The sequence below is a fragment of the Arthrobacter sp. MDT2-34-1 genome (genome assembly GCF_059091365.1).
The window spans coordinates 1-57,671 of sequence record NZ_JBNHGO010000001.1 but is presented as its reverse complement, the minus strand read 5'-3'; the positions used below and the strand labels follow the sequence as shown (position 1 = coordinate 57,671).

Genomic DNA, 57,671 nt, shown 5'->3' with positions numbered 1-57,671 from the left:
AGCAGTTGCCCGTCGGCGTCCCGCAGCGCCTTGTTCCGCCCGGTGATGTGCAGCACCTGGATGCCTGCCGCGGCGAGCTCCTGCAGGGAAGCGCCGATGGTGCGGTTGATGCTCAGCGCGCCCGAGGAGCCGCCGGTGACGATGAGGGTCGGCCGGTCCGCCGCCAGTCCCAGCCGCCGGCGCGCGGCCTCGCGGGAGGCTTCCCGGTCCAGGGTGGCGATTTCGGGCCGCATCGGCATGCCGACCCAGCGGGCGCCGGGCAGTTTCGTGTCTTTGAACGCGACCGCGACCCGGCTGGTCAGCCGTGCCCCGACCCGGTTCGCCAGCCCCGGCCGGGCGTTGGCCTCATGGATCACGATCGGGACCCGGCGCAGCCTGGCTGCGATGTAGACCGGGGTGCACACGTACCCGCCGACGCCCACCACGACGTCGGCCTTCGCGCCGTCGATGATGCCCGCGGCCTGGCGCACGGCCGCGGCGAACTTGAACGGCAGCTTCAGCAGGTCGAGGGAGGGGCGGCGCGGCAGCGGAACCCGCCCGATCGTGGCGAGCCGGTGGCCCGCCGCGGGGACCAGCCGGGTCTCCATGCCGACGGCGGTGCCGACGGCGAGGATGCGGGCCGCGGGGGCGGCCCGGAGGACGGCGCCGGCGATGGCCAGCAGCGGGCTGACATGCCCCGCCGTGCCGCCGCCGGCCAGGACCACAGAGGGATCGGAAGTGTTCATGGTGTTGCGGAAGTACCTTCTGCTCGGCTGCTGGTGGTCTGGGTTGGGGTCAGCGGTTCCCGGCCGGCGCTTGCTGCCGCCACCGGCCCAGGAGTCCCCCGGACTTCTTCCGGCCGGGCACATCGGTCCGGGCAAAGGACAAGAGTACACCGACGGCGGCCAGGGTGACCGTCAGCGCGGAGCCGCCGTAGGAGATGAACGGCAGGGGCACTCCGATCACCGGAAGCAGGCCGGTGACCACCGCGATGTTCACGAACGCCTGGCCGATGATCCACACCATGATGGAACCGGCGAGGATGCGCACGAAGAGGGAATCCTGGCGCATCACGGTGCGCACCAGGGCAATGGCCAGGACGCCGAACAGCGCCAGGATGACGGTGGTGCCGAGCAGGCCCAGCTCTTCGCCGATGATGGCGAAAATGTAGTCGTTGTGGGCTTCCGGAATCCAGTTGTATTTTTGCCGGCTCTGTCCCAGTCCCACGCCCCACCAGCCGCCGGAGGCGAGTGCGAAGAGCCCGTTGCATGACTGCATGTTCAGCCCGGTCGTCGCTTCACAGCTCTGGTCCGTCCACATGAGGATGCGGCCCATGCGGTTGGGGCTGACCACCACGAGCAGCAGCACCAGCGCGCCGGCCCCCAGTCCGGCCACGCCGAACAGCTTCAGCGGTGCGCCGGCGAAAAACAGTCCGCCGGCGATGATGAGCATCAGGATCATCGCGGTGCCCAGGTCGTTGCCGAGCAGCACCGGGCCGACCACGAGGAGGGCACCGGGCACGACCACCGGGATCAGCAGGTGCTTCCATTGGCCCAGCAGCCGCTCCTTGGCCGCCAGCACCGTTGCCATCCACAGGGACATGCCCAGCTTGGCCACTTCCGACGGCTGCAGGGAAACGTTGCCGGGGAAATGGATCCAGTTGCGGTTGCCGCCGACGGATTCGCCCAGCGGGGTAAACACCAGCAGCAGCAGGAGCACCGACACCGCGAGGCCGGGCCAGGCGAGCTTCCGGTAGGTGGAGACCTTCCACCGCGAGAGGACCAGCATCGCGGTGACCCCCAGGCCGGCGAACACGGCCTGCCGGATGAACAGGCTGAACGGCGAGGTTTCATCGGCGATCGATTCCACCGCGGACGACGACAGCACCATCAGCAGGCCGATGGCCGTCAGGGCCAGCGCGGAGCCCAGGATCAGGTAGTAGCTGGCCCCGCTGGACCGCGTGCCGGTGCCCTGGATGCGGTCCAGCAGGTCGGTGCCTCGCTGCCGGAGCTCGCGCAACCGGCCTTCGGGGGCGGGCTTCGTGCCGGGAGCGGCGTGTCCGCGGGCAGCGGCGGGGGCCGGTGTCCGGCTTCCGCTGCGGGTGGTGGCCATTACTGCTCCTTAGTCGACGGTGCCTGTCCCTCTCCGTACCGGCGGACTGCTTCCATGTACGCATTGCCCCGGTGGGCGTAGGACGTGAACCGGTCCATCGAGGCGGCTGCCGGCGCCATCAGCACGGTGTCCCCGCCGGCGGCGATGCCCGCTGCCGCTTCCACGGCCGCCGCCATCACGGTTTCGCCGTCAGTGTCCTCCGCCTCCGGGGCGCTGTTTCCAGTGTCTCCCGGGTGCGCGTGGACGACCGGGACATCCGGTGCGTGTCGCTGCAGCGAGGCCAGGAGGGCGGTGTTGTCCCTGCCGATCAGCACCACCGCTTTCAGCCTGCGCGCGTGGTCGGCGATCAGCTCGTCGTAGCTGACGCCCTTGGACAGTCCCCCGGCGATCCACACGACCGAGGAGAACGACGCCAGCGACGCCGAAGCCGCGTGCGGGTTCGTCGCCTTGGAGTCATTGACCCAGAGCACGCCGGCGTGCTCCAGCACCTTTTGGATCCGGTGTGCCCCGGGATCGAACCGCCGCAGTCCTTCGCGGACCGCGGCCGGTTCCACGCCGTACGCCCGGACCAGGGCGGCGGCGGCCAGGGCGTTGGCCACCTGGTGCCGGGGCGCCGGGTCACCCAGGTCGCCGAGGCCGGCCAGTTCGGTTGCGGAGTCCCGGCGTTCTTCGATGTAGGCCCGGTCCACGAGCAGGTTCTCCACGACGCCGACCATGCTGACCGCCGGCATTCCGGTCGTGAAGCCGATTGCCCGGCAGCCCTCGACGACGTCGGCCTCCTCGACCATCTCCTCGGTCTCGCGCTGCTCGGCGTTGTAGACGCACGCGATCCTGGTCCGCTCGTAAATCCTGGCCTTGTCGGCCAGGTATGCCTCATAGGTCCCGTGCCAGTCCACGTGGTCTTCGGCCACGTTGAGTACCACGGAGGCCAGCGGGGACATGGTGTGGGTCCAGTGCAGCTGGAAGCTCGACAGCTCGACGGCGATGACGTCGTAGCCGATGGGATCACGCACCGCGTCCAGGATGGGCGTGCCGACGTTGCCGGCGGCGATGGCGCGCAGCCCGGCCGCCTGCAGCATGGATTCGGCCATCCCCACCGTCGTGGTCTTGCCGTTCGTACCGGTGATGGCCAGCCATTCGGCGGTGCGCCGGCCGGCGCGTTCGCGCACCCGCCACGCCAGTTCAACGTCGCCCCAGATGGGAATCCCCGCGTCCGCCGCGGCGGCCAGCAGCGGTGTCCGCGGCTGCCAGCCCGGCGAGGTGACCACCAGTTCGGCCGGCTCCCCGCCGACGTCGGGCAGTGCGCCGGTGTGCTCTTCACCCAGCAGGACCTGCCGGGCCCCGACGATCTTCAACGTGTCGGCCTTGGCCCGGTTTTCCGCCGTGTCGCTGCCGTCCACGACGACGACGGCGGCGCCCAGTTCGATCAGCGTGTCGGCCGCGGAGAATCCCGACAGCCCGATCCCGGCGACCACCACGCGCAGCCCGGACCAGTCCGCGTCCCAGGAGGTGAGTGCGTCCAGCCGGCTCATGAGCCCAGCACCCATTCGGCGTAGAAGATGCCCAGCGCGGCCGCCACGCACAGCCCGGCGATGATCCAGAAGCGCACGACGACGGTGACTTCGGCCCACCCCTTGAGCTCGAAGTGGTGCTGCAGCGGGGCCATCTTGAAGACGCGTTTGCCGCCGCTGAGCTTGAAGTAGACCACTTGGATGATCACGGACAGCGAGATGATCACGAACAGGCCCGCCATGACCACCAGCAGCAGTTGGCTGCGGGACAGGATGGCGAATCCGGCGATGGCGCCGCCGATCGCCAGCGATCCGGTATCGCCCATGAAGATCTTGGCGGGCGCGGTGTTCCACCACAGGAAACCGATCAGCGCGCCGGCCATGGTTCCTGCCAGCAGCGCAAGGTCCAGCGGGTCGCGTACCTCGTAGCAGACCTCCCCGGGGACCTTGACCGAGCCGCAGCTCTGGTTGAACTGCCAGATCCCCATCAGCATGTAGGCGCCGCAGACCATCACCGATGCGCCCGCCGCGAGCCCGTCCAGCCCGTCGGTCAGGTTCACGCCGTTGGTGGCTGCGGTGACAATGACGTTCGACCAGATGATGAACAGGATAGTGCCGAGTACGGTGCCGCCGAAGGCGAGGTCCAGCCACGGGATGTCACGGGCGAAGGAGATGTTCATCGACGCCGGGGTGCGGCCCGCGTTGTCCGGGAAGTTCAGGGCCAGGACGGCGAAGAGGATGCCGACGATGCCCTGCAGCACGATCTTGGCCCAGGCCCGCAGCCCGAGGCTGCGCTGCTTGGAGATCTTGATGAAGTCGTCCAGGAAACCGACCAGCCCCATGCCGGCCATCAGCAGCATGAGGACGCCGGCGGAGACGGTGGGCCCGGAATGCGCTTCCCCGTTCATCATCCACATCATCAGGTGCGTGGCAAAGTAGGAGAGCATCACCGCGGCCACGATGACCACGCCGCCCATGGTGGGCGTTCCGCGCTTGGTGTGGTGCGCCGTCGGGCCGTCGTCGCGGATGAACTGGCCGTAGCCTCTCCGTACCAAGAGCTTGATGAACAAGGGCGTGCCGAGCAGGGACAGGACCAGCGCCAGGGCAGAGCCGATCAGCAGGGCTATCACTGCGCCTGGCCTTCCTGTTGGGTTTCGGGTCTGCGCGCTGCAGCCGCCGCCGAGCCGTCCGTCGACGGATTTCCTGATGCTATCCGGTCGCCCAGGAACCGCAGCCCGGACGAGTTGGAGGACTTGAACAGCACCAGGTCGCCCGGTTCCAGTTTCTCCTCGAGCACCCGGCGGGCCTCCTCGGGCGTGGCGACCCAGAGCGATTCGTCGCCCCAGGAGCCTTCCAGCACGGCGGCGTTGTGCATGGCCTTGGCTCCCTCTCCCACCACGATCAGGTGGGAAATGTTCAGCCGGACCACAATCCGCCCGATCGCGTCGTGGGCCTGCACGGAGTCTTCGCCCAGTTCCAGCATTTCGCCCAGCACCGCCCAGGTGCGGCGGCCGCGGCCGAGTTCAGCCAGCGTGCGCAGCGCTGCCCGCATGGATTCGGGGTTGGCGTTGTAGGCGTCGTTGATCACCGTGACGCCGTCGGCGCGCTCGGTGCGTTCCATCCGCCAGCGGCTGGCGGGGCCGGCCCCGTTCAGGCCGGCGGCGATGGTTTCCGCCGGCACGCCCAGCGCCCAGGCGGCGCCGGCGGCGGCCAGCAGGTTGGTCACGTGATGGATGCCGATCAGCCCGGAGGTTACCGGGTGCTCGGAGCCGTCCGGGAAGCGGAGCGTGAATTCGGGGTGCCCGTCGTCGTTGACGCGGGCGCCGCGGGCCCGCAGCAACGGCGCGGTGCTCCCGTCGGGCAGGGTGAAGTCGTCGTCGGAGCTGAAGTACAGAATGCGGGCCCGGGTGCGGGCGGCCATGGCCCGGACGCGGGGATCGTCGGCATTGAGCACGACGGTACCGCCGGCCGGCACGGCCTCGGCCAGCTCGCCCTTCGCGATCGCGATGTTGTCCACGCCGCCGAATTCCCCTGCGTGGGCGGTCCCGACTCCCAGCACCACGCCGACGCCGGGGTTGACCATGTCCGTCAGGTACCGGATGTGGCCAATGCCGGTGGCGCCCATTTCCACGACCAGATAGCGGGTGTCGAAGTCCGCGGCGAACACCGTCAGCGGGACGCCGACCTCGCCGTTGTAGGAGCCGATCGGGGCCACGGTGGGCGCGGTTCGGCGCAGGATCCCCGCGAGCAGGTCCTTGGTGGTGGTCTTGCCGGCGCTGCCGGTGATGCCCACGACCTCGAGTCCCGCGGCGGCGCGCAGCCGTGCCACGATGGCCGCGGCGACGGCGCCCATAGCCAGCACGGCGTCCGCCACCACGATCTGCGGCAGGAGGCGGCCGGTCGGGTCGGAGACCTCGCGTTCGGTCAGCGCCAGCACGGCACCGGCTTCGAAGGCCGCGGCGACGTAGAAATGCCCGTCTGCGGTCTCGCCCGGCTTGGCCACGAACAGGCCGCCGGGCTCAATTTCGCGGGAGTCTGTGGTGGCGGAACTCACGGTGATGCCGCCGGTGTCCCCCGTGGCACCGACGGGTTCCCCAACGATCCGTCCGCCGGTAATCGCCGCTATATCGGCTGCAGTTAGTTCAATCATGACGATCTAGGACTCTACCGCGTTCGGGGAGAGCACTTCGAATCCGTGCCGGTGCAGGGCCGCGCGCAGTTCCTCCCGGTCGTCGAGGGCCAGGTTCTGGCCGTTGACCTCCTGCCAGACCTCATGGCCGCGGCCGGCGACGAGGACCGTGTCCCGGGGCGCCGCCAGGGCCACGGCCCGCTCGATGGCCTCCGCACGGGGGAAGACTTCGATAATGTCGGCCGGCAGTTGCTCCCGTTCGGCCGCGGCGCGTGCGCCGGACAGCACATCCGCGCGGATGCGGGCGGCGTCCTCGCCGTGCGGGTCGTCGTCGCTGACGATGACGACGTCGGCGAGCCGGGCGGCGATCGCCCCCATCAGCGGGCGCTTGGTTTGATCGCGTTCCCCGGTGGCTCCGAACACCACGATCACGCGTGCCCCGGGTTCGGGGCGGCGCACCGAGGCCAGGGTCCGCTCGAGCGCGTCGGGATTGTGAGCGAAGTCAACGATCGCCGCCGGGTTGCCGCTGAGGACCTGCATCCGGCCGGGAACCTCCACGGTCAGCGGATCCGCCGTGTCGAGCGCCTGCTGGAGCCGCGCCGAAGGGGTGCCGGAGGCCGCCACCATCACCACGGCCAGCGCGGCGTTGGAGATGTTGAACGAGCCGGGCAACCCGGTGTGCAGCCGCAGCACCACGCCGTCGGGCCCGTGCAGTTCAAACCGGTGCCCCAGGCCCTCACGGACCGGGTTGCGGACGGACCAGTCGGCGCTGCCGCCCTGGGTGGCCAGGGTGGCCACCGGGACTCCGGCGGACCGGGCCTGGCCGGCGAGCCGGCGGCCCCAGTCGTCGTCGACGCAGACGACCGCCCGGCCGGACCGCTCCGGGCTGAACAGGCGGGCCTTGGTCTCGAAGTACTCGTCCATGCTCCCGTGCAGGTCCAGGTGGTCCTGGGTGAGATTGGTGAAGCCGGCCACGTCGAACCGGACGGCATCGACCCGCCGGAAGGAAATGGCATGCGAGGAGACCTCCATGGCCGCCGCGTCCAGCCCGCGTTCGCGCATCAGGGCCAGCAACCCGTGCACCTCGGGCGATTCCGGCGTGGTCAGGGCGCTGGGAATCGGTTCGGAACCGGCCGTGATCTCGATGGTTCCGATCAGTCCGGTGCTGAGGCCCAGCGCCTCCAGCAGGGACTTGATGAAGTAGGTGGTGGTGGTCTTGCCGTTGGTTCCGGTGACGCCAAACAGCGCCGGCGCCTGTCCGCCCGCCGGCTGGCTGCGGTAGACGGCGGCCGCCAGCGGCCCCACGAGTGCGCGCAGGTCCCGCGACCGCAGCACGGGCAGGCCCGGAGCCAGGCCGGCTGCCCGCCGGGCGCCGTCGTCGTCGGTCAGGATGGCCGCCGCTCCGGCCGCTTCGGCCTGGGCGGCGAAGTCGGCGCCGTGCCGGCGGGCTCCGGGCAGGCCGACATACAGGTCCCCCGGCTCGACGGAACGCGAATCTATGGTGATGCCGGTAAAGGTCAGGTCCTCCGACCCCGGGCCGCCCTCGGGTACGGGAAGCCCGCGGTGCTGCAGCATGCTGCTCAGCGCCGCCAGCCGGACCGGCCTGACCGTTTGGGGCCGCAAGGGCGAGGCGGACCGGTGGGGCTGCTCGGCAGTGGAACTCACATATTCTCCAGGTTGGCTCATTCCAGCGGCAGGTCGACCCGTTTGCTGGTGGACGGCGGCACGTCGTAGGCGTTGAGGACCTGCGTCATGACCTTCTTGAACGTCGGTCCGGCCGACAGCGTCAGCACCCCGCCCTGCGGCCGCTGGATGGTCGCCACGACGACGAACTGCGGATCCTCCATCGGGGCGATGCCGGCCATCGAAATGGTGTAGCCGCTGAATCCCCCGTCGGCGGCCGGTGCTTCGGCTGTACCGGTCTTGACCCCGATCCGATACTCCTTAATGTTACCGGGCTTGCCGCTGTGGTACTTCGAGTTGGTTTCCAGCATGTCCTGCACCAGGTTGGCGGTCTTCTTGGATACCGCCCGGCTGCCCTTCTCGACCGGCACCTCGTGCTCGGTGCCGTTCGGATCGATATAGGCGTCGATCAGCCGCGGCTGCATCAGCACGCCGTTGTTGGCGATGGTCCCGAAGGCCACGGCGGTGTGGAGGGCCGTCTGAGCGAGGCCCTGGCCGAAGAGGACGGTGAACTCCTGCCGCCCGTCCCACGTCTCCGGCTCGGCCAGCAGGCCGGCGGTGGCGCCGTTGATGCCGATGTCGAAGCGCTGGCCGATGCCGAACTTCCGCAAGTAGTCGTAGCGCTGCTGCCGCGTCAACTGCTGGCCGATCATGGTGGTGCCGGTATTGAGCGACTGCGCGAAGATGCCCGCCGTGGTGCGCGTCAGGGTGCCGTGCGGTGTCGCGTCCTGAAAGGTCTGGCCGTTGACCGTGTATTTGGGCGGGATGGTGTATCGCGATGCCGGGGTCGTGATGCCCTCTTCGATCGCGGCCGCCATGGTGATCATCTTGGTAGTGGACCCCGGCTCAAAGGCGCGTGTCACAGCCATCGACTGCCGTTCGCTGTCCGGAGTGGCGCCCGGGTCATTGGGGTCCACCGTCGTGGAGTCCGCCAGTGCGATCAGGTCGCCGGTCTTGGCATTGAGGACGACGACGGTACCGTATTCGGCGCCGTAATCCCGCACGGTCTCGGCGATGACTTCCTGGGCGTACCACTGGATGTCGGTATTGAGGGTCAGTCGCACGCTTTGGCCATCCACGGCCGGGACTTCTTCGTAGGTGCCGACCGGTATGCGGATGCCGTCGGCGCCGATTTCGTAGGTCTTCGTGCCCGGCGTCCCGGAGAGGACGTCGTTCTGCGAGGCCTCGATGCCTTCGAGCGGCACGCCATCCGACCGCATGAATCCGACCACCGAGCCGGCCACCGCCCCTGCCGGGTAGTTGCGGATGGTGGTCGCGCGCGCGGACAGCCCGGGAAAGGCCAGCTCCTCGATCTTCTGCTGGACTTCCGGGGTGACCGACTTGGCCACGTAATTAAAGGGCTTGTCGCCGGTGACCGCTTTGGTGACGGTCTCCACGTCCTGGCCCAGGATGCCGGCCAGCTCGGCGATGGCGTCGGCGATCTTGACGTCCTCGGACTTTTGGCTGATCGGATCGAACCGGGTGTAGTCCTCGACCAGCCGCTGGTCCACCACCACGTCGAACCGCTGCACGCTGCGGGCGAGCACGTTGTTGTTGGCGTCCAGGATCTCGCCGCGGAGCGCGGGCAGGTCGACGGTGCGCAGGCGCTTGTCCACCGCCGCCTGGGCCATGCCGGCGGTGTCCAGCCCCTGCAGCTGGAACAGACGGGCCCCGAGAATGACCAGCAGGATCAGCACCATCGCCAGCCCGGCCCGGAGCCTCCTGGTAGCCCTCGCCGTGCGGTTGGGGTGCTGCCGGTCGGCTGTTGGTGCTGCCACAGGTACCTCGTTTGCGTTGCCGGGCGATTACTGGCCTGTCTGTTGCTTCGGCGCCGGGATGCTGCCGCCGTTCAGCTGCTTTTCGGCGGGTTTCGGTGCCGCGCTTCCTTCTGCACCGGCTTCAGCAGCGGCAGCAGGTTTCGCCGGTTCCTTCGCCGCCGCGGGGGCGCCGTCCTTCTTCCCGGCTTCATCCTTCGCGGCCGGCTTCTGGACCGGATTTTCCGGCTGGGCCACCAACAGCTCCGGGGCTGCGCCTGGTTCCGCCGCCTTCGGCTTCCCGGTGACCTTCTGGCTCTCCAGATTGATGGAGCCGACCGACGGAGACGTTACCATCCCCAATTCTGCCGCCTTCGCGGCAAGATTCTGGGGAGCCTGGTGGTTTTCGAGTTGCTGTGTCAGTTTTTCGTTCGCCTGGGCCAGGGAGACCTGCTCGTTGCGCAGCTCCACCAGTTTGTACTGCCCGCTGGAGACCGAGATGTTCAGCATCAGGACGCTGCCGAGCGCGAGCACCAGAACCGTGAAGCAGAACAGGGCGAACGGCACGCGCTTGCGCGTCGGGCTGTTGGGTACGACGGAGAGCGGGGTGCGGCGGGGGGCCTGCCGGGGCGCCGCTGCGGGACCCCGGGCCGGCACGGCACTGCCGTGCACGTACTGATGCTGGTCGGGACGGGCCGCGTGGGCACTGGCACTCATTTTGCGCTCCTGTTCCGGATCCGTTCTACCGCCCGCAGCTTGGCCGACGCCGCCCGCGGGTTTTCTGCAATCTCTGCCGCCGTCGGCACTTCGGTGCCCTTGGTCAGGGTCTTCAGCTGCGGCTTGTGTTCTTCCAGCTCGACGGGGAACCCGCGGGGTGCGGATGACTTCGAGAGCTGTCCGAAAACGGCCTTGGTGATCTTGTCCTCCAGCGAGTGGTAGGACATCACGACGATCCGGCCGCCCAGCGCCAGCACGTCGATGGCGGCCGGCAAGGCCCGCTCGAGCACGTCCAGCTCCTCGTTGACCTCGATCCGCAGTGCCTGGAAGGTGCGTTTCGCCGGATGGCCGCCGGTCCGCGCCGCAGCAGCCGGCACGACCTTGCGGATCGCGTCCACGAGTTGGCCCGTGGTGGTCAGCGGCGCCTCGTCGCGGGCTGCCACAATGCTGGAGGCGATGCGTCCGGCGAACTTCTCTTCGCCCCAGCGCCGGATGATGCGCACCAGGTCCGCCTCGGCATACGTGTTGACAATGTCCGCGGCAGTCATGCCCCGGCTGGTGTCCATCCGCATGTCCAGGGGCGCGTCGTAGGAATAGGCGAAGCCGCGGTCCCGCTCGTCCAGCTGGAGCGAGGAGACGCCCAGGTCGAACAGCGCGCCGTCGATCTGGCCGACGCCGAGGTCGTCAACCGCGTCGGCGATCTCGTCGTACACCGCGTGAACCAGATCGGTGCGCTCCGCGAAGCGGCGCAGCCGCTCTCCGGCCAACGCCAGCGCCTGTTCGTCCCGGTCGATCCCGATCAGATGCAGCTGCGGAAAACGCTGCAGCAAGGCCTCCGAATGCCCGCCCATGCCGAGCGTCGCATCGACGACGACGGCGCGGCCGCGTTCGGCCACCGCACGTTCGACGGCCGGGGCGAGCAGGTTGATGCAGCGGTCGCGGAGCACCGGAATGTGGCGCTCCCCTGCCGGCCGCTCGCTGTTCATCCTGAAGCCTTCTTTCCTGCTGGTGCCCGGGACCGGTTGGTCGCTGGAGTCTTTAAGTCCGAAAGTCCTTGAACCAGATCCCCATCCGCGCCTGGCCTGTCCCGCCTGGCTCCGGGGAAGGTGAGCCAGGTTGGACCTGCCGGGCGGCTGGAGATCTCATCCAAGAACGTCCGTGCCGCGTGTGCTGTTTGTCGTCCCGGGGTCAAAAGACTCCGGGCAATACGTCTTCGTCTGTTTCGGAGAAGGCGGTTTCCTGCTCCTGGAGGTAGTCGTCCCAGGCCCGGGCATCCCAGATCTCAGCGCGGGTTCCCGCACCGATGACCGCCAGCTCCCGGTCCAGCCCTGCATAGGTCCGCAGTGCCGGCGGGATGGTGACCCGGCCCTGCTTATCCGGAACTTCGTCAGAGGCTCCTGACAGAAAGACGCGAATGTAGTCACGGGCGTGGCGGGAAGATATCGGAGCCTTCCGCATCTCCTCGTGAACCCGCTCGAATTCCTTCTGGCTGAAGACGTAGACGCAACGCTCCTGGCCTCTCGTCAGGACGAGTCCATCGGCAAGCTCCTCGCGGAACTTTGCGGGAAGTATCAGGCGCCCCTTCTCGTCGAGCCGCGGCGAGTGTGTCCCGAGGAACATCGCCACCGCCCTGCCGATTGGAGGAGACCGTCGCCCCCTGCGTCACCACTACCCTCTTATGTCCTCCACTTTACTCCACATCACGCCACAGTCAACTACTTCCGGCCCCTTTTGTAGCTGGAAATGTTCGGCGCCCTCCGCGTGGGGGCGCGGAAGCAGGCGGGTGGAGCAGAGTGGAGGGAAAGTGGAGGGCCGGGGGAACCCCGGCAGTAGAAGTTTCCTGTTGGATCGCGTCCAGGCCGGCCGAAGCGGCCGTTGCGCCGGGAAACGGGCCGGATCCGGCCCACACGGGGCCTTTAAACACGAAAAGACCCGACGTTTGACGGGTCTTGCCTTCGTGCCTTTCGGCCGCTAGCCGCCGGGTGGGGCGAAGTGGAGGAGCCTCAACGGCTGCTCCGGCGGCAGGGTCTTATGTCAGCGGTCTTCGCCGTGATGCCGCTCGTCCCACCGCTCCTCGAGGCTGGCCATGAAGCCGCCCTTCGATGAAGAAGTCTGCCTGGTGCCGGTCGCCCGCGGCGACCCTGCCCCGGCGCGACGCGTGGTGGCCCAGTAGACGCCGGCACCCATGATGACGAATCCCAGGACTCCGACGGCGATGATCTGGCTGAGGATGCCGGTGAGCAGGACCAGGATTCCGGCAATCGCGACGAGTGAGCCCACGACGATGTGGCGCGTCGACAACGATCGGCCGCTGGCCGATTCCATGTGGCTGGCAAACTTCGGGTCATCAGCATGCAACTGCTGCTCCAGTTGTTCCAGCAGCCGCTGTTCATGCTCTGAGAGTGGCATCTGAGCCTCCTTTGTTCCAGTCCCCCAAGGGTGCATAGCGTACAACGAACTCCGCGGGACAAGAGTTCCTGAAACCAACCGGAACCGAATTGACCTCTGCTACTAAGAATAGAGCGCAAAGCCTGCAATCAAAAGCCACGATGACCCACCTGTGATCCCACCCGCCCCGATTTCACGCACCCTGGCCCCGGCCCGGCCGGCGGCGGGATTCCGGGCCCTGCTCCGCCGGCTTGCGGGGCCCGGACTTCAGCAGCGAGGCAGGCACAATCCCCGCGCCGCCGAACTTCCGGTTCACCTCGTCCAGGGCCTGTTCGGCGCTGTGCCACGTGTCTTCGTGGCCGTCGAAGCTCAACTGCTGGCCGCCCCGGCCGGCGTCCTCCAACTGCTCCGCCCGCAACCCGATGAGCCGGACCGCCTGCGGCCGCTCGCCGAGGGCCGACAAAAGCGCCGCAGCGGCGGCCTGCAACTGCTGGGCACTGTTCGAGGGCGCCGGCAGCTTCCGTGACCGGTTCAAGGTGGTGAAGTCGGAATATCTGAGTTTCAACGCTATGGTTCCGGCGCGCATGTTCCCGGCGCGGAGCCTGGCGGCCGTCCGGTAGGCCAGCCGCAGGAGCTCGCGCTCGAGCACCTCGTCGTCGTCGACGTCCTTTTCGAAGGTTTCTTCGGCACCTACGCTTTTCTCCACCCGTTCAGGGGTGACCGCCCGGTCGTCCATTCCCCAGGCCAGCCGATGGACGTGGTCGCCGGTGGCGCCCAGGACGCGGTGCAGCGCCGCGGGCGGCGTGTGCGCCACGTCGGCAACGGTACGGATCCCAACGCGGGCCAGGACCTCCCGCGTCTTGGCGCCGACTCCCCAGAGGGCCCCCACCGGCAGGGAATGCAGGAAGTCGACCGTCTCGGCCTCGGGTATGAGCAGCAGGCCGTCCGGCTTGGCGTGCGTGGAGGCTATCTTGGCCACGAACTTGGTCGTGGCGATGCCCACCGTCGCGGTCAGTCCCAGCTCGGACGAGATCCTACGGCGGATCAGCGCGCCGATCTCCAGCGGTTCGCCCAGCCGCCGGCGGGCACCGGCCACATCGAGGAAGGCTTCGTCGACGCTGAGCGGTTCCACGTACGGCGTGATTTCCCGGAAGATCGCCATGATCCGGGTCGAGGCCTGCTGGTACTTGCCGTGGCTGGGTTCAATGATGAGCGCCTGCGGGCACAGCATGCGGGCCCGGGCCATCGGCATCGCCGAGCGGACACCGTATTTGCGGGCCTCGTACGACGCCGAGAGCACCACCGCCCGGCCCGAGGCGGATCCCACGATGACCGGCTGCCCGACCAGCTCCGGCCGCTCCAGCAACTCCACACCCACGAAAAAGGCGTCCATGTCCACGTGGAGAATGGTGCAGTTGTTCTGGTCCGGGGAGGTCACAGCACTATCGTAGGCTGGCTGCCGCCTGCGGTGCCGCCGATGCTGCGGGCGGGCGGCCCGGCGGCCCGGCCGGATTGTCTAGACTGGCTGCAGACATCAGTACCACCGCGAGGAGCTCCGCCGCATGCTGTACCGCCCTGACGAATCCCTCCCCGCACGGGCAGACCGGAGGTAACGGCATGGAACCCTCTGCGACCACAACGAGCGCGGCGGAACAGGAAGACTTCCGGCAGGCCGTGGCCGGATTGCTCCGGGAGTTCCTGGCCGGACAGAAGGACCTGCTGCAGGATGCGGCTCCGGACGCGGCACCGCTGGTGGAGGCCATCACCGACCTCACCGCGGGCGGCAAGCGCCTTCGGGCGCTGTTGGCCTACTGGGGCTGGCGCGGGGCAGGGGGGTCCGTGCTCGCCGGCCAGGCCGTTCAGGCGGGAGTCGCGCTGGAGCTCTTCCAGGCCGCGGCACTGATCCACGACGACATCATCGACCGCTCGGACACCCGGCGGGGCAGCCCGAGCGTGCACCGGCGGTTCGAGCAGCAGCACCGGCTCAACGGCTGGGCGCTGGACGCCGAGCGCTACGGGCAGGCCGCCGCCCTGCTGGCCGGCGACCTCTGCCTGTCCCTCAGCGAAGAAGTCTTTGCCGGCATCGGGGCGGAGTCCGCGTCAGGAACGCCGGCCCGCGCAATTTTCAACCGCATGCGCGCGGAGGTCATGGCCGGGCAGTATCTGGACCTGCTGGAGGAAGCTGCCGGACCGGGGCGCCCGGCCGAAGCCGCCGTGGACCGCGCGCTGCAGATCCTCCGCTACAAGTCGGCCAAGTACTCCACCGTGCATCCCCTGAGCGTGGGCGGTGCGCTGGCCGGCGCTTCTACCGGCCTGCTGGAGGCCTACGAGGCATTCTCGCTGCCCTTGGGCGAGGCCTTCCAAATCCGCGACGACGTGCTGGGCGTGTTCGGCGATCCGGCCACCACCGGCAAGCCGGCCGGGGACGACCTGCGGGAAGGCAAACGCACGGTCCTGATTGCGCACACGCTCAACCACTGCACGCCGGCCGAACGCGCCCTGCTGGAGACGCGGCTCGGTTCACCGGAACTCTCGGACGCGGCGGTGGAAGAACTGCGGGACCTGATCACCGGAAGCGGCGCCCTGGCTGCCGCCGAGCAAATGATTGCCGACCGGACCGCCGCGGTCGAGGCGGCCCTGGCGGCCCTGCCGGTGGCCGACGGTGTGCGGCAGGCCCTGGGCATGCTGGCCGACGCAGCGGTGCGCCGCAGCGCCTGAGCCGGCAGCCCGGGGCCCGACCCCCGCGGGTTGAGCAATTGCGCCGGCTACCGGGTCCCTACCAGCCGAGCGCCTGGGCGCGGCGGCGGATCTCGGTTTTGCGGCCCTCGCGCAGCGCGTCGATGGGCCGGCCGGGCAGCGAGTCATCGGCGGTGAAGAGCCAGACCAGGGCTTCCTCATCGCTGTAGCCGGCGTCGGACAGCACCGCCAGGGTCCCCTTGAGGCTTTCGAGCACGGTCCCGCCGACCAGGAACGCCGCCGGCACCGAGCGGATCCTGCGCTCCCCCACGCGCGCCTCCACCAAGGCGCGTTCTTCGAGCAGGGCGTGCACCTTTTTAATGGAGACGTCCAGTTGTTCGGCGACGTCGGGAAGGGGCAGCCAGTCGGTAATCAGTTCTTCAAGTTCACTCACCGTATAAGGGTGCCATGGCGGCCCCCGGGGAGCCATTTCCTTTTCGACACGCCGCCTTCATTCTTCATTCTCCGCCGATGGCTTTTGTGTTATGCGTCAATAGTGTAAATTCACTTGAGTAACAGCTTTCACATCGATAACAAACGGCACACCAGTACCACTGTGCGGCCCGTTGGGGGACGCTCGCCAGGCCGCAGAACAAGGATGAGGGACACCAATGACCGATCAGCGCCCGATCACGCGCAACGACCGCAGCCAGCCCCGCCGGGTACTACTGTCCGCGGCAGCAACCGCGGCGATTCCCGCCGTCGTGCTGTCCTCCGCTGCCTTGGCCATGCCGGCCCAGGCAGCCGAGCTGCCGCCGCGCTCTGCGCTGCAGCCCAAGGCGGCGATTCCGGGCGTTACGGTTCCGGCGACCGCTTTCATTCCCGCTTCCCAGGTTGCCGCCCGATTGCCCGCTTCCCTGCGGGCGCAGAACACTCCCGCCGTCCATACGGTGAGGGCCGGCGAGACGATCAGCGGCATCGCGGCCCGGTACGGCCTCTCCACGCAGAAGGTACTGTCGCTGAACGGCCTCAGTGCCAGCACCATCATTCACCCGGGGCAGAAGATCAAGCTGGGCGGCTCGGCCGCCAAGTCCTCCGGCAACGCCGCGAAGCAGTCCTCGTCGGGTTCCGGCAGCTACACCGTCAGGTCCGGCGATACCCTCTCCGGCATCGCCGCCAAGCACGGCATGAGCCTGGGCGCCGTGCTCTCGGCCAACAACCTCAAGATCAGCTCGATCATCTACCCGGGCCAGAAGATCTCGGTCAACGGCGGCGCCGCCCAGGTCTCGGCCGCCTCAACCGTTACCCGTGCGAAACCTTCCACCAAAACCGTCGCCGGTACCGGCAGCTACACGGTCAAGTCGGGCGATACCCTCTCCGGGATTGCCGCCAAGCACGGCATGGGTTTGGGCGCCCTCCTCTCCGCCAACAACCTCAAGATCAGCTCGATCATCTACCCGGGCCAGAAGATCTCGGTCAACGGCGCGGCCAAGGCCTCCAGCGCCTCCGCCCCGGCCGCGCAGGCGAAACCTTCCACCACGTCGGTCGCGCCCTCCGGCACCGGCAGCTACACGGTCAGGCCGGGCGATACCCTCTCCGGCATCGCCGCCCGCCACGGCATGAGCCTGGGCGCCGTCCTCTCCGCCAACAACCTCAAGGTCACCTCGGTCATTTACCCGGGCCAGAAAATTAAGGTGAGCGGTTCGTCGGTTACCAGCGCGTCGGCGTCGTCCAAGGCCCCGGCCAACAACGGCGCAGCCACCGGCGCGGGCAGCTATACGGTCAAGTCCGGCGATACGCTTTCCGGCATTGCCGCCAAGCTGAACGTGACCCTGTCCAGCCTGCTGCAGTCCAGCGGCCTGAAGTCGACGTCGATCATCCACCCGGGCCAGAAGATCAGTGTCCCCGGCGGTGCGCAAACCACGACGTCGACTGTGGGGACCGCGTCGGCCCAGCCGCTGGTTCCCAGTACCTTCCTGCACTACACCTACCCGGCCGCCGTGGTGGGCAAGGCGAACGAGAACAAGCGCCTGCTGCTCTCCACCCCGCAGCCCACCCAGGCGCAGATGAAAGACATCATCGCCGAGACGGCCGTCAAGATGGGGGTGGACCCGCGGCTCGCCCTGGCGCACGCCTACCAGGAATCCGGCTTCCAGCAGGACGCCGTGTCGCCGGCCAACGCGATCGGCGCCATGCAGGTCATTCCGTCCTCGGGCGAGTGGGCCTCGACCCTGGTGGGCCGCAAGCTCAACCTGCTGGACCCCTACGACAACGCAACCGCCGGCGTAGCGATCATCCGGTCCCTGGTGAGCACCAGCCCGTCCCTGGACATCGCCATTGCGTCCTACTACCAGGGCCAGTACGGCGTGATGACGTACGGCATGTACAACGACACGAAGGCCTACGTGGCCGCGGTGAAATCGCACATGAAGAAGTTCTAGCGGCCACCGCCCCCGTGGCAAAAGGACCCGAACCCCGGTGTGGATTCGGGTCCTTTCGCTCATCGGACTTAGGATCATAGAGTGCAACCGGCAACTGATTCACTGGTCGGCGCCCTGATCGACGGGCGCTACCGGGTTGCCTCGCGCCTGGCGCGCGGCGGGATGTCCACCGTTTACCTGGCGTCCGACACCCGGCTGGACCGCGATGTGGCGCTCAAGGTCCTCTATCCCTACCTGGCCGAAGACGCCGGCTTCCTGGAACGGTTTGAACGCGAGGCCAAGTCCGCGGCCAGGCTCTCACACCCCCACGTGGTGGGCGTCTACGACCAGGGCATCGACGGCAACGTCGCCTACCTCGCGATGGAATACGTGCCCGGACACACGCTGCGGGACCTGCTCGACGAGTCCGCTCCGCTGACGCCGCGGCATGCCCTGGCTGTCCTTGATCCTGTGATCGAGGGGCTCGCCGCAGCGCACGCCGCCGGTCTGGTGCACCGCGACATCAAGCCGGAGAACGTGCTGATGTCCGACGACGGCCGGGTCAAGCTCGGAGACTTCGGCCTGGCACGCGCCGTGACCACCAGCACCAACACCGGGTCCCTGATCGGGACGGTGGCGTACCTGCCGCCCGAATTGGTCACCGGCACCGCGTCCGACGAACGCAGCGATGTCTACTCGGTCGGCATCATGCTGTTCGAGATGCTGACCGGTCGTCAGCCGTTCACCGGCGACGTGCCGATCCAGGTGGCATTCCAGCACGTCAATTCCACCGTCCCTGCGCCGTCGACCCTGGTTCCCGGGCTGGCTCCCGATCTCGACGAACTGGTGCTCTGGTGCACCGGGTCCGATCCGGACCAGCGGCCGGTGGACGCCGCAGCGCTGCTGGGTGAACTGCGGCACGTGCACAAATCCCTCAGCGACGCCCAGCTGGATGCACGGCCACCCCGGGCCGAGCCTGCGGGAACATCATCCACCCAGGTCATCCCGTCCGATCCGCACCGCACCACCGTCATTTCCCGCTCCGCAAACCACACGCAGGTTTTCAGCGCCGGCGAGGCCGCCGCGGCGGCACCGGTCGGCCAGCAGCGCCCGCTCTCCGCCCGCGAATCCAAGAAGCGCCAGCGGGAACTCGCCCGCCAATCGCGGCGTCCCGAACAGAACCTGCGCCGCGGAAATCCCCGGCGCCAGGGCATCATCTGGATTGTCGTGCTGGCCATCCTGGCCGCCTTGGTCGCAGCCGCAGGGTGGTTCTTCGGCATGGGGCCCGGCGCCATTGTTTCCGTGCCCGACGTCGCCGGCAAGCCGGTGGCCGAAGCCGAGGGCATGCTCCGGGAACAGGGGTTGGAGTACACGCTCAAGGAAGTCTTCGACGAGAAGCTGGCCGCGGGGGTAGCCGTCGGCACGGAACCCGATGCGCCCGTCGAAGTCCGCCGCTTCGAGCAGGTGGCCCTCGTGGTCTCGAAGGGCCCGGAGCTCTTCGGCGTGCCCGCGTTGGCGGGCATGAGCGTGGAAGAGGCCACCGCCGCGCTGGAGGAGGCCGGGCTGGCCGCCGGTGATGTCAAGGAGAAGTACGACGAAGAAGCAGCGGCGGGTACCGTTCTCGGCCACAAACCCGGCGAGGGCGAACAACTGCGGCGCGGCACCGCCGTCGGGCTCACGGTCTCCAAGGGGCCGAAGCCGTTCAGCGTGCCGCAGGTGGTGGGCCAGCCGCAGTCCGACGCCGCCGCAGCCCTGGAAGGCGCCGGCCTGAAGGTGGCGGTGGCCCCGGAGGCCGTGTTCGACCGCAACGTCCCGGCCGGCTCGGTCGCGGCGCAGACGCCGGCCGAAGGACAGGTCATCCGCGGCGACACCGTGACGCTGACGCTCTCCAAGGGCCCGCGGATGGTCGAGGTCCCGGACACCGTGGGCCGGCAGGTCGACGACGCGAAGCGCGCGCTGGAGGACCTGGGCTTCGAGGTGAAGGTCAAGGAGTTCCTCGGCGGCTTCTTCGGCACCGTGCGGACGCAGGACCCGGACAGCGGGTCGCTGCCGGAGGGATCGGTCATCACCCTGACCGTGGTGTGATGCCGTCCCGGGCGCGAGCAAGAGCCTGAGCCGGCGGACGGACGCTCACGCCGCCCGCGTCCGCTGACGGCCGGAAGGCCCGGAACCTGTTCACCTGGTTCCGGGCCTTCCATCTCGTCCCGGTCCTGAGCAGCGCGGGACGGCGGGCGTGCGGCGGGCTACCGCTGGCGGGAGAGCGCTCCCGCCACCAGGAACGCCATCTCCAGGGACTGCATGTGGTTCAGCCGCGGGTCGCAGACGGACTCGTAGCGGTCCAGGAAGGCGTTCTGATCGATGGGATCGGCGCCGCCCAGGCACTCCGCCACGTCGTCGCCGGTCATTTCCACGTGCAGGCCGCCCGGGAAGGTGCCCAGTTCGTGGTGCACGTCGAAGAAGCCGCGCACCTCCTCGATGACGTCGTCGAAGTTCCGGGTCTTGTAGCCGTTGGGCGAGGTGACCGTGTTGCCGTGCATGGGGTCGGTCACCCAGAGCACCTTGGCGCCGCTCTCGGTGACCCGCTTTACGAGCTCCGGCAGCTTGTGGCGGATGTTGCCGGCACCCATCCGCGTGATGAAGGTCAGCCTGCCCGGCTCGCGCTCGGGATCCAGTTTGTCGATCAGCCGCAGGGCGTCGTCGGCGGACGTGGTCGGGCCCAGCTTGACGCCGATGGGGTTCCGCACCCGGGACAGGAAGTCCACGTGGGCGCCGTCCAGCTGGCGGGTGCGTTCACCGATCCAGAGGAAATGCCCCGAGGTGTTGTAGGGCAGTCCCGTCCGCGAATCGATGCGGGTCAGCGCGCGCTCGTAGTCCAGCACCAGCGCCTCGTGGCTGGCGAAGAACTCGACCCGCTTGAGGGCGTCGAAGTCGGCGCCGCAGGCATCCATGAACTTCACGGCGCGGTCGATTTCGCGTGCCAGTGACTCGTAGCGCGAATGCGCCGGGTTGGCCGTGAAGCCCTTGTTCCAGTGGTGCACCAGGCGCAGGTCGGCGAAACCGCCCTGGGTGAAAGCCCGAATCAGGTTCAGGGTGGAAGCGGACGTGTGGTAGGCCTGCACCATCCGGCTGGCATCGTGGGCCCGGGACTCGGGGGTGAATTCGAAGCCATTGACCATGTCGCCGCGGTAGGCCGGCAGGGTCACGCCTTCACGGGTTTCGTCGTTGGACGAGCGGGGCTTCGCGAACTGCCCGGCCATCCGGCCCATCTTGATCACGGGCAGCGAGGCGCCGTAGGTGAGCACCACGGCCATCTGCAGGATGGTCTTGACGCGGGCACTGATCTTGTCGGCGGTGGCCGCGCCGAAGGTTTCGGCGCAGTCCCCGCCCTGGAGCAGGAACGCCTTGCCGTCGGCGGCCAGGGCCAGACGCTCCCGCAGGACGTCGACTTCCCCGGCAAAGACCAGCGGCGGCAGGGAGTTTAGCTCGGCAACGGAGGACGCGTAGACCGAGGGATCGTGCCAGGTGGGCTGCTGCACCACCGGCAGCTCTCGCCAGTCATCCAGACCGGGATAGTCTGCTGCCGTCGGCAGCTGGTCGGGAACGGAAGAAATGAAGGTTGTATCGGTCACCCTTCAATCGTAGACCTGCGGCTTCGCTGGCTTCACGTGCAGGGGTCATGGGCCGCCACACGGGCGTCACATTCCGACGGGCGTCAGCGCCGGCCCTTCCGGCCGGATCGCGGGACTGCTCCCCCGGCGTCCGGGAGGCCGGCGGCCTTCGGTCCTTCCGCAGCGGCCGCGCCAGCTCCACCGGTGTGCCCGGCAGCGCTGTCGGACGCGCTGCCGGACGCGCTGCCGGACAGGCTGTCGGGCAGGGCGCCGGAGGGCGTGGCCGCTGCGGCGTGGCCGGCAGCCTGCCCGTCCGCCTCGGGCTGTTCCTGCCCCAACCAGGCGGCGGCAGGCTCAGGCCCTGCGGCGGCGGCCGGCTCCCGTCCCGCGGCGGGGTCCGCTCCGCCGATGACCGTGATGGCGCCGGGCGCTTTGGCCTTCGGAGGTTCCGGTTGCTCCGGCGGCAGGCCGACGGCGGCGTGGCGCTGGTTTTCGGCCTTGGCCGGTTTGCGGGCGGTCAGCTTGGCCTTGACCGTACTGGCGTACGAATCGACGTATTCCTGGCCGGAGAGCCGCATGATCTCGTACATGATCTCGTCGGTGACCGAACGCTGGATGAACCGGTCGTCTTCCAGCCCCTTGTAGCGGGAGAAGTCCAACGGCTTGCCGATGATGATGCCCACCCGGCGGATGTTGGGGATGCGCCGGCCGATGGGCTGGACCTTGTCCGTGCCGATCATCGCCACCGGGATCACCGGCACCCCGGTGTGCAGCACCAACTTGGCCACGCCGGTCTTGCCGCGGTATAGCTTTCCGTCCGGTGACCGGGTGCCCTCCGGGTAGATGCCCAGCAGGCCGCCATCCTGCAGCGCGTCCCGTCCCGCCAGCAAGGACGTGGCCGAGGCCGCTCCGCCGGATCGGTCCATTGGAAGCTGGTTGGTCATCCTGAAGAAAGCCGCGGTGAGCTTGCCCTTGGCGCCTTTGCCGGTGAAGTACTCGCTCTTGGCCAGGAACACCACGGGCCGGGGCACCGCGAGGGGCAGGAAAATCGAATCGGAGAAGGAAAGGTGGTTGCTGGCCAGCACCGCGGGGCCGCTGTCGGGAATGTTGTCCAGCCCCTTGACCCATGGCCGGAAGAGTAGCCGGACCACCGGTCCTACGACGATGGTCTTCATGAACCAGTAGAACACGTGTGCCTTTCCGTTCCGCCGCCGCCGGCCGCTTTACCAATACCGCTTGAGACTCTACTCCAGCTTTGGCTTTGCGTGGCTGCGCGGGATGGGGGTGCCGGAGAAAGGAACCGGTCGGCTATTGATGGCCGAACGGCTCCCGTAATGACACGATAGTGCCATGACTTCTGTTGCCGACGGCGTCTTTTCCAGCCCCGGGCACGGCCCGAATTCCCGCGTCGGCGTCGTCCTGCTGCATGGTTTCACCGGTTCCCCGCGCAGTATGCGGGGGTGGGCGGAAAGCCTGGCCGATGCCGGCTTCGGAGTACGGTTGCCGCTGCTGCCCGGCCACGGCACCACGTGGCAGGACTTGGCCACATCCCGTTGGCAAAGCTGGTACGGGGCGGCCGAGCAGGCCTTTTCGGAGCTCGCCCGCGAGCGCAGCCACGTCTTCGTGGCCGGTCTGTCCATGGGCGGAGCGTTGGCGTTGCGGCTGGCCGCGCACCGTCCGGTCTCCGGCGTGCTGCTGGTCAACCCGGGTCTGACCATCGCGGACCGGCGCGCTCCGCTGTCGGGCCTGTTGAAGTACGTCCTGCGGTCGGTGCCGGCCATTGGCAACGACATCAACAAGCCGGGCATGGATGAGGGTGCCTATGAACGCACCCCGGTGGCCGCCGCGCACCAGCTGGGCCAGCTCTTCAAGACTGTCGTGGCCGACCTGCCCCGCGTCACTGCTCCTACGCTCGTCTTCCGCTCCGCGGTGGACCACATAGTCCCGGAATCTTCCATGGATGTGCTCCGGCGGCGGATTGGCACGGACCGGCTGGAGGTGGTGCCGCTGGCGGACAGCTATCACGTGGCCACCATGGACCACGACGCCGAGCTGATCTACCGCCGGTCCGCCGAATTCATTCACGCCACTGCGGCCGCGTCTCCGGGGCAGACGGGAGCAACCCATGCCCGGGCATGACCAGGACCGGGACGACGCCGCCTGGCAGGATCTGGTCGCCCGGCTGGAAGAGACAGACTCCGGCAACGCGGACGGCATGCCCCCGGAGCGGCCCGCGGCCGGCAACGGCGGCGATGCCCAGCGCCTGCGCGAGATCTTCGAGAACCGCCTGCCGGAGGTCCCGGCGGATGAAGCGCCGCCCGGGCCGCGCGATTACACCGTCGCCGAACCGGACGACGACGAGGGCTACGTCCCGCCGGAACCTGCCCCGCTGGGCGCCGGCGAGCCGCTGCTGGTGCTGGCGTGGATCGGTGCCGTGGGGGCCCCGCTGGGCCTGCTGCTGACCGCCATGTTCTGGCCGGGCGCCCCCTTCACCGCGGTGCTGGCGCTGGTGGCCCTCTTCGTGGCCTCTGCGGCCTACCTGCTCTTCCGCCTGCCCACGGAACGCGACGGGCACGACGACGGGGCGCGCGTCTAGCGCCGGCCGTGGAATCAGACGGAGGCCCCGCGGGCGAGGTCCGCGGCGCCGATCATCCCCGCCTTCGGTCCCAGGCCGGCCGCCCGAACCTCAGCCACCGGCCGGAACCCGCGACCGGTCAGGTTCCGCTGCAGCGCATGGCGGGCCGGCTCCAACAGCAGGTCCCCGGCTTCGCACAGGCCGCCGCCGATCACGAACAGCCCGGGATCCAGCGCCGCGGCAAGATTGGCCAGCCCCAGCCCCAGCCACTCGCCGGCCTCTTCCAGCAGCCGGACGCTGGCGGGGTCGGCGCGTTTCGCCTGATCCGTGACCACCGCGCCGGTGATGTCTGCCACCGTTCCGCCCACGGCCTCCAGCCAACGCTGCGCCACGGGCGAGTTCGCCGCGGCCAACTCCCGGGCCTCCCTGCCCAGGGCGTTGCCCGAGGCGTATTGCTCCCAGCAGCCGCGGTTTCCACACGCGCAGCGGTGCCCGCCGGGCATAATGACCTGGTGCCCGAATTCCCCGGCAACACCCCACCGGCCCCGCTCCAGCCGGCCATCCATCACCATCGCCCCGCCGATGCCGGTGCCCAAGGTGATGCAGACCAGGCGCAGCTCCCCCGTCCCGGCGCCAAAGCGGAACTCCCCCCACGCGGCGGCGTCGGCGTCGTTGACCACTTTGACGGGCCGGGCCAGCAGCCGCTCCAGGTTGTCCCGCAGCGGTTCATTCCGCCACGCCAGGTGCGGGCTGAACAGAACCGTTCCCCCGGCAAGGTCCATCCACCCCGCCGCTCCGACGCCCACTGCGGCAACGTCGTGCTCGGAAGCCAACTCCCGCACCATCGCCGAGATAAGGTGTTCCACGTGCCGCGGATCGTGTCCCGGCGTGGGACGGACCAGCTCCGCCACTACGCGCCCGGCCCGGTCGACGGCCCCGGCCGCCACCTTGGTGCCGCCGATGTCTATGCCCACCGCCAGGGCGCTGTTCTCCACCCCACCATCTTAGGCAGCCGCTCGCGGCGGGCCTGCCGGGCCAGGGAGGGCCCGACCGTTACCGTTTCGTAGGTTACCTGCCGGTATCCGTTGTGATTTAGGTTATAGGCTAAAAGCACCCTCCGTCAGGGAGGCTATACAGAGCTGGCCACAGCTGAGGAAGTGAGGAGCTATCGTGCGCGAATACAGCGTGCCCGTCCTGGTTGACGTTCCGCGGGAGGCCAATATCGCCGGTCTGGTGGTTGAACAGGCGCAGAAGGCATCGAATCCGGCCCTGTTTTCCCGCAAGGACCCGTCCGGGACGTGGCAGGACATCCGTGCCACTGAGTTCCTCGCGGATGTGACCCGGCTGGCCAAGGGGCTGGTCTCCAGCGGTGTTCAGCCGGGCGACCGGGTGGGCATCATGGCCCGCACCCGCTACGAATGGTCCCTGGTGGACTTCGCCATCTGGTTCGCCGGCGCCGTGTCGGTGCCGATTTATGAGACCTCCTCCCCCAGCCAGATCGCCTGGATCCTCGGCGACTCCGGGGCTGTGGCAGTCTTCGCGGAAAGCGCCTCCCATGAGGCGAAGGTCCGCCAGGCCGCCCTCAACGAAGGCTTGGAGGACCTGAAACACGTGTGGCAATTGGGCGAGGAGTCGCTGGACGCGCTCCGCGCCGCCGGCCGGGAGGTGCCCGACGCCACGGTGGAGGAACGCCGCACGGCGGCGAATCTGGACGATCTGGCCACGATCATCTACACCTCCGGCACCACCGGCCGGCCCAAGGGCTGCGAACTCACCCACGGAAATTTCGTGGAGCTGTCCAAGAACGCCGCGGCGGCGCTGCCGGACGTCGCCCACGAGGGCGCGCAGACCATCATGTTCCTGCCGCTGGCCCACGTCTTCGCCCGGTTTATCTCCGTCCTGTGCGTCGCCGCGGGTGCCACCGTGGCGCATACGCCGGACATCAAGAACCTGCTGCCGGATCTGCAAAGCTACCGCCCGACGTTCATCCTGGCTGTCCCGCGGGTGTTCGAAAAGGTCTACAACAACTCCATGCTCAAGGCCGAGGATGCCGGCAAGGGCAAGATCTTCCACGCCGCCGCGGACACGGCCGTCGCCTGGTCCCGGGCCGACGAGGCCGGCAAGGTGCCGCTGATGCTCAAGCTCAAGCACAAGCTCTTCGACAAGCTGGTGTACCACAAGATCCGCGAAGCGATGGGCGGTCGGGTCGAGCACGCGGTCTCCGGCGGCGGCCCGCTGGGCGAACGGCTGGGGCATTTCTTCCACGGCATCGGCCTTCTGGTGCTGGAGGGCTACGGCCTGACCGAAACCACGGCCCCGGTGTCCGTCAACACCCCCAAACTGGTCAAGATCGGTTCGGTCGGGGCTCCGCTGCCCGGAAACGCGGTCAAGATCGCCGACGACGGCGAGATCCTCGCCAAGGGCGTCTGCGTGCTGCGCGGCTACTACAACCGTCCCGACCTCACCTCCGAGGCCTTCGAAGACGGCTGGTTCCGCACCGGAGACATCGGCGAACTGGACGCTGACGGTTTCCTGCGCATCACCGGCCGGAAGAAGGAAATCATCGTCACCGCCAGCGGCAAGAACGTCGTCCCGGCCCTGCTTGAAGACCAGATCCGCGCCGATGCGCTGGTCTCCCAGTGCGTGGTGATCGGCGACAACCGGCCGTTTATCTCCGCGCTCATCACGTTGGACGAGGAGGCCCTGCCCGGCTGGCTGGACCGCCACAACCTGCCGGCCGACACCACCATGGACCAGGCAGCCGACCACGAAGTGGTGAAGGAGGCGGTCCAGTCGCTCATCGACCGCGCCAACCAGACCGTCTCGCAGGCGGAAGGGATCAAGTCCTTCCGGATCATCCCGTCCGACTTCACGGAAGCATCGGGGCACCTGACCCCGTCGCTGAAGATCAAGCGGGCGCAGGTGCTGGCCGATTTCGACGACTACGTGGAGCAGATTTACGCCGGCGTGCGTCAGTAGCCTCGACGAAACAGGCAGGGCCGCGGCTTCCACGCCGCGGCCCTGCCTGTCTCCTCCCGAAGGTTGCCTCGGGCCTACGCCGGGTCGATGACCAGGAGCAGGTCCCCGCCCTGGACCTGTTCGACGGCGGAGACCGCCAGCCGCGTGACGGTGCCTCCGGCGGGAGCGGTGATGCCGGCTTCCATCTTCATGGCCTCGATGGTGGCCACCGTGTCGCCCGCCTTAATGGTGTCGCCGACCTCGGCGAGGACGGTGACGGCGCCGGCGAACGGAGCCGCCACGTGCCCCGGCTGCGCGGGATCGGCCTTCTCGGCGACCTTGACTTCGGATTCCACGCTGGCGTCGCGCACCATCACATTGCGCTGCTGACCGTTGAGCGTGCAGTGCACGGTGCGCATGCCCTTCTCATCCGGCTCGGAGATGGCCCCGAGCATGGCGATCAGGCGGACGCCCTTCTCAAGCTCGATCACGTGTTCGGTTCCCGGCTGCAGCCCGTACAGGTAGTCCAGCGTGTCCAGCACGGACACATCGCCGTACATGTCCCGGATCTTCTCAAACTCCTTCGCCGGGCCGGCAAACAGCAGCCGGTTCAGGGCCGCGCGCCGGGTCGCCGAATCCGCGGCCAGCGCCGCCGAGTCCTCGGCCGTCAGCTCCTCGTCGCGCCGCTTGATGGTGCGGCCAGCCAGGGCCTTGGTGCGGAACGGCTCGGGCCAGCCGCCGGGAGGATCGCCCAGCTCGCCGGAGAGGAAGCCAATGACGGAATCGGGGATATCGTACTTCCCCGGATCGGACGCGAACTCCTCCGGATCGACGTTTGCGCCGACCAGCTGGAGGGCCAGGTCGCCCACCACCTTGGACGACGGGGTCACCTTCACCAAGCGGCCCAGGATCTTGTCCGCGGCGGTGTACATGTCCTCGATCGCCTCGAACCGCTCCCCGAGTCCCAGCGCGATGGCCTGCTGCCTCAGGTTGGAGAGCTGGCCGCCCGGAATCTCGTGCGCGTACACGCGGCCGGTCGGTCCCGGCAGCCCCGACTCGAACGGGGCATAGACGCGGCGGACCGCCTCCCAGTAGGGCTCCAGCGAGCCGACGGCGGCCAGGTCCAGGCCGGTGTCGCGTTCGGTGTGCGCCAGCGCCGCGACGAGCGCCGACATGGGCGGCTGGCTGGTGGTGCCGGCCATGGCCGCGCTGGCGACGTCCACCGCGTCTGCGCCGGCATCCACGGCGGCCAGCAGCGTCGCCAGCTGGCCGCCGGCCGTGTCGTGGGTATGCACGTGCACCGGCAAATCGAAGCGCTCGCGCAGCGCCGTGACCAGCTTCGCCGCGGCCGCCGGACGCAACAAGCCGGCCATGTCCTTGATCGCCAGGATGTGCGCCCCGGCCTCGACGATCCGCCCGGCCAGCTCCAGGTAGTAGTCCAGCGTGTACAGGTCCTCCGCCGGATCCAGCAGGTCTCCGGTGTAGCAGAGCGCTACTTCTGCCACGGCGGTTCCCGTCTCCCGCACCGCCCGGATTGCCGGCTCCATCTGGGAGACGTCGTTGAGCGCATCGAAGATCCTGAAGATGTCGATGCCGGTGGCGGCAGCTTCCCGGACGAACGCCGTGGTGACTTCCTCCGGGTACGGGGTATAGCCGACGGTGTTCCGTCCGCGCAGCAGCATTTGCAGGCAGATGTTCGGCATCGCCTGGCGCAGCGCCGCCAGGCGCTCCCACGGGTCCTCGCCCAGGAACCGCAGCGCGACATCGTAGGTTGCACCGCCCCACGCCTCGACCGAGAGCAGCTGCGGGGTGAGGGCCGAGACGGCGGGTGCGGCGTTGAGCAGGTCCTTGGTGCGTACCCGGGTGGCCAGCAGCGACTGGTGGGCGTCACGGAAGGTCGTGTCCGTGACCGCCACGGCTGTCTGGGCCCGCAGCTCGGCCGCAAACTTCTCCGGGCCCAGTTGCTGCAGCCGCTGCCGGGAGCCGGACGCCGGAACGGCCGTCAGGGCACCGGTGGCCTCCAGCGCCTGCCTGGCAGGTTCGGGCAGCTTCTCCACCGGTGCCGTGGACACCGGCAGCTCGCCGTGCGGTTTGTTGACGGTGACGTCCGCCAGCCAGGTCAGCAGCTTGGTCCCGCGGTCCGCCGAGACCCGGGCCTTGAGCAGTTCCGGCCGCTCGTCGATGAACGAGGTGGCGACGTTGCCGGCCAGGAAGTCCGGGTCCTCCAGCACCGCCTGCAGGAACGCGATGTTGGTGGAGACGCCGCGGATGCGGAACTCGGCCAGCGCACGCCGCGCGCGGGCGGCCGCCGTCGCGAAGTCGCGGCCGCGGCAGGTGAGCTTGACCAGCATCGAGTCAAAGTGCGGGCTGATTTCGGCCCCGGTGTAGATGGTGCCGCCGTCCAGCCGGACACCGGCGCCGCCGGCCGACCGGTAGGCGGTGACCTTGCCGACGTCGGGACGGAAGCCGTTGGCCGGGTCCTCGGTGGTAATACGGGACTGCATGGCCGTGCCGTTGACGGACACGGCCTGCTGGGACAGGCCCAGGTCGGCCAGGGTCTCGCCCGCGGCGATGCGCAGCTGGGACTGTACCAGGTCGACGTCGGTGATCTCCTCGGTCACCGTATGCTCCACCTGGATGCGCGGGTTCATCTCAATGAAGACATGCTGCCCGGCCCGTTCACCGACCGTGTCTACCAAGAACTCGACCGTGCCGGCATTGGTGTATCCGAGCGCCTGTGCGAACGTGACCGCGTCCCGGTACAGTGCCTGCCGGATGCCCTCGTCCAGGTTGGGTGCGGGGGCGATTTCGATGACCTTCTGGTGCCGGCGCTGGAGCGAGCAGTCGCGTTCGAAGAGGTGCATGACGTTGCCCTGCCCGTCGGCCAGAATCTGCACCTCGATGTGGCGCGGCCGCAATACGGCCTGTTCAAGGAAAACGGTCGGATCGCCGAAGGCCGTGTCGGCTTCCCGCATGGCAGCCGCGAGGGCGTCCGGGAGATCCTTGCGGTTGTCGACCCGGCGCATGCCGCGCCCGCCACCGCCGGCAACCGCCTTGACGAAGATCGGGAAGCCTATCTCCTCGGCTTCGGCCAGCAACTTCTCCGGATCGGCACTGGGCTCGGTGGACTTCAGCACCGGGATCCCGGCCCGGCGGGCCGCCTGCAGGGCATGGACCTTATGACCCGCGAGCTCCAGCACATCGGCCTTGGGGCCGACGAAGGCGATGCCGGCACCGGCAGCGGCGCGGGCCAGCTCGGGATTCTCGGACAGGAATCCGTAACCCGGGTAGATGGCGTCCGCGCCCGACTCCTTGGCGACCCGAATGATTTCGTTGACGTCGAGGTAAGCCCGGACGGGATGCCCCTGCTCGCCGATCAGATACGCTTCGTCGGCCTTCTGCCGGTGGATCGAGTTGCGGTCTTCATACGGGAAGACAGCCACCGTTTTGGCGCCCAGTTCGTAGGCCGCACGGAAGGCCCTGATGGCGATTTCGCCACGGTTGGCTACCAAGATCTTTTCGAACATTTCACTCCTGCATCGTTGCCGGGTCCGGACTTTGGGGGTGAAGCACCGACCGTCCGGCGCCGGCGCCGGCGGACTCAGTGAGCCAAGTCTCACGGACTGCGAGCCGGGCTGGCAAGCCAGTGTTGCACAGATCACGCGCCGCGGCGGTCCTCACGGGCCGCATGTTACGGCGCAAGCTGCGAAACGCCCCGGCGGGGCGGGTGGCACGGTGTGCTGCGGCGCTCCACTTATGATGAATAGGGTGCCGTGAAGACTTATCCGGCGCAGAAGCCCCACGACTCGATACGTTAGGTTTTGGTTTTTACGTGCAAGTAGTGAGCATCAGCAGCCTCAAGGGCGGGGTCGGCAAGACCTCGGTCACGCTGGGCCTGGCCTCTGCGGCGCTGGCAGCGGGAATCCCCACCCTGGTCATCGACTTGGATCCGCATGCTGACGCGACCACGGGATTAGGCGTCAAGCCGTCCCGCCAGACCGACGTCGGCCGGCTCCTCAAGAACGCGCGCAAGGCCGACCTGCGGGCCAACGTCGCCCCGAGCGGCTGGGTGGCCTCGGCGGATCCCGGCAGCGCGCCGGCTTCCGGCCGGAAGGTTCTCGACGTCGCCATCGGCTCCGCCTACTCCGGCATCTACGACCGGCCCGATTTGAGCCGCCGGGACCTGCGCAGGCTTTCGACCGTGCTCTCCCGCGTGAATGACTACTCGCTGGTGCTCATCGACTGCCCGCCGTCGCTCAACGGGCTGACGCGCATGGCGTGGACGGCGAGCACGCGGGTGCTGCTCGTGGCCGAGCCGAGCCTCTTCTCGGTGGCGGGCACCGAGCGCACCATGCGCGCCATCGATTTGTTCCGGGAGGAATTCGCGCCGGACCTGAAGACGGCCGGGGTGGTGGCCAACCGTGTCCGGCCCAGCTCCAACGAACACGGTTACCGGCTGGCCGAAATGAAAACCATGTTCGGCGACCTGCTGCTCTCCCCCACCATCGCCGAGCAGGCGAACTGGCAGCAGATCCAGGGGGCAGCGCATTCCGTCCACCAGTGGCCGGGTGAATCGGCACGGCAGGCGGCCGCGCTTTTCGACGAGCTGCTCAAGAACCTGACCGATTCCGGCCGGATGCGCAGCCGCGCGCTCCGCCGCCAGCCCATCTGACAACAGGTCCCGGCCCGGGCGGCGGGTCCGCCCGGGCCGCACCTTACACACGGGATCGCGATACACGGGATCGCGCCTTTAATCAGCGGGAGGGGCCCCGGTTTCCCGGAGCCCCTCCCGCTGTTATGTCCTGTGTGCGGTCAGCTGATCTTGCGCGCGGCGCGCCGGCGGCTCAGCTCGTCGTCGGGAAAATCCTGTTCCTCTGCGGCATGTTCGCTGGGGAGCTCCGCGAGGCTGCCTTCGACCTCTCGCCACACCCGGCCGACGGCGATGCCGAAGACTCCCTGTCCGCCCTGGACCAGGTCGATGACTTCGTCGGCGGAGGTGCACTCGTACACGCTGGCGCCGTCGCTCATGAGGGTAATCTGGGCCAGATCTTCCACGCCGCGTTCACGCAGGTGGCCAACGGCGGAGCGGATCTGCTGCAGCGAGACGCCGGTGTCGAGCAGTCGCTTGACCACCTTCAGGACCAGGATGTCGCGGAAGCTGTAGAGGCGCTGCGAGCCGGAGCCGGACGCGCCGCGGACTGCAGGTTCCACCAGTCCGGTGCGTGCCCAGTAGTCCAACTGCCGGTAGGTGATGCCGGCTGCCTTGCATGCTGTGGGACCGCGGTAACCGGCGTCCTCGTCCAGCACGGGCAGGTCTTCGGTGAACAGCAAGCCCTGGGCACTTGCGGGTATGGCAGCGCCGGTCTGCAGAGCGTGCGGCATCTCGCCTGCATCACCTTTAGGACTCACGTGAACCCTCCTTGTCGAAGTTCCCTGTGGGGAATGAGCTTCGCAGTCAGCCCAGAGGTCTGGTCTAAGTCTGCCTTGAGATGGCCTGCGGTGCAATGGGAACTGTATGCTTCGACGTTAGAACGGCGGGGGCCGCCGGTCAAAGACGCTGGCCTTTTTGCTGCGGCGTGTCGGATGCCCCGGAGCCGGGCCGGGCGTTTCGGGTGCCGGAACCAGATGCCGGCGACGGCTATTTCTCGAAGTCCTCGGGCTCAACGTCGGCGAGGAATTCCCTGAACTCGCGCAACTGGCTTTCCGCGTTCTCCTGCGCCGGGCCGTCGGATTCCTCGTCGTCGGCCGCTTCGGCGATCTTAACCCCGGCCTCGTCCATTACTTCGTCCGCACAATAGATCGGGCAGGGCACGCGCAGTGCCACCGCGATGGCGTCCGAGGCGCGGGAGCTGACTGTCACCCCGCCGTCAAACACCAGCTCGGCAAAGAAGACGGTGTCCTGGACCGTCACCAGGCGGACTTCGGTGATCCGCCGGCCGAGCACGTCCACGACGTCGCGGAGCAGGTCGTGGGTCATGGGGCGCGGCGGTTTGATGCCCTGCTGGGCGAACGCAATCGCGCTGGCTTCCGGCGCGCCGATCCAGATGGGTATGTGCCGTTCGCCTTCGGTTTCCTTGAGCAGCACCAGCGGCTGGTTCGACGGGAGTTCAATGCGGACTCCGACAACCTCGAGTTCGAGCATGGCTTCTCCGTTCAGCGGTCCATCTGGGCCAGGTGCCCGTGAACCAGCGCCGTATGCAGGTTCAGGCACAGATCGCTGATTTCCTTGGCCGCCTCGGCGGCGCGCGCCCGGGAGGCGACGTCGCGCCGGGACGCCAGCGGGGCCACCGCACGCTCCACCAGCCCGACCTCGCGGTCTGCGGCGGCCCGGAACGGGCGGAGGTGCCGAGGTTCGATGCCATGGCTGCCCAGCTGCCTGCAGGCGCGCACGACCTTGAGTGCGTGTTCGTCGAAACAGGCGTCGTGGGCGTGGATCAGGCCGTAGGCCAGAAGGTCGTCCACGAGTTCCGTGGACGCTCCGCTGGCCTGCAGGAGCTCGGCCCGGGTGAGCGCCCGGCCGCGTCCGTTAAGTTCTGCCGCCAGCGGCTCCGAGACCATCCGGGGGGCCAGAGTCATACCGCCGGGCAGGGCCTCCGGCCGCTCACCGCGATCGATCGCGTCCAGATAATCCTTGATGACCTTGAGCGGCAGGTACTGGTCGCGTTGCAGGGCCAGCACGAAACGGAGGCGTTCTACGTCCTGGCCGGTGTACTTCCGGTAGCCGGCCGGCGTCCGCTGGGGGCTGATCAGCCCCTTTTCCTCCAGAAACCGGATCTTGGAGGCCGTGATCTGCGGGAAATCCTCCGTCAGCTGTTGCAGCACCTCGCCGATATTGAGGACGCTGCTGCGGTACCCCTCCCGGGACGGCCCGAGGGTGCGCCGCGCTGGCTGGGACCCGGGCACGGGTTAGCCCTGCCCCTTTGCCGCCGTGCCTGCGTAGTAGGTCAGGCGGAACTTGCCAATCTGCACCTCATTGCCTGTCCGCAGCTGCAGGCTGTCCACACGGTCGTTGTTCACGTAGGTGCCGTTGAGGCTGCCGGAGTCCACCACCATGAAGCCGTCGCCGGAGCGGCGGAATTCCGCGTGCTTCCGCGACACCGTGACGTCGTCAAGGAAGATGTCCGCTTCCGGGTGCCGGCCGGCGGTGGTGACGTCCTGGTCCAGCAGGAACCGGGCCCCGGCGTTCGGGCCGTCGTGGGCTATCAGCAGCGCCGACCCGGCCGGCAGCGCGATCACCGATGCTTCCTCTTCGCGGGAGAGCCTCGGTTTGGCGACGTGGGCCAGGGTCTGCGGCGGCAAAAAGATGGATGTGGTTTCCGCGTGCGCCTCCGGGTTCCGGCTGTCGCCGTTCCCGTTATCCGTGGCGTTGCGAGCTTCGCCCACCATCAATAGTTCCTCCCGTAAAAATGTAGCGGCCAACCGGTTCAGGACCGGTTGGCCGTCGAGTGGCTCCGGTAGCTCCTAGCCTACCTGCTGTTCATACTCCGGGGCACTGAGCAAGGTCTCCAGCGCCGCCGGATCCGACAGCTTGACCTCCAGCAGCCACCCCTCCCCGTACGGATCGGAGTTGATCAGGGCCGGGTCGGTTTCCAGGGCGTCGTTGACGGCCGCGACCTCACCGCTGACGGGAGCGTAGATGTCGCTGACGCTCTTGGTCGATTCCACCTCGCCGATGACCTCGTTGGCGGTGATGGAGGAGCCGGCTTCCGGCATCTGCACGTAGACCACATCGCCGAGGGCGTCCTGCGCAAAGTCGGTGATACCCAGGCGCACCGTGCCTTCGGCCTCGGCGGCAGCCACCCACTCATGCTCGGCTGTGTACTTCAGGTCGGCAGGAATATTGCTCATCGGTTGCCTTTCTCGCACCATGGACGGCCAGTTGCTCCGGCAAGGATCCGTTCCCCGCCATCGCTGAAAGTATAGGCATACAGGGCCTTGCACAAGCCAATGGAAAAGGGACCCGGTCCTCGCGGACCGGATCCCTTGCTGTCGGGTTGACAGGATTTGAACCTGCGACCCCTTGACCCCCAGTCAAGTGCGCTACCAAGCTGCGCCACAACCCGAAGTTCCGCCTTCATGCAACCGGCGGAACCACCTCAAATACTGTACAGCATTTTTCCCTGCGTCATGACCATCGGGCGCCACCGCGGGCGGCGGGGCCGGGTCAGTGCTTGCGGGACCGCTTCTCGCGCACCCGCATGCTGACCTCGATCGGGGTGCCTTCGAAGCCGAATGTTTCACGCAGCCGGCGGGTGATGAAGCGGCGGTAGCCGGGGTCCAGGAAACCGGTGGTGAACAGCACGAACTTCGGCGGCCGTGAGGAAGCCTGCGTGCCGAACAGGATGCGCGGCTGCTTGCCGCCGCGTACCGGGTGCGGGTGGGCCGCGACCAGTTCGCCCAGGAAGGCGTTCAGGCGGCCGGTGGGGATGCGTTTGTCCCAGGACTCGAGGGCACGGTCCAGCGCCGGGACCAGCCTGTCCTTGTGCCAGCCGGTCTTGGCCGAGATGTTCACCCGGGGCGCCCAGTCCACGTGGGCCAGGTCCTGCTCGATCTCGCGTTCGAGGTACCGGCGGCGGTCGTCGTCCAGCAGGTCCCACTTGTTGAAGGCGAGCACCAGGGCCCGGCCGGAATCGATGGCCAATTGCAGGATGCGCACGTCCTGCTCGCTGAGCACCTCGTCCACGGCCAGCAGCACGACGGCGACCTCCGCCTTTTCGAGCGCGGCCTGCGTGCGGAGCGAAGCGTAGAAGTCCGCGCCTTGCTGCATGTGCACGCGGCGGCGGATCCCGGCCGTGTCAACGAAGCGCCACGTCCGTCCGCCCAGTTCGATCATTTCGTCGACCGGATCGCGGGTGGTGCCGGCGATCGTGTCGACCACTACCCGCTCGCTCCCGGCCAGCTTGTTCAGCAGCGACGATTTGCCGACGTTCGGGCGGCCGATCAGGGCGACCCGCCGGGGGCCTCCCGTGCGCTCGAGTCCCCCGTAGGCAGAGAATTCGGGCAGCACCTCCAGGGCCGCATCGAGCATGTCGGCCGTTCCCCGGCCGTGCAGTGCTGACACGGGATAGGGCTCGCCGAAGCCGAGGCCCCACAGGGCCGCGGCTTCGGCTTCCTGGGCCAGGTCGTCCACCTTGTTGGCCACCAGGATGACCGGTTTCTTCTTGCGGCGCAGCATCTTTACCACGGCCTCATCCGTGGCCGTGGCCCCGACGTTGGCGTCGACGACCAGCAGGACGGCGTCGGCCATGTCCACCGCGATTTCGGCCTGGTCGGCGACGCGGGCGTGGATGCCGCGGGCGTCATGCTCCCAGCCGCCGGTGTCCACCAGGGTGAACGGGCGCCCGTTCCAGTGGGCCGAGTAGGAGACCCGGTCGCGGGTGACGCCGGGGGTGTCTTCGACGACTGCCTCGCGCCGGCCAATGATCCTGTTCACCAGCGTCGACTTGCCCACATTGGGCCGGCCGACGATGGCCAGCACCGGGGCCACCCGGAGCGGTTCGTCGTCGGGGACGGGTTCTCCTGCAGCCGCCAGCAGCGCGGCGTCCTCGTCGTCAAGGTCGTAATCGGCCAGGCCAGCGCGCAGCGACGCGGCGCGCAACTCGGCTTCGTCGTCATCGAGCTCAAGCATGTGCTCGGCGATCTGGTCCTCGCCCGCCGGACGGTATTCCTCGTCGGCCGGCCGATCCGCCGGGGAGGATCCGGGCTGGGTGTCACTCATCGTCTGTTCCTTCTGGGTAGGCAGCAAGCCGGTTGTCGTCGGGGGGCGTGGTTGGCCGGAAGCGGCTGCCCGGTGAACGCCACGCTGTGCCGGACATGGCCGGACAACTGCCGGCGGATCTCTTCGGCTGCAGTGTCAATTGAAACACGCCCGGACGCCGAGGACCGCCTCCGGCAGGTCTGCGGGGAGCCGAACGCCGACTGGTGCGGCACCTTGCTGGCCGGCCTGCCCCACCGCGGCCCCCAACGCACCGGACCGGTGGATCCGCCGTTCGACGGCGGGTTCAGTGTGCGGCATGCCGGACGACGGCGAGCACCGCTTCGACGGTTTGTTCGAAATCCAGATCGGACGAATCCACCGTGAAGACGCCGTCGGCGGCCTCGGAAAAGTTCACCACGGTCGAATCCTTGGCGTCGCGGGCCAGCACCTGCTCGTGCAGGTCGGCGTCGCTCTGCGTTCCGCCCAGCTGGAGGCCGCGCCGGCGCAGCCTTGCTTCTTCGCTGGCGGTCAGCAGCAGCCGCACCTCGGCGTCGGGAGCGACGACCGTGGTGATGTCGCGGCCCTCGGCAACGATCCGACGGCCGGAGTCGGCGATGATCTGCTGCTGGCGCCGGACCAGCTCGGCCCGTGCCCCCAGCGTCGTGGCCACGGCGCTCACGGAGGCGGAGATTGACGGCTTGCGGATTTCGTCGGTGATGTCTGTGGAGCCGATGCGCACGTATTCGTCGTCCGGGTGGGTGCTGATCTGCAGGTCGACGTCCTTGCTGGCCTGTTCGACGGCCGCCGCATCCGCCAGGTCCACACCGGTGTTGACGCAGTACCAGGTCACGGCACGGTACATTGCGCCGGTGTCGAGGTAGGACGCGTGCAGCCGCCGTGCGGTTTCCTTGCTGACGGACGACTTGCCGGAGCCGGACGGCCCGTCGATGGCAACCACCAGCGCCTTGCCCTGCCGGTAACGAGCCATATCCACTTCCGCCGCGCTCATTGCACAACCTTCCATCCACGTGAGGTCAAGTAATCAATTAATTCGTGCCGCTTGCTGGGCAGCACGGCAAGCTCCGCCAGCCCCACCGGCTGGCCCGCCGAGTGCTCCAGGCGCAGGTCTTCCAGGTTGATGCCCACCTCGCCGATCTCGGTCAGCAGGCGGGCGATTTGGCCCGGCGTATCGTCGACCAGGACGGTCAGCCACGCGAACGCCTGCGGCGGAGCGCCGTGCTTGCCGGGAATCCGCGCCTGGCCGGCGTTGCCTTCGCTGATCAGCTTGGCCATGTCCAACCGGGAGCCGTCGGCCTCGGGGTGCTCAAGCGTCCTGATCAGCCGTTCCAGGTCTTCGCGGACACCGTGCAGGATGTCCACGAGCCGGGACGCGTTCGCGCCGAGGATCTGCACCCACAACGCCGGGTCGCTGGCCGCAATCCGGGTGACGTCGCGCAGGCCCTGGCCGGAAAGGGACAAGGCATGCGCCGGCGTGTCCTGCAGCCGGCTGGCCAGCAGCGAGGACATCACTTGCGGCAGGTGCGAGATCAACGCCACGGCGGCGTCATGTTCGTCGGCCGACATGTGGGAGACCACCGCGCCCAGGTCGATCGCCAGCGCGTGCGCGGTCTTCACCGCCCCCGGCGAGGACAACTCCGACGGGCACAGGACCCACGGCATCGACGTGAAGAGCTCGCCGCGGGCGGCGACGGGGCCGGATTTTTCCCGCCCCGCCATCGGGTGGGTACCCACGTAGCGGCCCAGGTCCGCCTCCGCCAGGTCCGGGTCCTTGGCCAGCGCCTCGAAGACGGCCGTCTTGACGCTCGCAATATCCACGACGACGGCGTCCGGGTAGTCGCGCAGCGCGCGCGACACGACGGCGGCGGTGACGTCCGGGGGCGCCGCGACGACGACCAACTGGGGCTCCACCCTCTCGCCGGCAGGCAGGATCCGGCCGGCACCGATATCCTGCGCCACGGCCTGGGCCGACGGCGAGGGGTCCGAGAGCAGCACGTCGATGCCGCGGGCACGCAGGCCGAGCCCGATGCTGGCTCCGAGCAGGCCGGTTCCCATCACCAGGACCGGCCCGGACAGGTGGGTTGCCTGCGCGTGTGCCGGGTTCACCGGCTACATCCCCACCAGGGCCAGCAGGTGCCCTGCTTCCTGGCGGCCGAGGGCGCGGATGCTGCCCTGTCGCTGGTCGCCCAGCCGGATGGGGCCGAACTGGATCCGGACGAGCCGTTCCACGGGGTGGCCGACGGCGTCAAACAGCCGCCGCACGACGCGGTTCTTGCCCGAATGCAGCACGACTTCCACCAGGACGTGTCCCGGCGTCGAGTCGACCAGCTTGAACGAATCGACCGAGGACACGCCGTCTTCCAGCTCGATCCCGGATTTCATCCGCGCCCCGACGCCGTGCGGCATCGGCCCGCGGACCTGCACCAGATACGTCTTGGGGACCTCGTAGGACGGATGGGTGAGGCGGTTGGCGAGTTCGCCGTCGTTGGTCAACAGCAGCAGGCCTTCGGTGGCCTGGTCCAGCCGCCCCACATGGAACAGCCGCTGGCCCTGCTGCGGCTTGAGGTAGTCGCTGATGCAGGGGCGTCCCTCCGGATCCTCCATGGTGGAGACAACACCCTTTGGCTTGTTGAAGACCAGGTAAGTCAGCGTTTCATCCATTTGGACGCGGATGCCGTCCACATGGATGACCGCGCGGGACGGGTCGACGCGCACGCCAAGTTCGCGCACGGTCACGCCGTCCACCTCGACCCGGCCGGCCTGGATCAATTCCTCGCACACCCGCCGGGAGGCCACGCCCGCACCGGCGAGCACCTTCTGCAGGCGCACGCCCTCGGGATCGTGCAGCTCGGAGGCCGCCCCCGCTCCCGCCCGCGAGGGACGGTCCGGGCGCCTGACCGGTCCGAGGTTCTGGCCGAACCGCTCCCGTCCGAAGGGCCGCGGCCCGGCGGGACGCTGCGGCTGCCCGCCGCGTGACTTGCCGGCGCCGGCCTTGCCCGCAGCCTTGCCGCCGGTCTTGCCGCCGGCCGGTTTGGCCGGCTTTCCTTGGCCCGGGCCGGCCGTCGACGGCTTGCGGCTCCCGTGCTTGGCCGCACCGGGCTCCGCCGGGCCGCGGCGGGCACCGGGCTGACCGGTGCCCGTGCCGAACTCGTTGCGGCCCTGGTCCCGTCCGGCCGACCCGGAGCGGCCGCCGCCCGGCTTGCCGGCACCGGTCCGGCCGGCGCCGCCGGTCCCCTGACCGGGCCGGCCACGTCCCTGGGCGGAACCGCCCTGCGGACGGCGCTCGGCATCGTCCGCACGGCGGCCGTCGCCGGGACGTTTTCCGCCGCGGGGGTTGTTCCGTCCGGAGCCGGAACGAGGCGGTTGTGTCATGGTGGATCCTTACCCGTGGAAACTACTGCAATGGTCTGCTGCTGCCGGAGGCCGGCAGCCTAGAGCGAAGCGTCGTCGTACTCGGACAGGTTTTCCAGTCCCGGCAGATGCGGGGCGATCTCCGGCAGTTCGCCGATGCTTCCTATCCCCAATCTTTCCAGAAAATAAGAGGTGGTCCGGTACAGGACCGCTCCGGTCTCCGGATCGGTGCCGGAATCCTCGATGAGGCCGCGCTGGGTGAGCGTGCGCACCACGGAATCGACATTGACCCCTCGGATCGCCGAAACCCGGGCCCGCGAGACCGGCTGCCGGTAGGCGATGACGGCCAGCGTCTCCAAGGCGGCCTGGGTCAACCGGGCCGTCTGGCCTTCCAGCACGAAACGGGACACCAGCGGCGCGAAATCGCTGCGCGAGAAGATCCGCCAGCCGCCGGCGATGTGGCGCAGCTCAAAGCCCCGCGGCTCCGCGGCGGGCCGCCCTTCGGAGGGGACGCCGCCGTCGTAATCGCGCTGCAGGTCCAGCAGCAGGGCCTGGACGGTGCCCACCGGAAGGGCCAGCGCTGTGGCCAATTCCACATCGGTGGCCGGTTCGTCGATAACCATCAGGACCGCTTCCAACGCGGCCCGGGCACCGCCCGGCAACCGTTCCACATCGACCTCGGGCCCCGCCGTCTCCTCCTGCGGATCAGTCATCGCGTCCCTCCGTTGTGTCCGCGGCCGTGTCCGCGGCCGGGGCGTTGTCATATTCCTCGCTGAGGTTGGCGCCGGTCCATTCCGCGTCCGGCCCGGTCCAATGGACCGTCAACTCGCCGAGCGGCGCAACCTGGTTGAAGGCGATGACGCCGTCGCGGAACATCTCCAACAGCGCCAGGAAGCGGGCAACCACCACCAGCGCGCCGTCCGCGTCGTCGGTGAGCGCCCGGAACGTCAGGGGCGGGCCTGCCTGCAGTCGCGCCCCAAGGATCGCCGCCTGCTCCTTCACGCTGACCGGCGGCGCGTGCAGGTGCGAGAGCCCGACTTGGGTCGGCGCGGGCTCCTTGGGCTCCAGGGCTTTGGCCGCAAGGGCGGCAAAGTCCGCCAGGGGCGTGCGCCAGACGAGCTCGGGCAGCAGCGCGGCGAACTGCGGCTCCAGCGCGACCTGCCGCGGGAATCGTTCGGCCTCCCGGGCCAGGCGCTGGCCGAGCAGGGCCGCGATTTCCTTGAAGGCCTTGTACTGCAGCAGCCGGGCGAAGAGCAGGTCCCGGGCCTCGAGCAGGGCGATGTCCTCGTCGTCCTCCACCTCGCCGGTGGGCAGCAGCCGGGCGGCCTTGAGGTCCAGCAGGGTCGCCGCGATGACGAGGAACTCGCTGGCTTCGTCCAGGGCCTTGTCGTTGCCATCGGCCTGGAGGCGGCGGATGTAGGAGATGAACTCGTCCGTGACGCGGGCAAGCGCCACTTCGGTGATGTCCAGTTCGTGCTTGGAGATCAGTCCCAGCAACAAATCGAACGGTCCGCTGAAGTTGTCCAGCGTGACGGCGAAGCCTGCCGGCTTCCGGTCGCCCTCCTGGTCCGGGACGCCGGGCACGGTGTCCTGCCCTGCCGGGAGGCCGCCTGCCGGCACCGTCCCCGCCGGCGCCGGCGCCGGCGTCATCAGGGGGCGCCGCCGCGGGCGATGAGCTCCTTGGCCAAGTCGCGGTAGGCGGTCGCGCCGGCGTGGTTGCCCGCGTAGCTGGTGATCGGTTCCGCGGCGACGGTGGCGTCGGCGAACTTGATGGTGCGTTTGATCACGGTTTCGAAGACCTTGTCGCCGAAGGCTTCCAGCAACCGGCCGATGACCTCGCGGCTGTGCAGGGTGCGGGCGTCGTACATGGTGGCCAACACGCCGTCGATCTGCAGGCGCGGGTTCAGCCGGTCCTGGACCTTCTCGATGGTCTCCACCAACAGCGCCACCGCGCGCAGCGCGAAGAACTCGCAGATGAGCGGAATGATCACGCCGTGGGCCGCGGTAAGCGCGTTGACGGTCAGCAGGCCCAGCGAGGGCTGGCAGTCAATCAGGATGACGTCGTAGTCGTCCTCGACCTTGCGCAGCGCGTGGGCCAGGACCTGCTCGCGCGCCACCTCGTTGACCAGCTGCACTTCCGCGGCCGAGAGGTCGATGTTGGCCGGCAGCAGGTCGATGTTTTCCACGTCCGTGGGCTGGATCGCCTCGCGGATATCGGTCTTGCGGTCCATCAGCACGTTGTAGACGGTCAGGTCCAGCTCATGCGGATTGGTGCCAAGCCCCGCCGACAGGGCGCCCTGCGGGTCGAAGTCGACCAGGAGGACCTTGCGGCCGACCTCGGCCAAGGCGGCGCCGAGGTTGATGGTGGACGTGGTCTTGCCGACGCCGCCCTTTTGGTTGACCATTGCCACGATGCGCGCGGGGCCATGGGACGTCAGGACGGGCGGTTCAGGGAACTCGGTCAGCGGCCGCCCGGTCGGGCCCAGGACATCCTCGTCCGCTTGCCGCAGAGTGGTTGTCGAACCTTGTTCGCTGCTCACGTATCTAACCCAGCTTCCATCGTTTCGCTGCCGTTCTTCTTCCTGACAAGGTTACAGTGACCGTCCCGTTATCGATCGACAGGCCGCTGATGATCGGCGAGCCTTTAGCTTCAAGTAGAGGTCTAAGGTTTACGCTTCGCCGTCGGGGAATAAGGGCACGGCCGACGACGGCGAGGAATCGGCATGTATACAGAAGCGAGCATTTTCCGCGATGTGTCCCGCTTTTCCCGCAGCTGTGTATACACTAGCGCCATGAAGCAGAACTTGCGTGCCGGCGAACGGGCGTACTGGACGCTGCGCGAGGACATTGTGGAATGGCGGTTGCCCCCGGGCACGGTCCTGGCCGAGGTTGAGCAGGCCGCCCGGCTGGGCATCTCCCGCACGCCGCTCCGCGAGGCGCTGGGCCGGCTGACCGCCGAAGGGCTGGCCACGCCCCACACCGGACGCGGCGTCGTCGTCGCCGACGTTTCACTGGAGAACGTCACCGAGCTCTTCGAACTGCGCACGGCACTGGAGTGCCAGGCGACGGCCTTGGCCGCCAGGCGCGGCGAACCGGCCGAATTCCGGCGGCTGCAGCAGGAATTCCTCGCGGCTGCCGAGGCCATGCGCGGCGCCGTCCCGGACCCGCAGGCCTACTACCGGCTGGTCGGCCGCCTGGACGCCGCGGTGGATCACGCCGCCGCCAATACCTACCTCCGCCAGGCGATGGCCAACCTGCGCGTCCATTTGGTGAGGATCCGGCGGCTTGCACGGGACAACCCGGCCCGCCTGCTGGCCTCGGCGGCCGAACACGCCAACATCGCCGGCGCCATCGCCGACGGCGACAGCCAGGTGGCAGCGGCAGCCACCCGCATCCATCTTCACCAGAGCCTTGAACACTTCAAGACCACCGATCCGAAACACCGCACCGACCTGCCAGCCGAGAGGACATTCTGAATGACCGTCAACCATCATGTGCGCGTCTACCGCAGCGAAGAGAACCTGCCCCGCGAGGACCAGCTCGCCTACAAGATCGCCCGCGTGGCCACCGACCCGGTGGAGGTTTCCGCCGACGTGGCCGAGATGGTGATCAACCGGATCATCGACAACGCTTCGGTGGCCATTGCGTCGCTGAACCGCTCCCCCATCGTCGCCGCGCGTGCGCAGGCGCTGAGCCACCCGGTCTCCGGCGGCGGTCAAGGCGCCGGCATCTTCGGCATCACGCAGAAGACCTCCCCGGAGTGGGCGGCCTGGGCCAACGGCGTGGCCGTGCGCGAACTGGATTACCACGACACGTTCCTGGCCGCCGACTACTCGCACCCGGGCGACAACATCCCGCCCATCCTCGCGGTGGCCCAGCACGTGGGCGCGAATGGCCGCGACCTGCTCCGCGGCATCGCCACCGGCTACGAAATCCAGGTGGACCTGGTCAAGGCCATCTGCCTGCACAAGCACAAGATCGATCACGTGGCCCATTTGGGCCCGTCGGCCGCGGCGGGCATCGGCACGCTGCTGGGCCTGGATACGGAGACCATCTTCCAGGCCGTGGGCCAGGCGCTGCATACGACGACGGCGACGCGCCAGTCGCGCAAGGGCGAGATCTCCACCTGGAAGGCGCACGCACCGGCCTTCGCGGGCAAGATGGCGGTGGAGGCAGTGGACCGGGCGATGCGCGGCCAGACCTCACCCGTGCCGATCTACGAGGGCGAGGACGGCGTCATCGCCTGGCTGCTGGACGGGCCGGACGCCTCCTACGACGTGCCGCTGCCGGCCCCGGGCGAGCCCAAGCGCGCCATCCTGGACACCTACACCAAGGAACACTCCGCCGAGTACCAGGCCCAGGCCTGGATCGACCTGGCCCGCAAGCTGCACCGTGAGCATCCGGAAGCCACCGACGCGGAGAACGTGAAGTCCGTCCTGATCAGGACCAGCCACCACACGCACTACGTGATCGGCTCCGGCGCGAACGATCCGCAGAAGTACAGCCCCACGGCGTCCCGCGAGACGCTGGACCACTCGATCCCGTATATCTTCGCCGTGGCCCTGCAGGACGGCGCCTGGCACCACGTTGATTCGTACGCCCCCGAACGGGCGGCCCGGCCGGACACCGTGGCGCTGTGGCAGAAGGTCAGCACCGAGGAAGACCCGGAGTGGACCCGCCGCTACCATTCGCTGGACATCGCCGAGAAGGCGTTCGGCGGCTCGGTGGAGATCACGCTCACCGACGGGACCGTCATCGCCGACGAGATCGCCGTGGCCGACGCCCACCCGCTGGGCGCCCGCCCGTTCGCCCGGGCACAGTATGTGAACAAGCTGCGCACCCTGGCCAAGGGCATCGTCGACGATGCCGAAATCGACCGGTTCCTCGCCGCCGTCGAGCGGTTGCCCGAACTGGCCGCCGGCGAGCTGGACCAGCTGAACATCCGGGCGGCCGACGGCGTCATCGACCTCTCCGCCGGGCCGAAGGGGCTGTTCTAAATGCTCTACTCCGCGACAACACCCGAGCAGAAGCGCCGGACGCTGCGCGAGGGGCTGGCCTCCGGGAAGCTGCAGCAGTTCCCGGGCGCGTTCAATCCCCTCTCGGCGCGGCTGATCCAGGAGAAAGGGTTCGACGGCGTGTACATCTCCGGCGCCGTGCTGGCCAACGACCTGGGGCTGCCGGACATCGGGCTGACCACGCTGACCGAGGTCGCTGTCCGGGCCGGGCAGGTCGCGCGGATGACCGACCTGCCGGCCCTGGTGGACGCCGACACCGGCTTCGGCGAGCCGATGAACGTGGCCCGCACGGTGCAGGAACTGGAGAACGCCGGCCTGGCCGGCTGCCACATCGAGGACCAGTTCAACCCCAAGCGCTGCGGCCACCTGGACGGCAAGAACGTGGTGGACCTGGAGACCGCCAGCAAGCGGATCCGCGCCGCCGCCGACGCCCGCCGGGACCAGAACTTCCTGATCATGGCGCGCACCGACATTCGGGCCGTGGACGGCCTGGCCGCCGCCCAGGACCGTGCCCGCGCCCTGGTCGACGCCGGCGCGGACGCCATCTTCCCCGAAGCCATGCGGACCCTGGACGAATTCGCAGCCATCCGCGACGCCGTCGACGTGCCGGTGCTGGCCAACATGACCGAGTTCGGCAAGAGCGACCTGTTCACCGCGGACCAGCTGTCCTCCGTGGGTGTGAACATGGTGATCTATCCGGTGACCCTGCTGCGCAGCGCGATGGGCGCGGCCGAGCGGACCCTCGACGCCATCAAGGCCGACGGGACCCAGCAGGCACAGGTAGGCGACATGCTCACCCGTGCGCGTTTGTACGAATTGGTGGATTATGAGGCGTATAACCAATTCGACACCTCTGTATTCAATTTCCACGTGCCCGGCCGGCACTGACCACAAGACATAGGAGTCGCCATGAGCACCGATGCATCAACCGAAGCACCGCAGATCCGCAAGGGGCTGGCCGGCGTCGTCGTCGACACCACGAAGATTTCCAAGGTCAACGCGGAGACGAACTCGCTGCTGTACCGCGGCTACCCGGTCCAGGACCTGGCCGCGCACTGCAGCTTCGAAGAAGTGGCCTACCTGCTGTGGAACTCGGAGCTGCCGAACGGCGACCAGTTGCGGGAGTTCACCGCGGCCGAACGCGGCGGACGCGCGCTGGACCCGGTGGTGAAATCGGTCATCGATGCTCTGCCGGCCGAGGCCCACCCGATGGATGTCTGCCGGACCGCCGCCAGCGTGATCGGGGCCCGGCACCCGCTGGCCGGGGATTCCTCTCCGGCGGCGAACATGTCCAAGGCCGTGGAGTTGCTGGCGGCCTTCCCGGCGGTCGTCGCCTACGACCAGCGCCGGCGCCGCGGCCAGGACCTGGTGGAACCGCGCGCGGACCTGGGCTACGCGGCGAACTTCCTGTGGATGTCCTTCGGCGAAGAGGCCGCGCCGGAAGTCGTGGACGCCTTCAACGTGTCGATGATCCTGTACGCGGAGCACTCGTTCAACGCGTCCACGTTCGCGGCGCGGGTGATCACCTCCACGCTCTCCGACCTGCACTCGGCCGTGACCGGTGCGATCGGCGCGCTGAAGGGCCCGCTGCACGGCGGAGCCAATGAGGCGGTCATGCACACCTTCGAGCAGATCGGGATCCGCCCTGACGAGCCCCGCGAGGAAGCCGCCGCACGCGCCCGGACCTGGATGGAACAGGCGCTGGCCCGGAAGCAGAAGGTGATGGGCTTCGGCCACCGGGTCTACAAGCACGGCGATTCCCGGGTGCCGACCATGAAGGCCGCGCTGGACAAGATGATCGAACACTATGGGCGGCCCGAAATACTCGGCCTCTATGACGGCCTGGAGCACGCGATGGCCGAGGCGAAGGACATCAAGCCGAACCTGGATTACCCCGCCGGCCCCACCTACCACCTGATGGGGTTCGACACCGAGATGTTCACCCCGCTGTTCGTGGCCAGCCGCATCACCGGCTGGACCGCGCACATCATGGAGCAGTTGGAGTCGAACTCGCTGATCCGGCCGCTCAGTGAATACAACGGGCCCGCCCAGCGGGAGCTGGGCCGCTAAAGCTGCCAGGCCACGCGGTGGCCGGTGTCGAGATTTTCGACATCGGCCACCGTTTCGTTATCCGGCTGCATCAGCACCCGCAGCCGCGGCCGCTGCCCCGACAACGCCAGCGGCAGCCAGTGGCCGGCGTCCTGCCACATCTGCGCCAGCGGCAGCCGGTCCACCCGGTACCAGGCCGGCGCGATTTCCGCGGACTCTACCGGGACGCCCTCCCACCGCCGGGCCACGAAGAGCGCGGTGTCCATGTTCCACGCGGGAAGGGCCGGAAAATCGAAGAAGATCCGTCCGGCCTGCTCCAGCGCCTCCGGCCCCACGCGGACTCCGGTCTCTTCCTGCATCTCACGGCAGGCCGCGTCGTCGTCGCCCTCCCCCGGCTCCACTTTGCCGCCGACCCCCACGACCTTCCCGGTGCCGAACCCGGTCTTCTTCCGGCCGAGCAGCACGTAACGGCGCCCGGCTTCCTCCCGGAGCAGGAAACACAGGGCAACGGCGACAGTCATGGCAGCGAGTCTAGCCCGGCGCGACGGCGCCGACGGTGCGTTCCGGTGCAACCGGCCGGTGCCCGAGAGAGACGCCAGCGGGCCCGGGCGCGCGCGGAGCCGCCTTAGCTCCGGGCCCCCGGGAGACGCGTCAGCCCCGGGCCCGCGGATGCGCCGCCGCGTAAACTTCGCGGAGGGTATCGGCGGTGACCAGGGTGTAGATCTGCGTCGTGGTGACGGACGCGTGGCCCAGCAGCTCCTGCACCACCCGGACGTCCGCGCCGCCCTCCAGCAGGTGGGTGGCGAAGGAGTGCCGCAGGGTGTGCGGGGACACGGGCTGGGTGATCCCGGCCTTCTCCGCGGCGGTCTTCAAAATAGTCCAGGCGCTTTGGCGGCTCAGCCGGCCGCCGCGGGCGTTCAGGAACAAGGCCGGTGTGCCGTGCCCCTTCGCGGCCAGAGCCGGACGTCCACGGACCAGGTACGCGTCCGCCGCCTGCGCGGCGAAGGAGCCCAGCGGCACCAGCCGCTCCTTGGATCCCTTGCCGAACAGACGGACGACGGCGGGGCCGTCGCTCTGCGGTTCGACGCTGACATCATCGACGTCCAGGCCGACGGCTTCACTGATCCGGGCGCCGGTCGCGTACAGGAACTCCAAAAGCGCCCGGTCGCGCAGGCCGGTGGGGGTGTCTGCACCCGCAGACTCCAGGATTGCCGTCACAGCGGCGACGGAAATCGCCTTCGGCAGGCGTTTGCCGGGCATCGGCGGATGCACGTCAGTAGCGGGGTCGGTCTCCGTGACCCCTTCGAGCGTCCAGAACTTATGCAGCCCCCGAACGGCCACGATGGTACGCGCCGCGGACCTGACGCTCAGGGCGGCGGCGCCGTCGGACCCCTCGGTGATGGCCTGGGCGAAGGCCGTGACATCGTGCCGGGTCACCGTGGCCGGCTCATCGACCGCGCGCGCCTGCAGGAACCGCAGGTAACGGCCCAGGTCCCTGCGGTAGGCCGCTACGGTGTTGGCGGCCAGACCGCGTTCCACCGCCATGTGCTGCAGGTAGTCGCCCGCGGCGCGGCCCAGCGGTGTCGCGGTGAATTCGTCTCCCTTGGCGGACGGGGCCTGCAGGGGCGCGATGGCGGATCAGTCCCGGCCGGTTCCGGCGGCACCGTCCGGGCGCTGGCTGGGATGCTCCGGCCACGGCGCGTCGGCCGGGCGCAGGTCCTCGAAGCCGGTGGCGGCCGCGCGCGCGGCGGCAAGCACCCCGGTCACGGCCGACGGATTGTGCAGCCGCCCGGCCATGACCGCGTCCACCGCATCGTCCAGATCTACCCAGAGATGCTCGATTTCGGCCTCCTCGTCGGTGCGCTGGTGCCGCTGCGCCTCCGGCACCTCCGAGAGGTCACGGGCCAGGTAGATCCGGATCGCCTCACTGGAAGAGCCGGGCGAATTGAAAAAATCCACCAGCACGTTCCAGCGCCCGGCCACCAGGTCGGCTTCCTCGGCCAGTTCCCGCACCGCGGCATCGACGAAGTCCTCGCCGTCCACGTCCAGCAGGCCCGCCGGGATTTCCCACAGCGACATCCTGGTGGGCTGCCGGTACTGCCTCAGCAGCAGGACCCGTCCCTCCGTGTCCATCGCCAGGATGGCCACCGCGCCCGGATGTGCGATGTAGTCGCGCACCAACGTCTCGCCCGTGTCCGGGCCCAGCGTGAAGGTGTCGCTGACCACGTCCCAAATGCGTCCGCGGTAAACGGTTCGGCTGTCGACCAGCGGACGCGGGTCGGGGATGTCGGCAAAGGCCGCGGAGTGCGCCGACACTCAGGCTCCGGACTTTGCCGTGGCCTTGGCCTTGCCATGCCCCAGTGCGGCGGCGACGAGGCCGGCGAACAGCGGGTGCGGCCGCGTGGGGCGCGAACTGAGTTCCGGATGCGCCTGGGTGGAGACGTAGTACGGGTGCACGTCGCGGGGCAGTTCCACGAACTCCACCAGCTTGCCGTCCGGGGAGGTGCCGGAGAAGACCAGGCCCGCCGCGGCCAACTGGTCGCGGTATTCGTTGTTGACCTCGTAACGGTGGCGGTGACGTTCGCTGACCTTGGTGCTGCCGTAGGTCTCCGCGACGACGGAGCCGGACTGCAGGGCTGCCTCGTACAGGCCAAGGCGCATGGTGCCGCCCAGATCACCCTTGCCGTCGACGATGTCCAACTGCTCGGCCATGGTGGCGATCACCGGGTGCTTGGTGTCCGGATCAAACTCGGTGGACGAAGCGTCTTCCAGTCCCACGATGTTGCGGGCGTACTCCATCACCATCGACTGCAGGCCGAGGCACAGGCCAAGGGTGGGCAGCTTGTGTTCGCGGGCGAACCTGAGTGCGCCGAGTTTGCCCTCCAGTCCGCGGATGCCGAAGCCGCCGGGCACGCAGATGGCGTGCACGCCGTGGAGGGCGGCGGCTGCGCCTTCTTCGGTGGCGCAGTCGTCGGAGGGAACCCAACGGATCTTTACCTTGGTCTGGTTGGCGAAGCCGCCGGCGCGGAGCGCTTCGGTCACCGACAGGTAGGCGTCGGGCAGGTCGATGTATTTGCCGACCAGCGCCACCTCGACGTGGTGCTTCGGGTTGTGGACCGCCGACAGCAGCCGGTCCCACTTGGTCCAATTGACATCCTTGAACTTCAGGTCAAGGTGCTGCACGATGTACGCGTCCAGGTTCTGCGAGTGCAGGGTCTTGGGGATGTCGTAGATGCTCGGCGCATCCGGGCAGCCAATCACTGCGTCGATGTCCACGTCGCACATGCGGCCGATCTTCTCCCGCATCGCCGCAGGGACTTCCCGGTCGGACCGGATCACGATGGCGTCCGGCTGGATGCCGATGGAGCGAAGCGCGGCGACGGAATGCTGTGTCGGTTTGGTCTTCAGCTCATGCGACGGGCCAATGTACGGCACGAGCGACACATGCAGGAAGAACACGTTGTTGCGCCCGACATCCTGCCGGACCTGGCGGGCGGATTCGAGGAACGGCTGCGATTCGATATCGCCGACGGTGCCGCCGATCTCGGTGATGATCACGTCCGGAACCTTCTTGCCCGCGACAGGCTCGGCGGGCAGGCGCATGCGGCGCTTGATCTCGTCGGTGATGTGCGGGATGACCTGAACTGTGTCGCCGAGGTATTCGCCGCGGCGTTCCTTCGCGATCACGGTGGAGTACACCTGGCCGGTGGTCACGTTTGCCGACCCGTCCAGATTCTCGTCCAGGAACCGCTCGTAGTGTCCGATATCCAGATCGGTCTCCGCGCCGTCGTCCGTGACGAAGACTTCACCGTGCTGGAAGGGATTCATCGTGCCCGGATCCACGTTCAGGTAGGGATCGAGCTTTTGCATCGTCACGGAGAGGCCGCGGGCACGGAGCAGGTGGCCGAGGCTTGAAGCCGTCAGTCCCTTCCCGAGCGAGGACGCCACGCCGCCGGTGACAAAGATATGTTTGGTCGTCTTGGACGACTTGGAAAACCGGGAATTAGTTCGCTGCACCACGGAATTCGAGCCTATCACCTTTCTGGACGCCCTCGGATCTCAAGGCCGTTCCGACCGCTGCCGGGTGTGCGAACACACACCCGCCGGTCAACTGCTCCCCCGCCGGCGGCGGGGCTGGTCGTGCCTGTAGCCGATGCTACAGCGCCCTCGCTCCGTCGATCAGTTCCTGGGCGTGGGCGCGGGCGGAATGGGATTCTTCCTGGCCTGCGAGCATGCGGGCCAGTTCGGTCACCCGCTCTTCGTCGTCGAGCAACCGGACGTCACTGGCGGTCATCCCGCCGTCGTCCCCGCCGGCCGTCTTGATCACCCGGATGTGCTGGTCCGCGAAGGCCGCCACCTGCGGCAGGTGGGTCACCACTATGACCTGCACGTAGCGCCCCAGCATGGCCAGGCGGCGGCCGATCTCGACGGCCGCCTTGCCGCCGACGCCGGCATCCACCTCGTCAAAGACGAAGGTGGGCACGGGATCGACTTCCGCCAGCACCACTTCGATGGCAAGCATCACGCGGGACAGTTCACCGCCGGAGGCCCCCTTGCCCAGCGGACGCGGCGGGGCTCCCCGGTGCGGCTTCAGCAAGAACGTGATGACGTCGGCGCCGTGCACCGTCAGGGCGGGCGCCGGTTCGATATCGATCAACAGTTCGGCCTCGGCCATGGCCAGCGCCGACAGTTCTGCGCCGACCCGGCGGCCGAGTTCGGCTGCGGCGTCGCGCCGCAGCGCCGTCACCGCGGCTGACTGGACGGCCAGGGCGGAGTCCAGTTCGGCGATTTCCGCCTCCAACCGCTCGATCCGGCTGGAGTCGTCGGTCAGGTCTTCCAAGCGGGTGCGGGCCTGAACGGCCCACTCCAGCACTTCGTCGATGCTCGGCGCGTATTTGCGCACGAGCCGTGCCAGGTCGGCCCGGCGCGCTTCAACCTCCTCCAGCCGGCCCGGCCCCTCGCTGTCCAGCGATGCGCCGTAGCTCGCCAGCTCCGCGGCTACGTCGGCGAGGATGATGCCGACCTCGGCGAGCCGGGCCGCGGCGCGGCCCAATTCGGCGTCTTCGTCCTGGACTTGCTCCAACGACCGTTTCGCCGCGTCGACCAGGGCCGTCGCGTCCGGGGAGTCGGTGTACTCCTCGGCCACGAGCGCCTGGTGCGCCAAGGTGGCAGCAGCGCGCAGTTCCTCGACGTTGGCCAGCTTCACGGCCTCGGCCTTCAAGGCGTCGTCTTCACCGGGCTGGGGGTCCAGCCCGTCGATTTCCTCCAGGGCCTGCTGCAGCGCCTCGGCTTCGCGCAGGCGTTCGCGGGCCTCGGTCCGCAGGGTCTCCAGTTCGGTGCTGGCTTCCCTCCAACGGGCGAATGACGCTGCATAACCGGACAGCGCCGTGGTGAGGGCTTCACCGGCAAACTTGTCCAGCGCTTCCCGCTGCGCCTGCTGGCTCTTGAGCCGCAGCTGGTCTGTTTGGCCGTGGACCGCCACCAGGTGGCCGCCGATCTCGGCCAGCGTTCCCACCGGCGCTCCCCGGCCGCCGACGTGCGCGCGGCTGCGGCCATCGGCGTTCACCGTCCGGGCCAGCATCAGTTCAGCTCCGCCGTCGAACTCGTCGATGTCAGCGCCCGCCTCACCCGCGCGGGCCAGGGCAGGACTTCCCGCGGCAAGCCGAACCACGGCCTCGGTCACTGCGTTGCGTGCCCCGGTCCGCACCGCCCCGGCGTCCGCGCGGGCTCCCAGCAGCAGGCCGAGCGCGGTGACCACCATGGTCTTGCCCGCACCCGTCTCGCCCGTCACCACCGACAGGCCGGGCCCCAGCGGAAGCGTAGCCTCGGTGATCACACCGAGGTTGCGGATCCGGATTTCTTCGATCACTTCGGCGCCTCCTGGCTTGGCTGGGCGTATCGTGGTTCCACTGTCCGCACCGTAGGCAGGGACGAAGTCGGCGGCTGTTCTTCCGAGGGGCTGACGGGCCCGCGCCATCCCGACGTCGGCAGTTCGAATTTGCGGACCAAACGCTCCGAGAACGGCGTCCTCCTGGTCCGGGCCAGCCGCACGGGTTTGTTGGAGCGCGTCACTTCGATCCGGGAACCGGGCGGCAGCTCCAGGCTTCGGCGGCCGTCGCACCAGAGTACGCCGTTGGCATCGCTGCGGCTGAGCACTTCCACCGCCATGATCGAATCCGGGGCAACCACCAGCGGTTTGGCGAACAGCGCGTGGGCGCTGATCGGGGTCATCAGCAGGGCTTCCACCTGGGGCCAAACCACCGGGCCGCCCGCGGAGAAGGCGTAGGCAGTGGACCCCGTGGGGGTGGCCATGACCACGCCGTCGCAGCCGAACGAGCTGATGGGCAGGGCGTCGACCTCGACCACTACTTCCAGCATCCGCTGCCGGTCGCCTTTTTCCACCGCCGCCTCGTTCAGCGCCCAGGTATGGCCGATCTTGCGCTTGTCCAGCCACACCTGGACGTCAATGGTCAGGCGCTCCTCAACCGTGTATTCGCGGTTTACCACCCAGTGAACCGTCTGGGCCAGATCCGCCCGCTCGCTCTCGGCCAAAAAGCCGACGTGTCCGAGGTTAACACCCAGCAGCGGGACGTCCGATTCCCGGACCAGTTCGGCCGAGCGCAGGATGGTACCGTCGCCGCCGAGGACCATGCCCAGATCAACGCCGTCCAGGCCGATGTCCTCGTCCAGTATTTCGGTGGGAACGGCCAGCTCGCCGTAGGTCTCCTGGAGGTGTCCGACCTCTTCCCGTCGCATGACCGGCACCAGGCCGGACGAGTGGAGTTGGGCGCAGGTTTCCTGGGCGGCCGCCAGGGCGTCTGCGCGCCCGGTGTGCGCGAGCACCAATATCCGCCGGCTCATCGCTCCACTCCCGGTTCCTGCCCTCTCGGTTCATCCAACTGGTCCGGCCTCGCTTCCCGCTCCCGCGGAAAACCGGCCATGGCCGCGTCCACTGCCTCCTGCAGCACACTACCCGTTCTGCGCTCAGTGGCCCCCGGGGGAACACTTATCCACAGGAAATATTCGACGTTCCCGTCCTGGCCGGGAAGCGGGCTGGCCGCCAATCCGCGTATGTCCAGCCCCCGTTCCAACGCTGCGGCGACAACGTTGCGAACCGCCCGGTACCGTTCCGTGTCGGAACTGACGACGCCGCTGCGCGCCAGCCGCTCGCGGCCAACCTCGAACTGCGGCTTGACCATCAGCAGCAGATTCCCGGCCGGACGGGTCGCATCGGCCAACGGTCCTATGACCAGGGTGAGGGAGATGAACGACAGATCCGCGACGGTCAGGTCCACCGGGCCGCCGATCGCTGCCGGGTCGAGATACCGGACGTTCAGGCCTTCGAATACCCGGACCCTGCTGTCCGTACGAATCGCGTCGACGAGCTGGCCGTGTCCGACGTCCACGGCGACGACCTCCTGCGCGCCAGCACGCAGCAGTACATCGGTGAAGCCGCCGGTAGAAGCTCCGGCATCGAGGCAGCGCAGGCCCGCCGGATCGACTGCGGGGAAGGCCGCCAGTGCACCGGCAAGTTTGTGTCCGGCCCTGCTGACGTAGTCGGGGCCTCCGTCTGCGGCCACGGCCAGCTGGTCGTCCGGGCCGACGGCGGCCGCCGCCTTGGTCAGAACAGTTCCGGCACGGCTGACCCGCCCGGCCGCTATGAGCTTGGCTGCGTGGGTACGGGACCGTGCCAATCCGCGGGATACGAGCTCCTGGTCCAGTCTGGGCATAGGGCTCAATCAGCCTCGGTCTCCAGCTCGGCCAACAAATCGTCGTGGATCTGCTGGTACACCTGTTGGTGCCCGCGTACCGGAAGGTTTGGAATCCCGGCGAGGCCGGAGATGATCGCGTCGACCGGCTCGTCGGCCGTGGAGTCGCCGGGAACCGGCCACTGCGGCTGCATCCGGCCGCCGCTTTCCCCTGATTCTGGCAGGTCCAAGCTATCCTCCCTCGCGTCGGCGGCTGTACCCAACCGCATGAGCCAGTCTAATATCGGCCTTCAACCGGCAAGGTCAGGCGCGGCCGCGGACGCCTGGTGCGGATGGGCATCCCACCAGGCCGCGCAGGCAGCGCGCCAGGTGTCCACATCCTCCCGGCTGCCGGAGACATTCAGCTTCCCGTTTTCGACGGCGGCCACCGCAGCACCGCAGCGGAACCCCGAGCCGTCAGGGGTAACGGCAGGATAGGGCCGGTACAGTTCGGTCAGGCTGCCCAGCAGATACCGTGGCCGTTCCGCCGTGCGCGCGGCGAGGATCGTTTCGACCCCGTCGATGCCGGTCAAGACGACTGCCGTGTCCATGCCCGCGTTGTTGCCGCCCAGGATGTCCGTATCGAGCCGGTCCCCCACTACCAGCGGCCGGCGAGCCCCCAACGCCGCAGCCGCCGTCGTAAAAATGCCCGCTTCCGGCTTTCCTGCAACCAGGGGCACCGCGCCGGTGGCTGCCTGTACGGCCGCCACCAACGACCCGTTTCCGGGGGCGATGCCACGCTCTCGGGGAATGGTCAGGTCGGTGTTGGTGGCGATCCAGAGGGCGCCCGCGGCGACGGCGAATGATGCCTCCGCCAGGTCTTTCCAGCCCAGCCCCGGGTCGAACCCCTGGATCACGGCGACCGGGGCATCGAGGGCGGAACGGACCGGTACGAAGCCCTGGGCGGCTGTTTCGTCCGCCAGGGTCCGGCTACCCGTGACCAAGACCTTTGAGCCCGCCGGAACATGTCGGGCAAGCATCAGCGCACCGGCCCGCGCCGACCCGAAGACCTGGTCGGCGGTGGCCGGGGCACCGAGCTCGCGCAAATGAGCGGCCACCTGCGCCGCTGACCGCGACGCATTGTTGGTGATGTAGCCCAGCGCCGTCCGGGTCTCCGCGAGGCCCCTCAGTGCCTCTACGGCTCCGGGGATAGCCTGGTGCCCGGCGTACACGACGCCGTCCAGATCGGACAGCACGGCGTCGTAACCGGAGATCAGGGGCTTACCCGTCATCGTCCCTGCTGGCCTGGGCGGACGCGGTGCCGGGAGCGCCGGCGTCTTCGACGTCCGTCGCAGCTGGAGCAGCCGCTTCATCGGAGGCGGTCGGAGAACCAGCCGCAGGTTCACTTTCGCCGTCGTCCGGCGCTGACTCTTCAGATTCGGCCGGGCCGGCCGTGTCGGCCTCGTTGATGAAACCCCGCACATCGGTAACGGGGCCAGCTTCGCGGCGGCCGTCATCCGGTTCCATCTCATCGCCGACCAGGTCGACAATCTCAGGCTCGGCAAAATCTCCCACGCCCAGGGCGTTTTCGGCCACCATCGCCTGGCGCCTCCATTGCTGTGCTTCCTCACCACGGTTAGCGGCATCCAAGGCGTCCGCATACGCCCGGAACAGCCGCGGGCTGTAGGAGAAGGCCCTGTTTCGGTCCAGTTGCGGAATCTCCAAGGCCGCAACCGCCGCGTCGTACTGCTCCAGGTCGGAACGGGCGCCGGAGGCCACAATCGCCAGTTCCACTTTGCCCGCCGTATCCAGTGTTGCGGCGTCTTCTGACCGCGTCAGCTCCAGCGCCCTGTCCGGCCGCCCGAGGCCACGTTCGCAGTCGGCCATGATCGGCAGGTGCTCATTGGAACCGCTGATGCGACGGAAGGTGCGGAACTCCCTGAGGGCTTCACCGTAGTGACCGGCCGCGTATGCGGTCAGGCCGACGGCCTCTCGCACCGGAGCCATGCGCCCACCCCTGCGGCTGGCCGCCAGGGCGTGCTGGAAGGCAAGTTCCGGTTCCTCGTCCAGCAGTCGCCCGGCCATCACCAGGTGCTTGGCAACCCACTCAGCGTTCTTGGACTCCAAGGTCCGCAGCTGCGCGCGCGTGACGCGGTCCAGCTCGGCACCCGTGACGTCGGGGTCAATCTCCGGTGAACGCGGGCGGTCGACCCGGTTGGAACTGCGCAGGTCTCCGGCATTGTGATCAGGCGCTCCGCCGGCGCGGTCGAACGACCTGCCACCGCCATCGTTGCGGGAACGGTCACCGCGGTCCTGGCGGGGGCGGTCACCGAAGTCCCGACGCTCACCACGATCCTGACGCGGCCGATCATCGCGCGAGCGGAAACCACCGGCACCGCCAGACGCGCTGCCACGATCCTGACGCGGCCTGTCATCGCGCGAACGGAAACCACCGGCACCACCAGACGCGCTGCCACGATCCTGACGCGGCCTGTCACCAAAGTCCCGACGCTCACCACGATCCTGACGCGGCCGATCACCAAAGTCCCGACGCTCACGATCTTGGCGGGGACGATCATCGCGCGAACGGAAACCGCCGCCGGACGAGCTGCCGCCACGGTCCTGACGAGGACGAACACCAAAGTCCCGACGCTCACCACGATCCTGACGCGGCCGATCATCGCGCGAACGGAAACCACCCGCACCACCAGACGCGCTGCCACGATCCTGACGCGGCCGATCATCCCGCGAACGGAAACCACCCGCACCACCAGACGCGCTGCCACGATCCTGACGCGGCCGATCATCCCGCGAACGGAAACCACCCGCACCACCAGACGCGC

Annotated in this window: 50 protein-coding genes, 1 tRNA gene and 1 pseudogene (1 of these 52 running past the window's edge); 12 read left to right on the top strand and 40 right to left on the bottom strand. The window is 68.6% G+C overall.

Annotation, left to right across the window (positions count from 1 at the left end; genetic code table 11):
• The 12 genes from murG to dinB form a co-directional block, all read right to left on the bottom strand.
• Nucleotides 1-725: the 5' portion of an undecaprenyldiphospho-muramoylpentapeptide beta-N-acetylglucosaminyltransferase gene (gene murG / locus AC5RVV_RS00260; protein ID WP_493999467.1), read on the bottom strand. Its footprint begins 394 nt before the window's first position; the window shows 725 of its 1,119 coding nt (coding positions 1-725); it begins with the start codon at nt 723-725; its stop codon lies beyond the left edge, outside the window.
• Nucleotides 726-774: 49 nt separating this feature from the next.
• Entirely contained in the window at nt 775-2,091 is a 1,317-nt protein-coding gene (gene ftsW / locus AC5RVV_RS00255) for a putative lipid II flippase FtsW (RefSeq protein WP_493999466.1), read from the bottom strand.
• Nucleotides 2,091-3,638, bottom strand: a complete 1,548-nt coding sequence (gene murD, locus AC5RVV_RS00250) for a UDP-N-acetylmuramoyl-L-alanine--D-glutamate ligase (protein ID WP_493999465.1) — start codon at nt 3,636-3,638, stop codon at nt 2,091-2,093. Before murD ends, ftsW begins: the two co-directional genes overlap by 1 nt.
• Nucleotides 3,620-4,732 (bottom strand): phospho-N-acetylmuramoyl-pentapeptide-transferase, encoded by a 1,113-nt coding sequence (mraY, locus tag AC5RVV_RS00245; protein ID WP_493999464.1) that lies wholly within the window; start codon nt 4,730-4,732, stop codon nt 3,620-3,622. Before mraY ends, murD begins: the two co-directional genes overlap by 19 nt.
• Nucleotides 4,729-6,252, bottom strand: coding sequence for a UDP-N-acetylmuramoyl-tripeptide--D-alanyl-D-alanine ligase (locus AC5RVV_RS00240; protein ID WP_493999463.1), 1,524 nt, complete (start codon nt 6,250-6,252; stop codon nt 4,729-4,731). Before AC5RVV_RS00240 ends, mraY begins: the two co-directional genes overlap by 4 nt.
• Before the next feature lie 6 nt (nt 6,253-6,258).
• A complete protein-coding gene (locus tag AC5RVV_RS00235) occupies nt 6,259-7,917 on the bottom strand; it encodes a UDP-N-acetylmuramoyl-L-alanyl-D-glutamate--2,6-diaminopimelate ligase (RefSeq protein WP_493999462.1) in 1,659 nt (552 codons plus the stop codon).
• Nucleotides 7,914-9,692 (bottom strand): peptidoglycan D,D-transpeptidase FtsI family protein, encoded by a 1,779-nt coding sequence (locus AC5RVV_RS00230; protein WP_493999461.1) that lies wholly within the window; start codon nt 9,690-9,692, stop codon nt 7,914-7,916. Before AC5RVV_RS00230 ends, AC5RVV_RS00235 begins: the two co-directional genes overlap by 4 nt.
• Nucleotides 9,693-9,719: 27 nt before the next feature.
• Complete coding sequence (ftsL, locus tag AC5RVV_RS00225; protein ID WP_493999460.1) at nt 9,720-10,385, bottom strand: cell division protein FtsL; 666 nt, start codon at nt 10,383-10,385, stop codon at nt 9,720-9,722.
• Nucleotides 10,382-11,371 (bottom strand): 16S rRNA (cytosine(1402)-N(4))-methyltransferase RsmH, encoded by a 990-nt coding sequence (gene rsmH, locus AC5RVV_RS00220; protein ID WP_493999459.1) that lies wholly within the window; start codon nt 11,369-11,371, stop codon nt 10,382-10,384. Before rsmH ends, ftsL begins: the two co-directional genes overlap by 4 nt.
• A gap of 202 nt (nt 11,372-11,573) precedes the next feature.
• Entirely contained in the window at nt 11,574-12,005 is a 432-nt protein-coding gene (mraZ, locus tag AC5RVV_RS00215; protein WP_494001240.1) for a division/cell wall cluster transcriptional repressor MraZ, read from the bottom strand.
• 414 nt (nt 12,006-12,419) lie between these two features.
• Nucleotides 12,420-12,794 (bottom strand): SCO2097 family morphological protein, encoded by a 375-nt coding sequence (locus AC5RVV_RS00210; protein ID WP_493999458.1) that lies wholly within the window; start codon nt 12,792-12,794, stop codon nt 12,420-12,422.
• Between the two features lie 172 nt (nt 12,795-12,966).
• Nucleotides 12,967-14,166: a DNA polymerase IV gene (gene dinB / locus AC5RVV_RS00205; RefSeq protein WP_494001239.1), complete on the bottom strand. Its 1,200-nt coding sequence runs from the start codon at nt 14,164-14,166 to the stop codon at nt 12,967-12,969.
• Between the two features lie 224 nt (nt 14,167-14,390).
• Here dinB and AC5RVV_RS00200 point away from each other — a divergent pair, with 224 nt between their 5' ends.
• The gene (locus tag AC5RVV_RS00200) at nt 14,391-15,491 is read left to right on the top strand and encodes a polyprenyl synthetase family protein (protein ID WP_493999457.1); all 1,101 of its coding nucleotides are present in this window, start codon (nt 14,391-14,393) and stop codon (nt 15,489-15,491) included.
• Nucleotides 15,492-15,549: 58 nt separating this feature from the next.
• On the opposite strand, the gene AC5RVV_RS00195 is transcribed toward AC5RVV_RS00200, so the two are convergent.
• On the bottom strand, nt 15,550-15,939 hold the full coding sequence (locus AC5RVV_RS00195; protein WP_493999456.1) for an Rv2175c family DNA-binding protein: 390 nt from the start codon (nt 15,937-15,939) through the stop codon (nt 15,550-15,552).
• 181 nt (nt 15,940-16,120) lie between these two features.
• Between AC5RVV_RS00195 and AC5RVV_RS00190 the strand changes: the two genes are divergently transcribed.
• Both AC5RVV_RS00190 and pknB read left to right on the top strand, forming a co-directional pair.
• A complete protein-coding gene (locus AC5RVV_RS00190) occupies nt 16,121-17,890 on the top strand; it encodes a LysM peptidoglycan-binding domain-containing protein (RefSeq protein ID WP_493999455.1) in 1,770 nt (589 codons plus the stop codon).
• Nucleotides 17,891-17,971: 81 nt separating this feature from the next.
• The gene (pknB, locus tag AC5RVV_RS00185) at nt 17,972-19,954 is read left to right on the top strand and encodes a Stk1 family PASTA domain-containing Ser/Thr kinase (RefSeq protein ID WP_493999454.1); all 1,983 of its coding nucleotides are present in this window, start codon (nt 17,972-17,974) and stop codon (nt 19,952-19,954) included.
• 158 nt (nt 19,955-20,112) lie between these two features.
• Here the strand turns inward: pknB and AC5RVV_RS00180 are convergent, their stop codons facing one another.
• A complete protein-coding gene (locus AC5RVV_RS00180) occupies nt 20,113-21,498 on the bottom strand; it encodes a class II 3-deoxy-7-phosphoheptulonate synthase (RefSeq protein ID WP_493999453.1) in 1,386 nt (461 codons plus the stop codon).
• A 482-nt stretch (nt 21,499-21,980) separates the two neighbouring features.
• Nucleotides 21,981-22,667, bottom strand: a pseudogene (locus AC5RVV_RS00175) (lysophospholipid acyltransferase family protein); the annotation flags it as partial.
• Nucleotides 22,668-22,827: 160 nt separating this feature from the next.
• Here AC5RVV_RS00175 and AC5RVV_RS00170 point away from each other — a divergent pair.
• The gene (locus tag AC5RVV_RS00170) at nt 22,828-23,616 is read left to right on the top strand and encodes an alpha/beta hydrolase (RefSeq protein WP_493999452.1); all 789 of its coding nucleotides are present in this window, start codon (nt 22,828-22,830) and stop codon (nt 23,614-23,616) included.
• Nucleotides 23,603-24,073 carry a hypothetical protein gene (locus AC5RVV_RS00165; protein WP_493999451.1) on the top strand — a complete coding sequence of 157 codons (471 nt, stop codon included), beginning with the start codon at nt 23,603-23,605 and terminating at the stop codon, nt 24,071-24,073. Before AC5RVV_RS00170 ends, AC5RVV_RS00165 begins: the two co-directional genes overlap by 14 nt.
• Before the next feature lie 14 nt (nt 24,074-24,087).
• On the opposite strand, the gene AC5RVV_RS00160 is transcribed toward AC5RVV_RS00165, so the two are convergent.
• Nucleotides 24,088-25,047 (bottom strand): ROK family glucokinase, encoded by a 960-nt coding sequence (locus tag AC5RVV_RS00160; protein ID WP_493999450.1) that lies wholly within the window; start codon nt 25,045-25,047, stop codon nt 24,088-24,090.
• A gap of 175 nt (nt 25,048-25,222) precedes the next feature.
• Between AC5RVV_RS00160 and AC5RVV_RS00155 the strand changes: the two genes are divergently transcribed.
• Complete coding sequence (locus AC5RVV_RS00155; RefSeq protein ID WP_493999449.1) at nt 25,223-27,031, top strand: AMP-dependent synthetase/ligase; 1,809 nt, start codon at nt 25,223-25,225, stop codon at nt 27,029-27,031.
• A gap of 74 nt (nt 27,032-27,105) precedes the next feature.
• On the opposite strand, the gene AC5RVV_RS00150 is transcribed toward AC5RVV_RS00155, so the two are convergent.
• The gene (locus AC5RVV_RS00150; RefSeq protein ID WP_493999448.1) at nt 27,106-30,537 is read right to left on the bottom strand and encodes a pyruvate carboxylase; all 3,432 of its coding nucleotides are present in this window, start codon (nt 30,535-30,537) and stop codon (nt 27,106-27,108) included.
• A gap of 305 nt (nt 30,538-30,842) precedes the next feature.
• On the opposite strand from AC5RVV_RS00150, the gene AC5RVV_RS00145 reads away from it, so the two are divergent.
• A complete protein-coding gene (locus AC5RVV_RS00145; RefSeq protein WP_493999447.1) occupies nt 30,843-31,682 on the top strand; it encodes a ParA family protein in 840 nt (279 codons plus the stop codon).
• A gap of 140 nt (nt 31,683-31,822) precedes the next feature.
• Here the strand turns inward: AC5RVV_RS00145 and AC5RVV_RS00140 are convergent, their stop codons facing one another.
• From AC5RVV_RS00140 to AC5RVV_RS00080, 13 genes are all read right to left on the bottom strand, one after another.
• The gene (locus AC5RVV_RS00140; protein ID WP_493999446.1) at nt 31,823-32,419 is read right to left on the bottom strand and encodes a MerR family transcriptional regulator; all 597 of its coding nucleotides are present in this window, start codon (nt 32,417-32,419) and stop codon (nt 31,823-31,825) included.
• 229 nt (nt 32,420-32,648) lie between these two features.
• Complete coding sequence (locus AC5RVV_RS00135; RefSeq protein WP_493999445.1) at nt 32,649-33,152, bottom strand: bifunctional nuclease family protein; 504 nt, start codon at nt 33,150-33,152, stop codon at nt 32,649-32,651.
• 11 nt (nt 33,153-33,163) lie between these two features.
• Nucleotides 33,164-33,913: a transcriptional regulator FtsR gene (ftsR, locus tag AC5RVV_RS00130; protein WP_493977983.1), complete on the bottom strand. Its 750-nt coding sequence runs from the start codon at nt 33,911-33,913 to the stop codon at nt 33,164-33,166.
• Nucleotides 33,914-33,916: 3 nt separating this feature from the next.
• Nucleotides 33,917-34,396 carry an FHA domain-containing protein gene (locus tag AC5RVV_RS00125; RefSeq protein WP_493999444.1) on the bottom strand — a complete coding sequence of 160 codons (480 nt, stop codon included), beginning with the start codon at nt 34,394-34,396 and terminating at the stop codon, nt 33,917-33,919.
• Between the two features lie 75 nt (nt 34,397-34,471).
• Complete coding sequence (gene gcvH, locus AC5RVV_RS00120) at nt 34,472-34,858, bottom strand: glycine cleavage system protein GcvH (RefSeq protein ID WP_493999443.1); 387 nt, start codon at nt 34,856-34,858, stop codon at nt 34,472-34,474.
• A gap of 141 nt (nt 34,859-34,999) precedes the next feature.
• Nucleotides 35,000-35,073 (bottom strand) — tRNA-Pro (locus AC5RVV_RS00115).
• Nucleotides 35,074-35,174: 101 nt separating this feature from the next.
• Nucleotides 35,175-36,728 (bottom strand): ribosome biogenesis GTPase Der, encoded by a 1,554-nt coding sequence (der, locus tag AC5RVV_RS00110; protein WP_493999442.1) that lies wholly within the window; start codon nt 36,726-36,728, stop codon nt 35,175-35,177.
• Between the two features lie 283 nt (nt 36,729-37,011).
• Nucleotides 37,012-37,716 carry a (d)CMP kinase gene (gene cmk, locus AC5RVV_RS00105; RefSeq protein ID WP_493999441.1) on the bottom strand — a complete coding sequence of 235 codons (705 nt, stop codon included), beginning with the start codon at nt 37,714-37,716 and terminating at the stop codon, nt 37,012-37,014.
• Nucleotides 37,713-38,780, bottom strand: a complete 1,068-nt coding sequence (locus AC5RVV_RS00100) for a prephenate dehydrogenase (protein ID WP_494001238.1) — start codon at nt 38,778-38,780, stop codon at nt 37,713-37,715. Before AC5RVV_RS00100 ends, cmk begins: the two co-directional genes overlap by 4 nt.
• 54 nt (nt 38,781-38,834) lie before the next feature.
• Nucleotides 38,835-40,097 (bottom strand): pseudouridine synthase, encoded by a 1,263-nt coding sequence (locus AC5RVV_RS00095; protein ID WP_493999440.1) that lies wholly within the window; start codon nt 40,095-40,097, stop codon nt 38,835-38,837.
• 59 nt (nt 40,098-40,156) lie between these two features.
• Nucleotides 40,157-40,789 carry an SMC-Scp complex subunit ScpB gene (scpB, locus tag AC5RVV_RS00090; protein ID WP_493999439.1) on the bottom strand — a complete coding sequence of 211 codons (633 nt, stop codon included), beginning with the start codon at nt 40,787-40,789 and terminating at the stop codon, nt 40,157-40,159.
• A complete protein-coding gene (locus AC5RVV_RS00085) occupies nt 40,782-41,726 on the bottom strand; it encodes a segregation and condensation protein A (protein WP_493999438.1) in 945 nt (314 codons plus the stop codon). Before AC5RVV_RS00085 ends, scpB begins: the two co-directional genes overlap by 8 nt.
• The gene (locus AC5RVV_RS00080; protein WP_493999437.1) at nt 41,726-42,616 is read right to left on the bottom strand and encodes a ParA family protein; all 891 of its coding nucleotides are present in this window, start codon (nt 42,614-42,616) and stop codon (nt 41,726-41,728) included. The genes AC5RVV_RS00085 and AC5RVV_RS00080 overlap by 1 nt, the downstream gene beginning before the upstream one ends.
• A gap of 264 nt (nt 42,617-42,880) precedes the next feature.
• On the opposite strand from AC5RVV_RS00080, the gene AC5RVV_RS00075 reads away from it, so the two are divergent.
• From AC5RVV_RS00075 to AC5RVV_RS00060, 4 genes are read left to right on the top strand one after another with little or no spacing between them, the layout of a single operon-like run.
• On the top strand, nt 42,881-43,552 hold the full coding sequence (locus tag AC5RVV_RS00075) for a GntR family transcriptional regulator (protein WP_494001237.1): 672 nt from the start codon (nt 42,881-42,883) through the stop codon (nt 43,550-43,552).
• Nucleotides 43,553-45,073 (top strand): MmgE/PrpD family protein, encoded by a 1,521-nt coding sequence (locus tag AC5RVV_RS00070; RefSeq protein ID WP_493999436.1) that lies wholly within the window; start codon nt 43,553-43,555, stop codon nt 45,071-45,073.
• Nucleotides 45,074-45,979, top strand: a complete 906-nt coding sequence (gene prpB / locus AC5RVV_RS00065) for a methylisocitrate lyase (protein ID WP_493999435.1) — start codon at nt 45,074-45,076, stop codon at nt 45,977-45,979.
• Between the two features lie 21 nt (nt 45,980-46,000).
• The gene (locus AC5RVV_RS00060; protein WP_493999434.1) at nt 46,001-47,161 is read left to right on the top strand and encodes a bifunctional 2-methylcitrate synthase/citrate synthase; all 1,161 of its coding nucleotides are present in this window, start codon (nt 46,001-46,003) and stop codon (nt 47,159-47,161) included.
• Here the strand turns inward: AC5RVV_RS00060 and AC5RVV_RS00055 are convergent.
• The 10 genes from AC5RVV_RS00055 to AC5RVV_RS00010 form a co-directional block, all read right to left on the bottom strand.
• Nucleotides 47,158-47,661 (bottom strand): 8-oxo-dGTP diphosphatase, encoded by a 504-nt coding sequence (locus tag AC5RVV_RS00055; protein WP_493999433.1) that lies wholly within the window; start codon nt 47,659-47,661, stop codon nt 47,158-47,160. The two genes, AC5RVV_RS00060 and AC5RVV_RS00055, sit on opposite strands and share 4 nt — an antisense overlap.
• A gap of 130 nt (nt 47,662-47,791) precedes the next feature.
• Complete coding sequence (gene xerD, locus AC5RVV_RS00050; RefSeq protein WP_494001236.1) at nt 47,792-48,763, bottom strand: site-specific tyrosine recombinase XerD; 972 nt, start codon at nt 48,761-48,763, stop codon at nt 47,792-47,794.
• Nucleotides 48,764-48,778: 15 nt separating this feature from the next.
• Nucleotides 48,779-49,456, bottom strand: a complete 678-nt coding sequence (locus tag AC5RVV_RS00045; protein ID WP_493999432.1) for an NUDIX domain-containing protein — start codon at nt 49,454-49,456, stop codon at nt 48,779-48,781.
• Nucleotides 49,457-51,178, bottom strand: a complete 1,722-nt coding sequence (gene pyrG, locus AC5RVV_RS00040) for a CTP synthase (RefSeq protein ID WP_493999431.1) — start codon at nt 51,176-51,178, stop codon at nt 49,457-49,459.
• A 118-nt stretch (nt 51,179-51,296) separates the two neighbouring features.
• Nucleotides 51,297-53,009 carry a DNA repair protein RecN gene (gene recN, locus AC5RVV_RS00035; RefSeq protein WP_493999430.1) on the bottom strand — a complete coding sequence of 571 codons (1,713 nt, stop codon included), beginning with the start codon at nt 53,007-53,009 and terminating at the stop codon, nt 51,297-51,299.
• Nucleotides 53,006-54,001, bottom strand: a complete 996-nt coding sequence (locus AC5RVV_RS00030) for an NAD kinase (RefSeq protein WP_493999429.1) — start codon at nt 53,999-54,001, stop codon at nt 53,006-53,008. The genes recN and AC5RVV_RS00030 overlap by 4 nt, the downstream gene beginning before the upstream one ends.
• Nucleotides 53,998-54,870, bottom strand: a complete 873-nt coding sequence (locus AC5RVV_RS00025; RefSeq protein ID WP_493999428.1) for a TlyA family RNA methyltransferase — start codon at nt 54,868-54,870, stop codon at nt 53,998-54,000. The genes AC5RVV_RS00030 and AC5RVV_RS00025 overlap by 4 nt, the downstream gene beginning before the upstream one ends.
• A gap of 5 nt (nt 54,871-54,875) precedes the next feature.
• Complete coding sequence (locus AC5RVV_RS00020) at nt 54,876-55,079, bottom strand: hypothetical protein (protein ID WP_493999427.1); 204 nt, start codon at nt 55,077-55,079, stop codon at nt 54,876-54,878.
• 60 nt (nt 55,080-55,139) lie between these two features.
• Nucleotides 55,140-56,120: an HAD-IIA family hydrolase gene (locus AC5RVV_RS00015; RefSeq protein WP_493999426.1), complete on the bottom strand. Its 981-nt coding sequence runs from the start codon at nt 56,118-56,120 to the stop codon at nt 55,140-55,142.
• The gene (locus tag AC5RVV_RS00010; RefSeq protein ID WP_493999425.1) at nt 56,110-56,955 is read right to left on the bottom strand and encodes a hypothetical protein; all 846 of its coding nucleotides are present in this window, start codon (nt 56,953-56,955) and stop codon (nt 56,110-56,112) included. The genes AC5RVV_RS00015 and AC5RVV_RS00010 overlap by 11 nt, the downstream gene beginning before the upstream one ends.
• Nucleotides 56,956-57,069: 114 nt before the next feature.
• On the opposite strand from AC5RVV_RS00010, the gene AC5RVV_RS00005 reads away from it, so the two are divergent.
• Nucleotides 57,070-57,671 (top strand): hypothetical protein (locus AC5RVV_RS00005; protein WP_493999424.1); only part of this gene is annotated, 602 nt, incomplete at its 3' end.

Bases quoted from the DNA above. Each gene is read 5' to 3' on its own strand.
- ftsW (WP_493999466.1), bottom strand. From the start codon at position 2,091: ATGGCCACCACCCGCAGCGGAAGCCGGACACCGGCCCCCGCCGCTGCC.
- murD (WP_493999465.1), bottom strand. From the start codon at position 3,638: ATGGGTGCTGGGCTCATGAGCCGGCTGGACGCACTCACCTCCTGGGAC.
- AC5RVV_RS00240 (WP_493999463.1), bottom strand. From the start codon at position 6,252: ATGATTGAACTAACTGCAGCCGATATAGCGGCGATTACCGGCGGACGG.
- AC5RVV_RS00235 (WP_493999462.1), bottom strand. From the start codon at position 7,917: ATGAGCCAACCTGGAGAATATGTGAGTTCCACTGCCGAGCAGCCCCAC.
- ftsL (WP_493999460.1), bottom strand. From the start codon at position 10,385: ATGAGTGCCAGTGCCCACGCGGCCCGTCCCGACCAGCATCAGTACGTG.
- rsmH (WP_493999459.1), bottom strand. From the start codon at position 11,371: ATGAACAGCGAGCGGCCGGCAGGGGAGCGCCACATTCCGGTGCTCCGC.
- mraZ (WP_494001240.1), bottom strand. From the start codon at position 12,005: ATGTTCCTCGGGACACACTCGCCGCGGCTCGACGAGAAGGGGCGCCTG.
- AC5RVV_RS00210 (WP_493999458.1), bottom strand. From the start codon at position 12,794: ATGCCACTCTCAGAGCATGAACAGCGGCTGCTGGAACAACTGGAGCAG.
- dinB (WP_494001239.1), bottom strand. From the start codon at position 14,166: ATGGACGCCTTTTTCGTGGGTGTGGAGTTGCTGGAGCGGCCGGAGCTG.
- AC5RVV_RS00200 (WP_493999457.1), top strand. From the start codon at position 14,391: ATGGAACCCTCTGCGACCACAACGAGCGCGGCGGAACAGGAAGACTTC.
- AC5RVV_RS00195 (WP_493999456.1), bottom strand. From the start codon at position 15,939: ATGGCTCCCCGGGGGCCGCCATGGCACCCTTATACGGTGAGTGAACTT.
- AC5RVV_RS00190 (WP_493999455.1), top strand. From the start codon at position 16,121: ATGACCGATCAGCGCCCGATCACGCGCAACGACCGCAGCCAGCCCCGC.
- AC5RVV_RS00170 (WP_493999452.1), top strand. From the start codon at position 22,828: ATGACTTCTGTTGCCGACGGCGTCTTTTCCAGCCCCGGGCACGGCCCG.
- AC5RVV_RS00165 (WP_493999451.1), top strand. From the start codon at position 23,603: ATGCCCGGGCATGACCAGGACCGGGACGACGCCGCCTGGCAGGATCTG.
- AC5RVV_RS00150 (WP_493999448.1), bottom strand. From the start codon at position 30,537: ATGTTCGAAAAGATCTTGGTAGCCAACCGTGGCGAAATCGCCATCAGG.
- AC5RVV_RS00135 (WP_493999445.1), bottom strand. From the start codon at position 33,152: ATGCTCGAACTCGAGGTTGTCGGAGTCCGCATTGAACTCCCGTCGAAC.
- AC5RVV_RS00125 (WP_493999444.1), bottom strand. From the start codon at position 34,396: ATGGTGGGCGAAGCTCGCAACGCCACGGATAACGGGAACGGCGACAGC.
- gcvH (WP_493999443.1), bottom strand. From the start codon at position 34,858: ATGAGCAATATTCCTGCCGACCTGAAGTACACAGCCGAGCATGAGTGG.
- der (WP_493999442.1), bottom strand. From the start codon at position 36,728: ATGAGTGACACCCAGCCCGGATCCTCCCCGGCGGATCGGCCGGCCGAC.
- cmk (WP_493999441.1), bottom strand. From the start codon at position 37,716: ATGAGCGCGGCGGAAGTGGATATGGCTCGTTACCGGCAGGGCAAGGCG.
- AC5RVV_RS00100 (WP_494001238.1), bottom strand. From the start codon at position 38,780: ATGGGAACCGGCCTGCTCGGAGCCAGCATCGGGCTCGGCCTGCGTGCC.
- AC5RVV_RS00095 (WP_493999440.1), bottom strand. From the start codon at position 40,097: ATGACACAACCGCCTCGTTCCGGCTCCGGACGGAACAACCCCCGCGGC.
- scpB (WP_493999439.1), bottom strand. From the start codon at position 40,789: ATGACTGATCCGCAGGAGGAGACGGCGGGGCCCGAGGTCGATGTGGAA.
- AC5RVV_RS00085 (WP_493999438.1), bottom strand. From the start codon at position 41,726: ATGACGCCGGCGCCGGCGCCGGCGGGGACGGTGCCGGCAGGCGGCCTC.
- AC5RVV_RS00070 (WP_493999436.1), top strand. From the start codon at position 43,553: ATGACCGTCAACCATCATGTGCGCGTCTACCGCAGCGAAGAGAACCTG.
- prpB (WP_493999435.1), top strand. From the start codon at position 45,074: ATGCTCTACTCCGCGACAACACCCGAGCAGAAGCGCCGGACGCTGCGC.
- AC5RVV_RS00060 (WP_493999434.1), top strand. From the start codon at position 46,001: ATGAGCACCGATGCATCAACCGAAGCACCGCAGATCCGCAAGGGGCTG.
- AC5RVV_RS00055 (WP_493999433.1), bottom strand. From the start codon at position 47,661: ATGACTGTCGCCGTTGCCCTGTGTTTCCTGCTCCGGGAGGAAGCCGGG.
- AC5RVV_RS00030 (WP_493999429.1), bottom strand. From the start codon at position 54,001: ATGAGCCGGCGGATATTGGTGCTCGCGCACACCGGGCGCGCAGACGCC.
- AC5RVV_RS00025 (WP_493999428.1), bottom strand. From the start codon at position 54,870: ATGCCCAGACTGGACCAGGAGCTCGTATCCCGCGGATTGGCACGGTCC.
- AC5RVV_RS00015 (WP_493999426.1), bottom strand. From the start codon at position 56,120: ATGACGGGTAAGCCCCTGATCTCCGGTTACGACGCCGTGCTGTCCGAT.